General features: G+C 40.6%; 32 protein-coding genes and 2 pseudogenes (2 of these 34 running past the window's edge). 4 read left to right on the top strand and 30 right to left on the bottom strand.

Going from position 1 to position 57,671, the window contains the following annotated elements:
• The 7 genes from NXX38_RS07460 to NXX38_RS07430 form a co-directional block, all read right to left on the bottom strand.
• A protein-coding gene (locus tag NXX38_RS07460; protein WP_195649690.1) for a TonB-dependent receptor crosses the window boundary here: on the bottom strand, positions 1–2,094 show its 5' portion. 999 nt of this gene lie to the left of the window's left edge; 2,094 of the gene's 3,093 nt are visible here — the first part of the coding sequence; its start codon is at positions 2,092–2,094; its stop codon lies beyond the left edge, outside the window.
• Between the two features lie 24 nt (positions 2,095–2,118).
• Positions 2,119–3,444, bottom strand: a complete 1,326-nt coding sequence (locus tag NXX38_RS07455) for an IPT/TIG domain-containing protein (RefSeq protein WP_258978946.1) — start codon at positions 3,442–3,444, stop codon at positions 2,119–2,121.
• Between the two features lie 313 nt (positions 3,445–3,757).
• Positions 3,758–4,978: a glycoside hydrolase family 76 protein gene (locus tag NXX38_RS07450; protein ID WP_234131725.1), complete on the bottom strand. Its 1,221-nt coding sequence runs from the start codon at positions 4,976–4,978 to the stop codon at positions 3,758–3,760.
• 38 nt (positions 4,979–5,016) lie between these two features.
• Positions 5,017–7,029, bottom strand: coding sequence for a glycoside hydrolase family 97 protein (locus tag NXX38_RS07445; protein ID WP_258978945.1), 2,013 nt, complete (start codon positions 7,027–7,029; stop codon positions 5,017–5,019).
• A gap of 52 nt (positions 7,030–7,081) precedes the next feature.
• Entirely contained in the window at positions 7,082–8,662 is a 1,581-nt protein-coding gene (locus NXX38_RS07440; RefSeq protein WP_195649686.1) for a sulfatase, read from the bottom strand.
• A 6-nt stretch (positions 8,663–8,668) separates the two neighbouring features.
• Positions 8,669–10,921: an MGH1-like glycoside hydrolase domain-containing protein gene (locus tag NXX38_RS07435; protein ID WP_258978944.1), complete on the bottom strand. Its 2,253-nt coding sequence runs from the start codon at positions 10,919–10,921 to the stop codon at positions 8,669–8,671.
• A 23-nt stretch (positions 10,922–10,944) separates the two neighbouring features.
• Positions 10,945–12,126, bottom strand: coding sequence for a glycoside hydrolase family 76 protein (locus NXX38_RS07430; RefSeq protein WP_195649684.1), 1,182 nt, complete (start codon positions 12,124–12,126; stop codon positions 10,945–10,947).
• A 295-nt stretch (positions 12,127–12,421) separates the two neighbouring features.
• On the opposite strand from NXX38_RS07430, the gene NXX38_RS07425 reads away from it, so the two are divergent.
• The gene (locus NXX38_RS07425) at positions 12,422–16,480 is read left to right on the top strand and encodes a hybrid sensor histidine kinase/response regulator transcription factor (RefSeq protein WP_234131728.1); all 4,059 of its coding nucleotides are present in this window, start codon (positions 12,422–12,424) and stop codon (positions 16,478–16,480) included.
• Between the two features lie 708 nt (positions 16,481–17,188).
• Here the strand turns inward: NXX38_RS07425 and NXX38_RS07420 are convergent.
• Positions 17,189–19,843: a glycoside hydrolase family 78 protein gene (locus tag NXX38_RS07420; protein WP_258978943.1), complete on the bottom strand. Its 2,655-nt coding sequence runs from the start codon at positions 19,841–19,843 to the stop codon at positions 17,189–17,191.
• Positions 19,844–20,036: 193 nt separating this feature from the next.
• Here NXX38_RS07420 and NXX38_RS07415 point away from each other — a divergent pair.
• Positions 20,037–20,902: pseudogene (locus NXX38_RS07415) on the top strand (DMT family transporter).
• A 40-nt stretch (positions 20,903–20,942) separates the two neighbouring features.
• On the opposite strand, the pseudogene NXX38_RS07410 reads toward NXX38_RS07415, so the two are convergent.
• The 5 genes and pseudogenes from NXX38_RS07410 to ruvB all read right to left on the bottom strand — a co-directional run bounded on the left by NXX38_RS07410 (position 20,943) and on the right by ruvB (position 27,836).
• Positions 20,943–23,085, bottom strand: a pseudogene (locus tag NXX38_RS07410) (S46 family peptidase).
• Positions 23,086–23,104: 19 nt separating this feature from the next.
• Entirely contained in the window at positions 23,105–24,460 is a 1,356-nt protein-coding gene (locus tag NXX38_RS07405) for a TIGR00341 family protein (RefSeq protein ID WP_234131731.1), read from the bottom strand.
• 2 nt (positions 24,461–24,462) lie between these two features.
• Positions 24,463–25,959: an oligosaccharide flippase family protein gene (locus tag NXX38_RS07400; RefSeq protein WP_004298043.1), complete on the bottom strand. Its 1,497-nt coding sequence runs from the start codon at positions 25,957–25,959 to the stop codon at positions 24,463–24,465.
• A 30-nt stretch (positions 25,960–25,989) separates the two neighbouring features.
• Positions 25,990–26,766 carry a dienelactone hydrolase family protein gene (locus NXX38_RS07395; protein ID WP_195649677.1) on the bottom strand — a complete coding sequence of 259 codons (777 nt, stop codon included), beginning with the start codon at positions 26,764–26,766 and terminating at the stop codon, positions 25,990–25,992.
• 38 nt (positions 26,767–26,804) lie between these two features.
• Entirely contained in the window at positions 26,805–27,836 is a 1,032-nt protein-coding gene (gene ruvB, locus NXX38_RS07390) for a Holliday junction branch migration DNA helicase RuvB (RefSeq protein WP_258978942.1), read from the bottom strand.
• A 126-nt stretch (positions 27,837–27,962) separates the two neighbouring features.
• Here ruvB and NXX38_RS07385 point away from each other — a divergent pair, with 126 nt between their 5' ends.
• Positions 27,963–29,195, top strand: a complete 1,233-nt coding sequence (locus NXX38_RS07385) for a nucleoside recognition domain-containing protein (RefSeq protein WP_217721762.1) — start codon at positions 27,963–27,965, stop codon at positions 29,193–29,195.
• 16 nt (positions 29,196–29,211) lie between these two features.
• Positions 29,212–29,631, top strand: a complete 420-nt coding sequence (gene ybeY, locus NXX38_RS07380; protein WP_007762844.1) for an rRNA maturation RNase YbeY — start codon at positions 29,212–29,214, stop codon at positions 29,629–29,631.
• A gap of 159 nt (positions 29,632–29,790) precedes the next feature.
• On the opposite strand, the gene NXX38_RS07375 is transcribed toward ybeY, so the two are convergent.
• The 17 genes from NXX38_RS07375 to NXX38_RS07295 form a co-directional block, all read right to left on the bottom strand.
• Positions 29,791–31,254: a zinc-dependent metalloprotease gene (locus tag NXX38_RS07375; protein WP_258978941.1), complete on the bottom strand. Its 1,464-nt coding sequence runs from the start codon at positions 31,252–31,254 to the stop codon at positions 29,791–29,793.
• A complete protein-coding gene (locus tag NXX38_RS07370; RefSeq protein WP_258978940.1) occupies positions 31,223–32,398 on the bottom strand; it encodes a DUF5117 domain-containing protein in 1,176 nt (391 codons plus the stop codon). The genes NXX38_RS07375 and NXX38_RS07370 overlap by 32 nt, the downstream gene beginning before the upstream one ends.
• A gap of 8 nt (positions 32,399–32,406) precedes the next feature.
• Positions 32,407–34,992 (bottom strand): zinc-dependent metalloprotease, encoded by a 2,586-nt coding sequence (locus NXX38_RS07365; RefSeq protein WP_258981882.1) that lies wholly within the window; start codon positions 34,990–34,992, stop codon positions 32,407–32,409.
• 95 nt (positions 34,993–35,087) lie between these two features.
• Positions 35,088–36,722 carry a PKD-like family lipoprotein gene (locus NXX38_RS07360; RefSeq protein WP_234131734.1) on the bottom strand — a complete coding sequence of 545 codons (1,635 nt, stop codon included), beginning with the start codon at positions 36,720–36,722 and terminating at the stop codon, positions 35,088–35,090.
• 21 nt (positions 36,723–36,743) lie between these two features.
• Positions 36,744–37,433, bottom strand: coding sequence for a DUF4843 domain-containing protein (locus tag NXX38_RS07355; protein WP_195649674.1), 690 nt, complete (start codon positions 37,431–37,433; stop codon positions 36,744–36,746).
• A gap of 26 nt (positions 37,434–37,459) precedes the next feature.
• Positions 37,460–38,881 carry a RagB/SusD family nutrient uptake outer membrane protein gene (locus NXX38_RS07350; RefSeq protein ID WP_195649673.1) on the bottom strand — a complete coding sequence of 474 codons (1,422 nt, stop codon included), beginning with the start codon at positions 38,879–38,881 and terminating at the stop codon, positions 37,460–37,462.
• A 24-nt stretch (positions 38,882–38,905) separates the two neighbouring features.
• Positions 38,906–42,274 carry a SusC/RagA family TonB-linked outer membrane protein gene (locus tag NXX38_RS07345; RefSeq protein ID WP_195649672.1) on the bottom strand — a complete coding sequence of 1,123 codons (3,369 nt, stop codon included), beginning with the start codon at positions 42,272–42,274 and terminating at the stop codon, positions 38,906–38,908.
• A gap of 39 nt (positions 42,275–42,313) precedes the next feature.
• On the bottom strand, positions 42,314–43,498 hold the full coding sequence (locus tag NXX38_RS07340) for a FecR family protein (RefSeq protein WP_258978939.1): 1,185 nt from the start codon (positions 43,496–43,498) through the stop codon (positions 42,314–42,316).
• Between the two features lie 90 nt (positions 43,499–43,588).
• A complete protein-coding gene (locus NXX38_RS07335; RefSeq protein WP_148367846.1) occupies positions 43,589–44,158 on the bottom strand; it encodes an RNA polymerase sigma-70 factor in 570 nt (189 codons plus the stop codon).
• A gap of 226 nt (positions 44,159–44,384) precedes the next feature.
• Positions 44,385–44,807, bottom strand: a complete 423-nt coding sequence (locus tag NXX38_RS07330; RefSeq protein WP_148367845.1) for a lipocalin family protein — start codon at positions 44,805–44,807, stop codon at positions 44,385–44,387.
• 4 nt (positions 44,808–44,811) lie between these two features.
• Entirely contained in the window at positions 44,812–47,529 is a 2,718-nt protein-coding gene (locus tag NXX38_RS07325) for a prolyl oligopeptidase family serine peptidase (protein WP_195649671.1), read from the bottom strand.
• Positions 47,513–49,870 carry a DPP IV N-terminal domain-containing protein gene (locus tag NXX38_RS07320; protein WP_258978938.1) on the bottom strand — a complete coding sequence of 786 codons (2,358 nt, stop codon included), beginning with the start codon at positions 49,868–49,870 and terminating at the stop codon, positions 47,513–47,515. The genes NXX38_RS07325 and NXX38_RS07320 overlap by 17 nt, the downstream gene beginning before the upstream one ends.
• A gap of 18 nt (positions 49,871–49,888) precedes the next feature.
• Complete coding sequence (locus NXX38_RS07315; protein WP_258978937.1) at positions 49,889–52,243, bottom strand: DPP IV N-terminal domain-containing protein; 2,355 nt, start codon at positions 52,241–52,243, stop codon at positions 49,889–49,891.
• Between the two features lie 40 nt (positions 52,244–52,283).
• Complete coding sequence (locus NXX38_RS07310) at positions 52,284–53,990, bottom strand: PKD-like family lipoprotein (protein WP_258978935.1); 1,707 nt, start codon at positions 53,988–53,990, stop codon at positions 52,284–52,286.
• Between the two features lie 17 nt (positions 53,991–54,007).
• On the bottom strand, positions 54,008–54,766 hold the full coding sequence (locus tag NXX38_RS07305; protein ID WP_258978934.1) for a DUF4843 domain-containing protein: 759 nt from the start codon (positions 54,764–54,766) through the stop codon (positions 54,008–54,010).
• A gap of 43 nt (positions 54,767–54,809) precedes the next feature.
• Positions 54,810–56,324 (bottom strand): RagB/SusD family nutrient uptake outer membrane protein, encoded by a 1,515-nt coding sequence (locus NXX38_RS07300; protein WP_258978932.1) that lies wholly within the window; start codon positions 56,322–56,324, stop codon positions 54,810–54,812.
• Between the two features lie 10 nt (positions 56,325–56,334).
• A protein-coding gene (locus NXX38_RS07295; protein ID WP_258978931.1) for a SusC/RagA family TonB-linked outer membrane protein crosses the window boundary here: on the bottom strand, positions 56,335–57,671 show its 3' end. 2,008 nt of this gene lie beyond the right edge of the window; only the last 1,337 of its 3,345 coding nucleotides appear in the window; the start codon falls outside the window, past its right edge — the gene reads right to left on this strand; it ends in the stop codon at positions 56,335–56,337.

The following is a 57,671-nucleotide window of genomic DNA, read 5'->3' as shown; positions in this document are numbered from 1 at the left end:
ATGCTTTTTAGCAACTTCCCATGTTAAGTTATTAGAAGCAATTTGATCATAATGCAATCCATTATAACTATTACCACTTCCATAATCACCAAAATTAAAACCATTACTATCACCGAAAGAACTCAAATAAGGGAAACGGGTACCTACACGGTCATTACCAACCACACCATATGAATAGCGAATCTTAAACATATCTACCCATTTCAGATTGTCTTTTATAAAACTCTCTTCCGCAATATTCCATCCACCGGAGATAGCCGGGAAAAATCCAAACTGATTTCCGGTCGCAAAATTCTCACTACCTGTGTAACCAAAATTCGCTTCTATGAAATAACGATATTTATAAGAATAGGTAAAACGCCCGGCTAATCCTTGATTGCGTTTAGATATACCTTTCATTATATCACTGTCAGTACCGACTGTTTGTATTTCTTCTCGCTGCGTATATTTCAGCATGGCGCCTACATCATGGTATTTAGCAAAAGAACGATTATAATGCAATTCTGCCTCAAAATTCTGCAAGCGTATTCCTTCTGCATTAGATGATTGCGTCATTACCTGTTCTTTCACAATACGATTCATTATCAAACCACCATTTGCATCCCGATGACGCTCCGCACGATACTGCTCCGGCTTACGAATACGATTGATAGAATTTTTGTTTTCAGTATCGAATCCAAAACGACCAATAAATTTCATCCCTTTGGTAATGAATTTCAGGTCCTGCTCCAATGTTACATTTGTCTGAATTGTATTTTCCCACTTTTCCCTGTATCCAGTCTGGGTGGCCAGTACCCAAGGATTCATACGGTCTCCTTCTACAGAGTCGAAAGCTGAATAAACAGGTACTGATCCATCCGAATACATCACCGGAATACTAACAGGATTTTGTCCCACCAATGAGCTCCATATATTATCTGCCAATCCCGGAGTATTGTACTTTTTCAATGAACCAGACAATCCTACTTTCAACAAAGTTAATTTGGTTAAATTAATGTCCACATTCATACGGTATGTCCAACGTTTAGCATCTGCATTTGTATTATATTCTTTACTAAATGCTTTATCTGTCTTATACATACCTTGCTCATCCGCATAACTGGCAGAAACAAAGTAGCGGGCCGAAGTACTACCACCACTCAAGTTTAAAGAAGCCTTATATGTCATAGCACCATCCTTCAATAAAACATCCTGCCAATCCACATTCGGGTACAAATCCGGATCTACCTTTTGGTTGATAATTTCCAGTTCATTAAGAGTATAAGCAGGCTCAAGATTCCGGGTAGTACGAGCCTCATTCAACATTTGAGCATAAGTATATCCGTCAACAAACTCCGGAGTGCGGGTACGTGTGTTATAGGTACTCTGTAACTTCACATTCACATTGACTTTACCAAGATTACCGCGTTTTGTTGTAATCAGTACTACCCCATTAGCACCCTTTGAACCATAAATAGCAGTAGCAGACGCATCTTTTAATACAGAGAATGATTGAATGTCTTCTACACTAATTTCATTCAGGTCACGTTCAAATCCATCAACCAACACCAATGCACCTGAGTTAGCACCAAAAGTAGAAATACCACGAATCCAAAACTCTGAAGTAGCCCCTGGTTCACCGGAAGATTGCATGGCAATAACTCCAGCTACATTACCCGCTAATGCATTGGTGATGCTAGTAGTCGAATTAGAACTTAAATCTGCGACATCCACCGAAGTGACAGCACCTGTCAGTGTTGCTTTCTTCTGAATACCGGTACCAGTAATGACAACCTCATCCAATGCAGTATTCGAAGTTTCTTTCATTGTCACATTAATCTCCGTCTTTGTTTTTACGCCGACCTCCACCTTATCATAACCAATGTAAGTAAACAATAGAGTTGAATAAGGACTGACCTTTATTCTATATTTACCGTTTATATCTGTCACTGTTCCAAAACCAGGGCGATCTTTTACAACAATATTAACTCCCACAAGGAGTTCTCCCTGACTATCCCTTACAATACCTGTCACATTTATTGTCTCCTCCTGAGCTATAATATCCAGCGGAAAAGTCAGAATTAAAGTTACCAGAATTAATAAATATTTTTTCATTTCCTATAATGTTTTTCATGAGTATTATTCTGCAGTTATCGTGCGGATTCGATAGTTGTTCTCATCTGCAATATAAAATGTCTTGGTCTCTTTGACATACACAATTCCACTCGGTTGATTAAATTGAGCTTTTGTTAATTCGCCATCTGCATACCCTTTTTCATTCGGTCTCCCTGCAAAAGTCTCAACCTTACCTTCCGGAGATATTTTTCGGATACAATGATTGTATCTGTCACATACATAGAAATTACCTTCTTCATCAAAAGTTCCCTGACGGGGTTGTGAAAATTTTGCTGCTTCTCCTACCCCATCGCTCCACTGTACATTATATTCATCATTACGTCTTGCACCGCAAAGTAGAAGAGGCTTACTTAGCGAACGAGTTTCACGATTGTAAGTTGATTTAAACACAACATGCTTATTTTCAGCTGTAAGATAAACAAAGTCTCCACTTGGATGAAATTGCATCGCATAATACATATCTGAATTACCATCAGTCACATGCTGGGATTTTTTTCCTGTTACGGGATCGTCCAACTTATAAACATAACCGTCAGCGCGTTGAGTAAAGAAACAAGTTCCATCCTGCGGATGCATAGCAACAGCATCGCATCCTTTTCCTTTGGCTAATACTCCATAGCTCCCCACTGCACCACTGTATCCCTTATCCTTAAACAGCATGACAACGGCTTTTCCATTGTCATCTCCTTGCACCTGATTAGCCACTAATAACGTATCTTTTGTTGGAGAAAAGCACATGGAATGCATACTACTAATTCCTTGTCCCTGCCCTCCTACAAGCAAGGTAGAAACCTTATCTCCATCAATTGAGATTCTACGTACAGACCGATTATTTTCAAGTAGAAACAGATCACCATTATCGTCTATTTCCAACCAATAAGGAGCCTCAAACTGTGCCTCTTTAAGAGTTCCGTCCACACGTGCAGTTTTACCATCTTTATCTGTAAAGCCGCATAAAGTCCCCACGCGTAGTTGATATTCATATTTGAATTCCTTATCGAAAACATGTTCTTCAGTATTACCTATTCGTACACTAACCTTACCGTCACCGGCACGAATCGGCACTACACAATAGATACAATGTCCGTTAGATCCAATTACAATAGCTTTTTTCCCAGACACTGTTACATTGATCTTCGAGATATCGGTTCCGAAATTCTCACCATAAATAAATAGTTCACCCTGACCTTTGCTAGATTCAGGATAAAAACGGTCAATCACAACCGGCTTAGAAGGATCAAATTCTTCACCTTTAGCGTCATCTTTGCAACCATAGATACAAAGAAGACAACCTAAAAATAGAAAACTGAAACTCTTAAGTTTTTCCATGATTTTGTTTCCCATAATTTTAAAAGATATAATTGATTAACTTTATCGTCAAACACTATGTCCGCCATATTTAACGGCACAAATATAAATAGAAGGATTAGGGATGCTTTTATAAAAGCATGACAGAAATTTCCACGTCTAACAGAAAAACAGAAAACAACACAAAAAAGACAGAAAAGCAGACTTTAATCGAAATGTATAAACTAAACAGCAACATTCATTGACATATCATTACCATAATATATGCCTCCATGACACTATCCAAGTTTCTTTCACTGCCTGATTAAATTAATGATATTTCCTTTTTCAGTCTTTAGCGGGTACTCAACATACGGGTCACATTCTCAAGCAAAGAAGCTCCGCTTGCATGAGCACACATATAAGCAGTTCCATTCTTTTCATCACTTTTCACCGAATAGGTATTTCCCCAGTAAGGACCGCAATACATCTCGGGCCACAAGTCACGATTCATGTGTTCGAACCATAGAGTTTTAGCATTATGAAGCAAGAAATTTCTCACTTCCTCACGAGTCCTGTAAGAAGTCGATTCATCCAACACTAAATTAACTGCATAAGGAATGAATACCGCTTTAAAGATTAATCCGTCATCTGCATCAAGACTCCCTTCATTTCTCAATAACCCTTTGTCAACGCAACGACTACTGGAAATGGTATATACTACTGCCGTCTCCGCTTTCTTCAAATAACTACGTTGTTCAGTAATATGATAAAGTAAACGGGCAGCTTCAGCAAATGTACCTTGAGTATACGTCAATGGAGGTTCCTCCACTCTACCATCCGGGAGCATCAGGTTTGCAGTGATAAAGTCATATAGCTTCTGGGCATCTTCAAGATACTTAGGTTCTTTTGTTTTCATATAGAGCTTGCAGGCTACAACACAAGCCGGAGCATTCGTACAAATATAACGAGTATCCTTATCAGCGGGACTAGTCGTTTTCCATGGCAACGCCCAACCTTTCTCATCTTCCTTGCCCTGGGTGACCATATGTGTATCATAAATCTTCTTGGCCATATTGAAATAGGTATCATCGCCCGTTGCCTCCGTCATATGCAACATTGTCGACGAAATCCAAGCCATATCATCTATAAACTCATTCAGGAAGCCCGTCTCATCTCCCTGCCCCCTCCAATCATACCAATTATTGGCATGGTTCTCAAACCATAACTTGAAGTAATTCTCATAAGTTGCAGCCCGTTCAGGGTCTTTATCCTTAATACGTTCGTAAGCATATACCAACACATCCATGGCGTGCGCCTGTTGCCAATAAAGATATTGCGTCCTGCTTGGAAGTTTATTCTGAACAGCAGCCCAGAATGTTCCTTTCTCTTTATCCATAAATTGATCTATCAAGACTGAAATACAGCTATCGGAAGCCGCAGCCCATATCTCTTCAGGAGTCTTTGTTTCAGCGTTATTTTCATTTTCATCAGGAAAGGATGCTCCCTCATTTTCGTTACTACATGCTAGTAACGAAAAAGTAATTACAGCAAATGCCCAAAATAATCTCTTCATGTTTTTCAATTTAAATATGTTTTTATCAGTAGATTCTCTTATTTCATTTTAAGGAAAGTTATTGCTTGCCCTCCACCTTTTGCCATTACTATATCCAATTCGTCCTCGGAAGTAACCGCCTTTTCGTAAATTCTATATTCTGTCGGGTTGGTCTTCCAGTCGGTTTTCTCCGTATCTGCATAAATAATAGCTTTATAAGACCGATAAGGTTCCAGAAAATCCAGCTTAATATGAACTGTTCTCGCCTCCTCATTGGTAGCTGCGCCCAAAAAGTACTTGTCATCAGCCTTCCGCACAATAACAACAAACTTCCCCGGTTCCCCATCCAAAGCTTTCGACCAATCACAATCGGCATCAAAATCACGAAAGAATTGAAACGCCGGATGCCCGTCGTAGTTATCAATGAGGTCAGATGCCATCTGTACCGGTGAATATAAAATAACCCAGTTTGCCAATTGTTTGGCTAATGTAGTATTTACGCGGCTATTCCCTTTATCAAGTCCATGCCATTTTTTATGTTTGGGTGAACTTTTACTTTTCTCCAACAATATATCAAAAGTTCCCGGAGTATAGTCCATCGGCCCTCCCAATAAACGCGTAAAGGGCAATATCACGTGATGAGAAGGCGGATTACCTTCACTCCAGCCGTTCCACTCCATCCCACGGGCTCCTTCTCTTGACATCATGTTTGGCCATGTTCTGCGAATACCAGTGTCTTTGATCGGTTCGTGCGCATTAATAGTCATGTGATGGGCAGCAGCCAGTTCTACTACTTTCTGATAATGATTCACGCCATATTGTCCGTGATGACTGAGATGATTGGGGAAACCACCCGCATATCCGGTCTTCACATTGATAATCCCCAAGTCTTTATACCACTTATAAGCTTTCTCCATTTGAGCTTCATAATAAGGGATGTTCCCTCCTGTCTCATGATGACCGATAACAGTCACTCCACGTTCTTTTGCATAACGAGTGATTTCTTCTATATCGAAATCTGCAAAAGGTTTCGTATATTCAAAACGTTGATTACCGCCCCAATTCTGCCAACCATCATTCCAACCTTCAAACAAAACACCCCGGATGCCATTTTTAGATGCAAAGTCAATATATTTTTTGGCATTCTCTGTAGTAGCTCCATGTCGGTCGCCCATCGTCCAAGTTTCTACACCAACATGCATTCCCCACCATACACCTACGTATTTCATCGGTTCAATCCAGTCGGTGGTTTCCAACTGACAGGGAGGATTCAGGTTCAGAATCAGTCCCGAATTAATTAAGTCCACAGCTTTATCGCCAATCTGCAATGTTCTCCATGCAGTAGTAAAATGATTCGGTTTCTTCACTTTCACTCCATCGGGCCAAGGAGCCAGATTAGACTTGAAACTCGTACCTTCTCTATGTTGCAGTGTCATTTCGGGAAAGTCGTATAATGCCGCTTCATGAATACTGCCATATACACCGCTATTTGTCTTGAAAGTCATTGGTGTGTTGGCATCTTTAATGGCACTGACCGGTTTTTCCGAATACAATATTTCATAAGTATCAAAGTTAGCCGGAATAGACCACGAAACACCATCTTCAGCAATATTGAATGTAGTCAGTTCATCCATTACAAAAAGAGAATCGACACTTGGAACATCATATTCATAACGGAAACCAACTCCGTCATTAAAAGCACGAAAACGAATTGTCAGGTTTACTTTGCTATTCTTCAAGTGAACGGCCAACTCATTATAATGCTCACGCATGGATTTATTTTCTCCCCATGGCTGAGTCCAATGCTCGTCTTTTGTATGAAAGCTTGTCTTTCTGAGTTTGAACTCATTCGCCAGATTTATATTATTCTTCTCTATAAATCCCAAAACAGAGGGTGAAATCAACATTTTACCATCGCGAAGGAGTTGATAAGTCGGGGTTCCGCCAGCATCCAAAGAGAATACGATTGTATTTCTACCATCAGGTGACGACACCTTCTTACCATTAGCCGCCTGCAGACAATTTACATAAAAAAATGCCAATAACAATAAGCTTAATACTTTTACTTTCATCTTCTTTCTTATTAATTATTTTATTATCGTATTGTAAGAGCGCACGGTTAACTCAAAATTCATCGACTTTCTGTTCGGTCCGGATTTTATCCAATTCCTTTTGTAAGCGTGCCGCCACTTTATCATATTTCGGATTACCATACAAATTGTGTAATTCATTCGAATCTTCCTTTAAGTCATACAATTCATTGTAGTTAATCCCATTCCCGTAGAAATGGATTAATTTATAACGACTGTCACGTATCCCATCGTGACGGCGCACATTATGCACTGCCGGATAATCATAATAATGATAATACAAATATTTACGCCAGCCAGAAGGAGCCTTTCCCTTATTCTTGAAAAGAGGAGCCAATGACGTTCCTACCATAAAATCCGGTTTATCAATACCTGCCATATCCAGAAAAGTAGGAGCATAATCAATGTTCTGAACCAGTGCATCAGATACCGTGCCAGCCTTAATCCTTGTCGGATAGCGGATGATCAACGGAGTACGGAAAGATTCTTCATACATGAAACGCTTGTCAAACCAGCCATGCTCACCCATATAGAATCCCTGGTCGGAAGTATAAACAATAATGGTATTATCCATCAATCCCTCTTTCTCCAGATAAGCCAACAATCGTCCGACTTCTTCATCAACAGATTTGATACAACGCATATAATCTTTGATATAACGCTGATATTTCCACTTCAGCAATTCGTCTCCCTGCAGGTTTTGCTCGATAAACTTCCGGTTACGGGGTTCATAAGCTTCAAGCCACTTCTTACGGTCTGCCGAATCCATGCGGTTCAATGATCCCTCCATGCTCCGGATACTCCAGTCATTCTTCAATCCCGGTCGGTCGCCCAGCTCCCGCACCTTCAGGTCATATGCCAATGAAAGGTCTTTGGATATGCTCATCTGTTGCTTACGCGCAGCCTCACCACGGGTAGCATAATCATCTTTGAATGTTGCCGGATAGGGAAACTCTACCTCTTCATATAAATCCACATATTTCGTATCAGGCATCCAGTTCCGATGCGGAGCCTTGTGGTGTACAAACAGGCAGAATGGTTTATTCCTGTCTCTTTCTTCCAGAAATTCAATGGCATGGTCGGTGATCAGGTTGGTTACATAGCCTTTCTCTTTCACATATTTTCCATTCGTTTTTTTACTCCTGAAACCCGGATTATAGTATTCACCCTGATCCCACAGGATATGATAGTAATCAAAGCCCTTCGGTTCACAACGCATGTGCCACTTACCAACTACTCCGGTTTCATAACCATTCTCCTTAAGTATCTCCGATACAAATACATGCGCAGTGTCAATGCCCGCATCCAGACGACGTTGCCCGCTTTGATGGCTATACAGCCCCGTCATCAGGCAAGCACGACTGGGAGTAGACAAAGAGTTCTCAACAAACGCTTGCCGGAACAGCATACCTTCAGAGGCCAAGCGATCCAGATTGGGAGTCGGAGCCTGCACGGAAAGCGGATGTCCGTAAGCACTAATGGCTTGATAAGAATGATCATCCGTCATAATGTGGATGATATTAGGACGTTGCTGCACTTCTTTCTGTGCAGAAGCATCAGACAGCACAAAAAACATCGGCACAGATGCACAAATAAGGTTCATTTTGTTATTCATGTTCTTCTATTTTTTCAATCTCGTCAAACGCAACTGATCTATCAGTGCCTGATTGACATTAATATTCATATTTTCATTATGAGGTTCAAATGAAAGTGAAATGGTGTGTTCACCAGGTGTCAGATGAACCTGATGGCTATTGCTCCATCCCCAATTCTCCCACGCATTCATCCCACGCTGTGGGAATATCGAAACTCCCGACAAGTGATTATCTACATACAAGGAACGAATAGCACAACGGTTATCATCAGCAATGGTATTATTGCCGTTTGCGTATCTCCAGTCAATCGCATAAAGGCCTTCATCTTTAATTGATACCGGAATTTCAATCATAGTATTCTCTTTCTTGTCAATGTTGACAAAGCCTGTCCCCATGAATCCTTTGTGTTTCCTTTCTGACTTTGGTGCATAATCTTCTACTTCGTACGTGCTATGCTCTTCAATTACTATCGGTTCACTCGCAAATGAAGCCGTATATTTATCTGCGGCAACAGCGATTACCTGATATTCACCATACGCATCCTCCGGCAAACGATAATGAGTTGTCTCAACAAGCTGACATATCTTACCATTTCTCAAAATCCGGTAAGCAACGGCACTTTCTATTTTATTCCAAACTATCTTATTCGAGTCTTCCAGTTTAATAACCGGAGTCTCGATAGAAGCAATAGCTGGTTGCAAATTAACACCTTGCTTTTTGAGTTCATTGTTGGCCATGACAATCTTCACGTCATGATGTCCTGTCAATGTGCCGGCTACTATCGGATTCTGCTTCTTTCCATCCAGATAAAAGGCTTTAATCTTATTTCCATGACCCTCTACCTCAATATCGAGTGTAGAACTACGGTATGGAAAATTCTTTAGTATACGCCTGCCAGTCAACGCCTTCGGAACGAAAGGCTTAAACAACAATTGTTCGTCATCAAAATGGATGCCCATCAACAACTTGTACACAATGCTTAAGTTTCCTGACAAGCTCCATAGCATATTACTTGAATTAATTTGCGTACCTCGATAGTTACCTGTACTTAGCACAAAGTTTTCCTTATTGGTAACAAATAAGGCAGCTGCACGATAAATACTTCCAACCGCGTGAAGAACAGCCTCTTCATTCCCCGCCATAGCTGCAGCATGCATCCAATAAGAAGATACAAAAGGCCAAACGGCATTATTATGGTAAGGAGGTATATTGGGAATTTCCGGATAGAAAATCGGTGTTCCGAACTCGCAGACCGGAGCATTGCGGATAATTTCCGCACGTTTCCCGGCTGGCGCAATTCCCCACAGTATTGCTAAAGACTCGCCTAATGATTCACTTCTGGAAGAAAGTATATTATAATTGCGTCCGTACAAAAACTGGGCATAATAACCTTTCTCCGGCATCCACAAATAACGATTAACCGCATCGGCAACCTGCTTCGATCTCGTGGCATATTTCTTTTCAGCCACCGTATCACCCATCCTACCTGCCATACAACTCAAAACACGGAGGGCTTCCACATGCACCGCATTAGTTCCCAAACACTTCGATTGGAATATATCTACAGGTTGCATCCAACGGGGATAACTCTGATTTCTCCAATCAATAAATGAAGATTCGCCCATCACCAGCCCTGTCTTTTCATCATAGACAGTGAGATAATCATCTTCCACTGATTTACGGATAATCGGATAGACTTTCTCCAACCACTCACGGCTTCCCGTCACCTTATAGATCTCCCAAGCGGCAACAGCCCAAATCATACGGTCGGTACTGCAGGGCCAACTTCCTCCAGTACCCGTATCCTGAATGATACGTCCGAAACGGTCTACTTTCCGGAGCAAACAGTTCATCGAGACTTTAGGTTGCATATAAGCCATGCTCAAAATAATACTATAGCTTACATCACGTGTCCAAACTCCCGGAAAGCCGGAGCCCGTGCGCAATGTACTATCCGGTTCGATAGCATTGACCATTTCATCCAAAGACATATTATACAATGTATGCTCAAGTAAAAAAGGAGTTTGAAGTTGGGGATAAAAAGCCAAGTCATACTTAGGTTTCCATTCTCCTTTAAAATCCCTAGTACGTTCCTCCTCAAAATTAGAAGATAGATGGACAGGAGACAGTGCTTTACCTGTAAACTCCCCCTGTTCAATACGATCTGTATACCAGGCATACTTGTCATTCTTAAAAATAAGTCCATCAGACTGTGCATAAGAATGTCCTACAGAACAAACTGTAGCAATCGACGCGATAAAAAAAGTAGTGTATCTCATAATTTTCATTCTATAATCAAATCTCATTTTATTGCAGCTAAGCGGGCGTACATCTCCACAATGGCAGCTTGTGTCAATAACCATTTGCGATTCTCCTTTTCTTTGCCACTAAAGTCGACATTAAACAAGCCATTCTCTTCACGGGCATATTTCCAAGCACAATCCAAACTTTTCTTAAAAGTGTCCAGATATGTCTTGTTTTTATCTTGCTTATACAACTCAATATAGCCTCTAAGCATTATAGCAGTGAACCATATATCTCCCTTTCTGATTAGCTTAACAGATGATTCATCAGGAGTTGTAACATAATTAAAAAAGTAGCAATAAGCCTCTTTCGCAATATTCCGGGCATCCGTAAGATAAGCAGAATCGCCTGTCAGCTCAAACAATAATGCCGCAGCTTGCATCATTTGCCCGCTATTATATGCAAATTTCGCCTTTCCTATTTTTCCATCCAACTCTATGTGGTCAAAATAGAGATAATCCGTCGTATCTTGTAGTTTTTCTTTTGTCCATTCATATTGTCTTTCGGCTTCTTTAAGGTATATGCTTTCATGAGTTTCCTGATATATTTTCAATGCTAATACCGCAGCGGGAGCATTAGAGCAAGTATTTTTAGTATCTTTTCTCTGTTCACACCAATAAATACCACCACCTAATTTATCATCTGTCCCACTTTTTACAAACCTCCATATCGCCTTTGCTTTCTCCAAATATTGTTGTTCACAAGTCAGCCGATAGAGATCTATAAAATCAATACCCAACCAAAGGTTATCATCATAAAAGCGGTCGGAAACCGGAGCTGTTGAGATATAAGAAGAGTAAGCATGAGGTTCCCTTTTCCGGTCGTAATATGCTTCCAAGCCGGGTAATATGCTGTTTTCCAGAAGTTCCTTATAGATTTTATCACCTGTCGCCTCCAATAGAGCAACTCCCGCAGAGAATACGCCTGAATAAGGCCACAAATAAGCGTATTGATTGAAGCCTCTCTGGCTGCCGGACGCCAGACTGGGTATAGAATAATATGTATCAGAAGGATAATTCTCGTGAAGCAGACAAGTGGTATCTATGGCATAATTGGTATAAAGGGAGGTAAAAGTCTTCTCAGCCCTCTCTAACCAAATGTTCCGCTCAATAGGATGAGAAGAACAGGCAAGCAATAGAAACATGGACAACAACGTGCCCCAAACAGGAATCAATTTCATAGTCATTAGTATTCTGTAGATGTTCTGATGCGGCAAATATAGGAAGAAGCAGAAGTGGGGTTTATACAAATGCATGACAGAAAATTCCATAATTAGCAGAATAACAGAAAATAATACAAAAATGACAGAAAAGCATACTAATATCTTTTATGTGCCTAACCAGCATCAACACTCCATCCCGAAAAAAGTCATTTTTCTCATGTTTTTTATCTTTAAAAAAAGGTCTCATCCAACAAAATTAGTACATTTGTCACAATCAATCCTATGCTAAATATACTCCAATACTATAAGTACAATGAAATGTAAAAAAGGTTTATTCAAACTACTTCTAGCATTTTCGATGCTTCTTCATGTCCAAGTTTCCTCTGCCTATAATTTACACCAATACTCCAATAAAAACGGATTATCCAATAGTGCAGTTTTGTCCATTTGTCAGGAACAGAATGGAATGATATGGATAGGGACTTGTGAAGGACTGAATATTTTCGATGGTACCTCTATTCATGAATATACTCCAATCAATAGAAACCAGACCCTGTCGGGCAACCTGATAAATAAAATCATCGAAACCGAGAAAGGAGTCATATGGGTAGAGACACCTTATGGGCTAGACCGGCTGAACACTCAAGAACAAACGATCCAAAGCTTCAGGGAATTTAAGGATGTTCGTTTGGCCGCAAGCCAGACAAATGATGTTTTCATATTGAAAGAGAACGGAAGTATTTATTATTATCAGAAAAAAGAAAAACAAGTGAAGCCACTGATAATTCAGGCACTTAATCCAAATCATATCTTAGGAATGACTATAGATAACAATAACAGGTTATGGTTATTTGCTTCTAACGGTAATACGCAAAGTTATCAAATAGAAAGAAGCGGTGATGAAATCAAGTTAATTCCACATACGATTTTCAAGAATAATATCGAACTACGATGGGCCTTTTCTGATAAAGACCAGGCTTTTTTTATTGACGATTCCCTCTCTCTTTATGAATACAACTTCCAAAACCAAAGATTATATTATGTCTTTGATTTAGCGGACGAAATAACAAAACGCGGAGATATCTCCTCTATTGTCAAGTCACAGAATGATTTCTATATCGGATTCAAAAGCAGCGGTTTAGTAAAACTTACCTACCTGCCTGACCAGAAAAATAAATACCAACTGGAAAACATTGCCATCCAATCCGGTATTTTCTGCCTGGTAAAAGATAAATATCAAGATATTATCTGGATTGGAACAGATGGACAAGGACTGTATATGTACTTTAATGACACATTTACAATCACTAACACAGCATTGGACACTCCGACTTATCAAGTAAACCATCCTGTACGGGCACTATTCTACGACGAAGAATCGACTTTATGGGTGGGAACAAAAGGAGGAGGTATTCTACGCTTCCCCAACTATATCCCCCACACACAACACTCGTCTCCTTTTGAGCGATTATTTGCCGGCAATACTCTATTGGGAAATAACTCTGTATATTGCTTTGCTCCCAGCCGATGGAAAAGAATATGGATTGGCACGGAAAATGGTATAGACTACTATTCTTACAAAGAAAAGAAGATTCGTAATTTTCCGGTCACTGCCAGCGGAAAACCTGTGAGATATATACATTCTATCAATGAAATAAACGACAGTACATTGTGGATTGCCACAGTGGGAGAAGGCATTATAAAGGTATCTTTTTCGACAGACGGAACAAATCCGGTCGTAAAGGAAGCCAAACGGATAGTAATGAACGAAGGACGGGCAAACTCCAACTATTTCTTTACCTCTTATCAGGAAAACGATTCGACAATCTGGTTTGGTAATCGCGGATATGGAGCCTACCGACTTAATACCCTGACTGAAGAGATCACGCCATACTACATGGAGAATGCCCCAAGTCAAACCATTAATGATATTTTTGCCATCCATAAAAACTCCCAAGGATACTGGTTAGGCACTAGTGCAGGACTACTGCATTATCAATCCGGCAAGTATCAGCTTTATAATGATACAGATATTTTCCCCAGTAAAACAATCCACGGGATTCTGGAAGATCAACAAATGAACCTTTGGCTTAGTACAAACCAGGGATTAGTTCGTTTTGACCCGACAAAGAAGAACTTTCAGATATATCAGCAACAGGGAATGCTTGCTGTCAGAGAATTCAGTGATGGTGCTTTCTTTAAAGACCCATGTACCGGCACACTCTTTTTTGGGGGAACGAACGGGTTTGTTACAATCAGTATCAATCAATACCAACCCAAACTTCACTCTCCCGCTATTCAGTTTACCGATTTGTCCATATTCGGAACTGAATACAATATTCACAATTTCATGGACACACATAGCCAGCCGGAAGCTCTTACCTTAAATTATAATCAGAATTTCTTCTGTATTTCTTTCAATGCGATTGATTTTATCCATGGCAACAATTATACATATTCCTATAAAATAGAAGAACTAAGTAATCATTGGATAAAAAACGGTAAATCCAATCAAGCCATCTTCTCCAATTTAGCTCCGGGGAAATATACCTTGCTCGTAAAATACAAAAACAATATTACAGGCCAAGAAAGTGATATTCAATCACTCATCATACACATCACTCCCCCGTGGTATATGACAGGATGGGCATATACGGGATACATTCTCTTAATCATTAACATAGCTATATGGCTGATTTTCCTGGGTATTAAACGATACCGGAAGAAACAGAATGCAATACTGGAGCGTTTAACTCTTCAGAAGAAAGAAGAAATCTACGAGTCCAAACTTCGATTCTTCACCAATATCACTCATGAGTTTTGCACCCCGCTCACATTGATTTATGGTCCTTGCGAGAAAATTCTATCTCATGCCAATACCGACCCATATATTCAGAAATACGGGCAAATCATTCTACAGAATGCAAAGAAGCTCAATGAATTAATCCTTGAGCTGATTGAATTCAGACGACTTGAAACCGGTCACAAGCAACTTAGCATCATCCGTTTATCTGCGTCTGAAAATATACAGAACATGGCTGCCTCATTTAATGAACTGGCAGAAAGTAGAAATATAAACTACCAGTTAAAAATAACGCAAAATATCGACTGGAATAGTGATTTAAGCTGCTTGAACAAGATTGTAAACAATTTGCTCTCAAATGCATTTAAATATACACCGGATAATGGCTCCATTGTTATAGAACTTAAGGTAGAACAGGAACAGCTCTATATTTCGGTTTCTAATTCCGGAAAAGGAATTGCCAAAGAAAATCTGGATAAGATATTCGACCGATATAAGATTCTGGATAACTTTGAAACTTCCAGTATCTACTCACGAAGCGGATTGGGACTGGCCATATGCCATAGTATGACAAAGCTCCTTTCCGGCAATATCGAAGTGACAAGCATTCCGAACGAAATCACGACTTTCACAGTCACTCTGCCCAATCTCCCACTGTCTGAAGAACATGTGGAATACCAGCCCAATGATCTGACACAAAATCCGGCATTTGAATCCCTGTCTGTACCCGGACAGGCATCTTTACCATTCGATGCCAATAAACAAACGGTCATGATTATTGATGATGACACTTCAATGTTGTGGTTTATATCCGAACTTTTTGCAGATACGTATAATGTACTTTCTTTCAACAATGCCGAAGATGCTTTGAAACAACTAGAGATAAAGCAACCTGATTTGATTATATCCGACGTAATGATGCCGGATATAGACGGTATTCTATTTACTCAAAAAGTGAAAGAAAACAAAGTATGGTGTCATATACCTCTCATCCTGCTATCTGCCCGCCATCAGTCTGAAGAGCAAATTAAAGGAATAGAGGCGGGAGCTGAAGCCTACATAACGAAACCTTTTAATAGTAACTATCTCAAAAAGATTGTCCAAAGACTAATACAGAGGGAAGAAGACTTAAAGAACTATTATAGTTCTATTGCCAGTTCTTTCCAGCTGGATGATGGCCGCTTCCTGCATAAAGAAGACAAACAGTTCTTTGACAACATGATGGAGATTATCAACAGCAATATCGCCAATCCCAATCTGTCAGTAGAAACACTTAGTAGCGAACTTAAATGTGGTGTCCGACAGTTCTATCGCAAACTGAAACAGATTACGGACAAAACGCCGGCAGATATTATTCGGGAATACCGACTGGAGACTGCCAAGCAATTGCTCTTCTCTTCAAATTTCTCTATTGATGAAATTATGGATAAAACGGGATTCAATAATCGAAGTACCTTCTACAAACTATTCTCACAGAAATTCGGATTACCACCCCGGCAATATAGAGAAGAAAATAAGAACCAATTCAAAGAAAAGATTCAAGATAAAAATAAAAGTCAGGGAGAGTAATTAAAAAATATGTTGGACATGAAATCTTTGACGACTATTATTATCATTGTAATTTATAGTCTGGATTTATGAATTTAAGGCTGCTATATTCAGAACATAGATATACAAGGATGTTATTTTATGGATGTAATATTACAATACTTATTATTTACTTTGTATTTCCACTTTTCACTTTCTTCACGGAAAGATAAGTTTCTATCCGATAGCCATTTCCTGTGAATCAAAACCGGAGAGTACTAGTTTCACAGTTCTTCACAGCCTTCACTGTGAAATAAAACGATAGTCATGTATATGGATGACTATAGTCAGCTATTCAGCCGACTACAGTTGTCTTACAGGTCAATTGCAGTCGGCTTATAAGACAACTATAGTCGACTATCTATTGATAAACGCTAAACAAATGAGAAAGAGACGACTTATCTGCATTAAGAAAGGACATTTTTATCGAAGAAGCATGACGTCAATGATATCGCTTGACAACATACAATATCGGGAAATTTGTATCCGGTGAAGAGTGTGAAGGGCTGTGAAAAAGCAAGCAGTGCTGTTCATTCACAGGAGATATCTGAAAATAAACGGTTTAGCATGATGTGAAAAAGGTGAATAGAAGAATAAGACTGAACATTGTACTTATCCGCATAATCTACATTACAGAAGATAAATCCTGGACCGATGTAAAGACATCGGTCCGGGATTTACTGTTTTCCATTAACGTTTTAGTTTCAATTCCAGTACATGTTCTCCCGCTTCTAGTTTTACTACACGTTCTCCCTCCACATTGTCGGGTGCATAAAAGGTAGCAGTGCTATTTGCAGGGACAGTTACCTGATAGACAATACGGTTCTTTTTGCGTTCCCATTTTGAACAGATTTCACCATAAGGCGATTGATGTCTGGCTTCGAACTGATTTAGTCCACCGGGGAAATTAGGGCGAAGGAGGATATGTTTGAATCCGGGATTTTCGGGGTCAGGGAAGATTCCGCCCAATCCTTTATAAAACCACCCGCCAATTTCACCAAACATCATATGATTGTCTGAAATGTCGCGCGTTGCATTCAAATCCCAGTTCTCCAGCAAGGTGGTAGCACCATTGGCAATCCAACAGCCCCATGATGGATAAGTATCTTGTACGGCTAATTTATAAGCCGTTTCGGCTTCACCGTTCTCACTCAACGCATTCAATATAGCTTTTGCTCCCAACACACCTACATCCAAATGAAAACCGGCTGCCTCTACCTGTTTTGCAAGATTCCTGGCCACTTTCCTCTTCAGTTCTTCGGGAACAATGCCCCATTGCAAGGGAACGCTCTGTTCTGTCTGGACTCCGCTACCATAAATACCCGTTTCTCTATTCAAGAATTTATCATTAATCGCATTCTTTATCTTGTCGGCAAGGGCAGAATAATACTCGTAATCTTCCGTTTTATTAAACATCTTTGCGGCATTGGCAAGTATCTTGGTATCCACGTAGAAATAGACAGAAGAAGTCAGTTCCTTGGAAGAATGGGATTTAACAGGCACCCAGTCTCCTCTTCCCCACGAGGTTAATCCGGTTGGACTAGTACGATCCACATAGTCTACATACCGTTTGATGTTCTCATAACAGTCCGCCAATAGTTTACTATCACCGTAAAACATATAAATATTCCATGGAATGATGGCGATGGTACTCGTCCAGTCCAGCCCATTATCCGTGCCATATCCCCAGCCTCCTGTAGGGATAATGTCAGGTAATACGCCATTGGGCTGTTGCTCGTCTCTGTGGTCGGCAAGCCATTTCTCGTAGACAGTGATACCGTCATAATTGTACAATGCCGTTTCAATAGCAAAGTGACCGTCGCCCGTCCATCCGTTTTTCTCACGCTGGGGACAGTCGGTAGGATAACCCATTAAGTTGGATAAATAGGCATTATTCGTAGCCCACCAAAGACGGTTGATAAGTGCATTCGAAGTATGAATCGTCCCTTTCTGCGGAACATCACTATGCACAAAGTAGGCAGTCAGACTATTTTCATTCAGTACAATGGGGTTATTGCTTGTTACTTCCACGTATCTGAAACCTTTATAATTGAATCGTGCCATAAACTCATCCTCTCCTTTCCCGCTCAAAACCAGCATATCTGTTTGGAAAGGATCGGAGTTGTCTACCGGGCGGTGATACACATCAATATTTGACGTATTCACTCGTCCGTTGTCATACAACCGCTCGCCATGTTTCAACCTCACGACAGTTCCTTCTTCTCCGGATACTTTGATGCGGGTGACACCTGCCATATTACGGGCAAAATCAAATACATACGTTGTGTCATTGAGCTTTTTCCATGTCTTTACAGGAATTGTTTCTACCGCACGGATCGGCTGCACTTGTTGAGACACTACATTTAGTGAAGGAACAGCCCTATATCCTACCCCACTCCATTGGGAATCATCAAAGTCCGCTGTGTTCCAACCTTTTTGCTCCAGGCGGGCGTCGTAATGTTCGGCTGTATAAATACTATTGAAGACTAATGCCCCCGATGAAGTTTTCCAGTCGCGCTCTGTAGAAACCACTTCAACGGAACCGTCTTCATACGTAATCCGCACATCCATACAGAAAGCAGGGCGGTTGCGCCACGGTGCACGGTGGAAATCCCACACAGCCATCGACTGATGATTATACCATCCATTACCCAGCAATACACCAATCGCATTCCGTCCCTTCTGTATTTGAGGGGTAACGTCATAAGTTACGTAGAAATTACGTCTGTCGAACCGGGTATATAGCGGGTCCAGTCTATGATTTCCTATTTTCTCGCCATTGATGTACAGTTCATACAAACCTGCCACGGCAATGTATGCCCTTGCTGACCGGACACTCTTCTTTGCATCAAACACTTTCCGGAAATAAGGTGCTGGTTGATAATTAATATCCCTGTTATCCCCAATCCAGGCGCCCTGCCAGTTCTCCATCCCCATCATTCCGGTTTCAAAACAATTGATATCCGAAGAAGATTGGATTCCATCCTGATCCCATACATTCACTTTCCAATAATACTTGGTGAATGGGGTGAGACCCTCGCCCGAATAAGTAATTAGAATCTCTTCAGTATTCTTTTTGCCTGAATCCCAAGTATCTCCTTTTCCGGCAACAAGTTGAAGAGAGTCTTTACCCACCATGACTTGATAAGCTGTTTGTCGTGCCCCTCTCCGGGTATCATTCAACATCCATGATAACCGGGGAGCAGGATTATCCACTCCCAGAGGATTCACTAAATAATCACAAGCCAAATTCACGGGTTTGCAATTGCCCGGTACCTGCACCTGCGAAAATGTTGTTTGCAACATTAAAAAGAGTAGCCCCGATACTAATGTCAATCGTTTCATTTTATTCAAAAATTAGTCTGTATTTTCTTTCCGTCTCATAAAGAGCATATTGCGCGCTAATTTACGAAAAATATCGCATAGGGAAGTTATTTTGCTGCAATACTCTTACTTTATCAGTTTATAGGAAATGAATCGGAACGGTACACTTACCTCAAAAAAAGCTATATCTTTGCGACCCGAAATATACTTGACTATGAATAAAGTGAATGGTTTGCTATATGGGCTGCTTTCATCGGCCTCTTTTGGACTCATCCCTCTATTTACCATTCCTGCCATGCAAGCGGGAATGCAATTTGAATCGATACTTTTCTATCGGTTCCTGTTTGCCTGTCTGGCAATGGGAGGGATTTTATTGATGAACGGACAGTCATTTCGTATCAAACGACAGGACATTCCTTCGCTGTTTTTTCTTTCACTTCTTTATTTAATGTCCGCAGTATTCTTATTTTGGGGATATAAATTTATGGCCAGCGGAGTTGCCACCACTATTCATTTCATGTATCCGGTGCTTACCACGCTAATCATGATGCTCTTTTTTAAAGAAAAGAAGTCCGGCTGGCGGATCGCTGCCATTGCGTCCGCAGTAGCAGGAGTCTATTTCTTATCCGGCGGAAACACAGAAACGGGGGCTTTTCTTTCATGGGTCTTTTCATTGTCCTGCTGTCGGCACTCGGATATGCACTTTATCTCGTTACAATGAGCCAACTAAAGATCGGACAGATGAAAGGCTTACTGCTTACTTTCTACGTATTCCTTTTCGGGAGTATTCTTCTTTTTATCGGAACGGAATCTATCAGCCAACTTCAACCCATCAGCGAATGGCATACTGCCGGCAACTTGATCCTACTGGCCTTAATCCCCACCGTAGTTTCTAACCTCGCTTTAGTAAGAGCCGTAAAAAGCATCGGATCCACACTCACTTCCGTATTGGGAGCCATGGAGCCGGTAACTGCTGTATGCGTTGGAATCTTTCTTTTCGGAGAAGCCTTCACCACAAGCATCGGTGTAGGCATTGCACTGATTATTGCCGCCGTGATCGTTATTATATTAAAACGATAAAAGAGAGGGGGAAAAATGCACTGCCCCCCCATTACTTGATTTACCGGGCAATGTTCAACTCCTGAACAAGATTCCCCGCCTTACCGTATTTCTCCATAATAAAAAGCATATACCGCACGTCCACTCCGATACACCGCTGCAAATCAGGCTCGAATACGATATCGCTACTCATTGCTTCCCAGTTGCCATCGAAAGCCAACCCCAGCAATTCTCCTTTAGCATTGAACATGGCACTGCCGGAATTACCTCCTGTTATATCATTGTTGGAGATAAAGCAAACATTCATATCCCCCCTGTTCATTGGCATATCTTCCGAAATCACCGGAGGAAAGCAGATTTAACAACTCCGGCTGGACAGCAAAGTCAATATCACCGGCATGTTCCTTCACTTTCTCAAAGATGCCTTTCACGGTTGTATAATAATCATAAGTAGCTCCATCAAAGGGAGTATATCCTCCAACCGTTCCGAAACTAAGTCGCATGGTGGAATTGGCATCCGGATAGAAATTACGTTCGGCATACATACGGCGCATGGCAGCATTGAATAAACGCTCCCCCTGCTCTATCTGCTCGGAAGCCTCGGAAATGCTCTGATTCATCTCATAATACTTCACGATCAGATCCAGACTCAAGGAAACAGCAGGATCCTCTATGAGATTGTACGTAGTATCTCGCTCCAGAAAGCGTTTCAAGCCCTTAGGAGACGTTATATTGGAAGTCGCATACAAAGAATCTACATAGGTCTGAATATTCCCGTTGTAGAACGTATCTATCTTCTCATACATAGCAGGCAGAAACTTTTTATCCACTTTCGACTGATACTCTTTAAGCATGGCAGCAAAAACCTCCTTATCAATGGAAAGATCGAGATTATCATATTTCTCCAGTAACTTTTTCATGCGAGTTATCACTAGCTTCTCTTCCGCCTCAAAGTCGAAATTGAGAATTTCAAGAGCAAGCTGCACCAACTCGGGACCATTGATAAACGATTCACCGAAATAAGCTAACGCACGATTGGTTTCCCGACGATTGCTATAACTCAATTCTAAAGAGGAGAATAAACGAATCAGTTTCTCTCTCTCTTCCGGACGAGACTGAATCCAGTCACGAAGCGCTGCTTCAGCCTCCCGTTTCTTTTCCAATACTTTCAAATGCTTGATGGCTTTATTCGTTCCAATGCTATTTTTCCAATAATTGGAGCTTTCATCGTATTTTGAAGCATACTTAATGCGAATATCCGGACGCCGGTCCATCTCCCGTTTCCAGATGGTTTGTTTCACTCCCCGTACATCAATCATTGCCTGATTGATTCCATTCATCATCTCTTCGATACCATACGAGGAAAGGTAACGTTCCGTACTGCCCGGATAGCCAAGCGTCATGCAGAAAGAACCTTCTTTGTATCCATCCAAAGAAATAGGTGCTACATATTCGGGATGATAGGGGACGTTTTCAGGAGAATAATCCGCCGGACCATTCTTGGCATCAGCATAGATACGGAATACACTGAAATCACCCGTATGACGCGGCCACATCCAATTATCCGTATCCCATCCGAACTTCCCGACAGAAGAAGGAGGTGCAAAAACCAGACGGACATCGTTATAATCACGATAAACAGAAAGCCAGAATTCATTCCCTGCATAATAAGCATCTACAATGCCAGTCAATGTAGAATCCTTTTCGGAGACTTCCATACTGATTACATTCATAATCGAATCAACAGCCACACGGCGCTCTGTTTCCGTTTTAGCATGCCGGGCGGCAGACAATACCCGTTTGGTAACGTCTTCCGTACGAAGCAGGAAACGAACATACAATTCCGGATTCGGCAATTCTTCCTCAAGACTACGTGCAAAGAATCCATCTTTCAGATAATCATGTTCCACTGAAGAATGTTGCTGAATACTGCTGAAACCACAATGATGATTGGTAAACACCAGACCGTCTTCGGAAACTACCACTCCCGAACAGAAACCTCCGAAGCTGACAACAGCATCTGCCAGACATGGCTTCTTCGGATTATATATTTTATTTACAGGCATCTGCAAACCAAGTTCTTTCATTACCCGGTCAGTCTGTTTATTCTTTCGGAGATTTCCCAACAGCCACATTCCCTCATCGGCAAACACATTCGACAGACAGAGAGAAAAGACTATCAAGACGGTTAGTCTGAACTTCATATTATTATTTTTAAATTCATTATTCTGTAATCAGCCTCAACTTCTTCGTTCCTACGCGGGCTTTCAGCCATTCGCTGATTTTCTCTTTCTCGGCAACAGACGGATGTCTGGCGAATTTAAGGACAGCCAATGTTACCGTATCCGTCTTCATCGAATCGACTCGTACTTCGAGCGAGTGAGCGATGGAGAGTGTAGTGATGGAAGGATAAAGCACCTTCAGTTCGGGCACTAATGTACGACTCATAGCATCGTACGTTCTGTATTGCTCCAGCGTTGTCTCCAGCTGGGAAATTTTCACCGCCTGTTGTTGAAGCCGTTGCTCACTGTTTTTATAGAAGTCTTCCATGACCATGGCACGGATAGAAGATACATCTACCGCCTCATTGTTCATCCCCTGTAATACAATCAGTTTCGTATCTTCCAGCTTATACTCTTTCAACTTGCTACGGGCAATAGATATCGAAGCGTCAGGCACTTCAGGACCAATCAAAACAACCCGTACTTCTTTATGTTCATAGCTGATTTTCTTATCAAGTACCTGCGTATTCTCAAAGCTTAACTGATCGTTTATAAAACGATTGGCTGCTGCTTCATAGAAAGTGCTCTTTATAATTCCAAATGTCAGATAAACTGCAGGGCACATGGTAAGCACCACAATCAGAACGATGTATTTACGTACGGTCTTCTCACGGGTTTTATCCACAAATTCCTTTCGTTGGAAATGCATCACACGAACCCCGAGGAAAGTAGCCAGACTGATAAAAACAGAGTTGATGAAATAAAGATAAAAAGCTCCCAGGAAATAAATAAGATTGCCGGAAGCCAGTCCGTAACCTGCCGTACAAAGTGGTGGCATCAATGCGGTAGCAATGGCAACGCCCGGAATCACATTTCCTTTTTCCTTGGTAGAGAGAGCTACGACACCTGCCAATCCACCAAAAAGTGCGATGAATACATCATAAATAGTGGGCGATGTGCGTGCCAGCAACTCTGACTGTGAACCGGCAATAGGAGCAAGAAGGAAAAAGATGGTTGCCGTAGTCACACTGAAAGCGGTCGTTATGAGAAAGCTCTTCAAAGAGCGTTTCATTAATTCAAAATCATTTAGTCCGACAGACAATCCTACTCCCATAATAGGTCCCATCAATGGAGAAATCAACATGGCACCGATAATAACGGCAGTGGAGTTCACATTCAATCCGAGTGATGCCATGAATATGGCAAAGATCAGAATCCATAAATTGGCACCTTTGAACTCTACCCCCTTACGGATAGAATCCACTGTAGCCAGTTCGTTATCCTTATCTTTCCTCAAGTCCAGATATTCTCCCAGAAAGGACTTGATAGCAAACTTATTACGTTCATCTGTCTTCATAGTTATTTCTTCTTTATAAATCGATTAATAACAGGAATCTGACTCAATGGTAAATCCTTTTTGATAATATAGGCTATAAATAGCAATAAGAGTACGGTACGGAAAGCGAGACGGAGCACTATATTAGGGATAGGAACCTGCTCTCCAATAACGTAAAGTACCGCTGCCAGCAGAACATAAAGTCCGAGGCTCTTCAAATCATAATGAATCGGGTATTCTTTCTGTCCTATCCAATAGGATAGCAACAAGATGACTGCATAGCCTGCAACAGAAGCCCATGCCGAAGCAAGATAACCGTAAACCGGCACAAACAGAATGTTCAATACGACAATAATAACACAACCAATCACCGAGAAGTAGGCTCCCCAATAGGTCTTATCCGTCAGTTTATACCAAAAGGAAAGGTTGAAATAGATCCCTTTACAGATCTCTGCAAGCATTACAATGGCTACTACCCCCAGGCCTTCCCAGTAACCTCTTGCCACCAGATAACGCAATAAGTCGAGATAAAACATGACAGCAAGGAAAGCCAGCAAGGAAAATATAAGAAAATACTTCATCGCAGCGGCATACATCTTCCGGTTGTCTCCTTCGCGGTCTTTGCCAAAGACAAACGGTTCGTAAGCATAACGGAAAGCTTGCGTAAACATTGCCATTACCATCGCAATCTTACTGGTTGCCGCATAGATACCCAATTGTACCAACCCCTCCTGCCGGTCTTCAAAAAGAAACGGATATATCATCTTATCCACAGTCTGGTTTAGAATACCTACCAAGCCTAAGATTAATACCGGGAAAGAATATACGACCATTCGTTTCAACAATACCCGGTCTAATTTATAAGCAAAACCTGTCAGTTCCGGGATGAAGAAGAACATCTGAACAACTGAGATAATCAGGTTGCTAATAAAGATATATCCCACTAAATAATCCGGATCATAAAACCAGGAGATAGTTGACGGACAATGTACATTCAGCCACGGGCACACCAGTAGGAAAAATAAATTCAAACCGATGCCACCAACGATAGAGAGCAGTTTGATAGCAGCAAACTTGATGGGCCGTTTTTTATACCTTAAATAAGCAAAAGGGATGCATTGGAAAGAGTCTAAAGCTACCACAACAGCCATCATCGCTATGAACTCCGGATGATCGCCATAATCCAGTAAATTGGAAATAGGTTGCAGGAATAACAGGCAAAGGAAAACAAAAATCAAAGATACCCCTCCTACCGATAACAAGGAGTTGGCATATACTTTCATCGGGTCTTCTCCCGATTTATTGGCAAAACGGAAGAATCCCGTTTCCATACCGAACGTAAGCAATACAAGCATCAGGGCTGTAAACGCATATACGTTTGATACCACTCCATAACCTCCGGTGGAAGCCGGCAATACCGCTGTGTACAAAGGCACCAGCATGTAGTTAAGAAACCGTCCGACAATACTACTCAACCCATAAATTGCAGTATCTTTAGCTAATGATTTTAGTCCAGCCATGTTTTATTATTGATTATCATTCAGATTGGCTCAACGTTGCCTCTTTTGTTTGAACAACCAATCCATAAATCCGGGATAATTGAAAGCCGGATTCCAGCTTCCATGATTACAACCGGGAAATTCAATATATTCCACATCTGCACCGGCAGCTTTCAGTGCTTTATACGCTTCACGAGAACCTTTCACCGGAACTACATCATCCGCATCTCCATGGAAGATACGAAACTTCACATCCTTGGCAACTGACAGCCGGCTCGGATTGACTGTACCGCAAATAGGAACTGCAGCTGCAAAAATCTCCGGATAACGCACTACTAAATCATACGTTCCCATCGCTCCCATTGAAAGACCGATAATATAAACCCGCTGTGTATCCACTTCGGGCATTACCAGATAAGAATCGAGCAACTGTTTAAGCGTTTGCAATATAGGACTGATCTCCTGTCCCACTGGCATTTCTGTAGGGATAAGCGACTTCGGACGTCCTGTATAAGCCCAGTAACCGTCTGTCGGACACTGTGGAATTAGAACGAAAGCGGGATACTTCTCTTGATTGACCGGATTAAGAAACATCTGTCCACCATGAGTCAACTGTTTCTCATTATCATTTCCCCGTTCGCCGGCTCCATGCAGAAACAGTACGAGCGGATACTTTTCACCGGGCTTCACCGATTCGGGATGAATCATCCGATAAGGTAAAGAGTCTCCTTCAGAAGAGACAAAAATATCCCTCCCATATTCCTGTTGAGCCGATAAAGAGAGGCTCAAAAAGAGAAAAACAAGTAAAGTAGTCCATTGCTTCATCATCCAACTACGCTTTATAAAGTTCTTTTATTCCATTTTTATCAGTCATTAAACAGCGTTTTCTGGCTGTTATAAAGACTCCTTCCCAAATGTTTATAGGCAAGTTCAGTCACTTCACGTCCACGGGGAGTACGCTTCATGAATCCTTCTTTTATCAGGAAAGGTTCGTAAACTTCCTCAATGGTTCCCGCATCTTCTCCCAAAGCCGTAGCAATGGTAGTGATACCTACCGGGCCACCTTTAAACTTGTCTATAATAGTGCAAAGTATCTTGTTGTCTATCCCATCCAGACCGTATTTATCGATATTCAGTGCTTCCAATGCAAACTGGGCAATCTCCGTATCGATAGAGCCGGAGCCTTTCACCTGCGCAAAGTCACGTACCCGACGGAGCAAGGCATTGGCAATACGAGGCGTTCCGCGGCTACGGGAAGCAATCTCCGATGCCGCGCGTACCGAACAAGGCACATCCAGTATGGATGCAGAACGACGGATGATATTGCTCAAAACGTCGTCATCATAGTACTCCAAATGAAGATTAATGCCAAAACGTGCACGAAGCGGAGCTGTCAGCAAACCACTACGGGTGGTTGCGCCAACCAGCGTGAAAGGATTTAAATCTATCTGAATACTACGGGCCGAAGGTCCCTTATCAATCATAATATCGATGCGGTAATCTTCCATGGCCGAATAAAGATATTCCTCCACTACAGGCGACAACCGATGAATTTCATCGATAAAAAGTACATCGTTCGGTTCGAGACTGGTTAACACTCCTGCCAGATCACCCGGTTTATCGAGTACCGGACCGGAAGTCACTTTAAAGCCAACTCCCAATTCGTTGGCGATAATGTTCGAAAGAGTTGTTTTTCCTAATCCGGGAGGGCCGTGCAACAGCACATGGTCGAGTGCTTCGCCACGCAGACGTGCCGCCTTCACAAAAATGCGAAGGTTTTCCACCACCTTGTCCTGCCCGCTAAAGTCTTCAAAGCTTAACGGACGGAGTGCATTCTCGAAATCCCGTTCTTTTGAAGTAAGCTGATGTTCGCGTATGTTAAAATCTTCCTGTTCCATTTATTTCTTGAAAGTAGGAGACAAAGATAGAGATTTACATTCATTTTCAGTATAAGAAAGACGAAGATTTAGTTTATTTGAAACGTAATAACTACTTTTGCACTATCTATATACACGTTATCAACTATGGTTCTAAATTACATTTGGATAGGATTCTTCGTCATTGCCTTTATCATCGCTCTTATAAAAGTGATTTTTCTGGGAGATACGGAGATATTTACGGCTATCATGAACTCTACATTCGACTCCTCCAAAACGGCATTCGAGATATCACTGGGACTTACGGGTGTACTGGCTCTTTGGTTGGGTATCATGAAGATCGGAGAGAACAGCGGATTGATTAATACACTGGCACGCTTTCTAAGTCCGGTGCTATGCCGTTTGTTTCCGGACATTCCTAAAGGACATCCGGTGTTGGGCTCCATCTTTATGAATATGTCCGCCAATATGCTCGGTTTGGACAATGCCGCCACTCCGCTGGGACTGAAAGCAATGAAAGAGCTGCAGGAACTAAATCCGAAAAAAGACACGGCTTCCAACCCGATGATTATGTTTTTGGTGATTAATACCTCCGGCCTCATCATTATTCCGATAAGTATCATGGTGTATCGTGCGCAAATGGGGGCTGCACAGCCTACGGATGTATTCATTCCTATTCTGATAAGTACTTTCATTTCGACTCTAGTAGGAGTTATAGCAGTCAGCATCACTCAAAAGATAAACTTAATCAATAAGCCTATTCTCATTTTAATGGGCATTATCTGTCTTTTCTTTTCGGGATTGATTTATCTGTTTCTAAGTGTATCGCGGGAGGATATGGGTACTTATTCTACACTGATAGCGAATATCCTGCTGTTCAGTGTCATCATCCTGTTTATTTTAACAGGAGTCAGAAAGAAAATCAATGTATACGATTCTTTTGTGGAAGGAGCCAAAGAAGGATTTACGACGGCTGTACGCATCATTCCTTATCTGGTTGCTTTCTTGGTAGGAATTGCAGTGTTCCGCACTTCGGGAGCAATGGATTTTCTGGTGGGAGGTATCGGCTATATAGTAGGCCTATGTGGGGTTGACACGAGCTTTGTCGGGGCTTTACCTACTGCACTGATGAAATCACTTAGTGGCAGCGGCGCAAACGGCCTGATGATCGATACGATGAAAGAATTAGGACCGGATTCTTTTGTTGGGCGTATGAGCTGTGTTGTACGCGGAGCTTCAGATACTACATTCTACATTCTGGCCGTTTATTTCGGCAGTGTGGGAATCACCAAAACTCGTAATGCGGTAACCTGCGGCCTGATTGCAGACTTTTCGGGTATCATAGCCGCTATCTTAATCAGTTATTTATTTTTCTTTTAAATCATAACATTCAATTATGGCTGTAACTTATCAAACAGAAGGCGTAAAAATGCCTGATATCAAGAAACGTGAGACTACGGAATGGATAAAAGCCGTAGCAGCTTCTTACGGAAAAAGACTCGGTGAAATCGCTTATATCTTCTGCTCGGACGAAAAGATTCTGGAGGTAAACCGTCAATATCTGCAACATGACTACTACACGGATATCATTACTTTCGATTATTGTGAAGGCGATCGTTTATCAGGAGACTTATTCATTAGCCTGGACACAATACGCACTAATGCGGAGCAATTTGGCGCTTCTTATGACGACGAACTGCACCGTGTCATTATCCACGGGATTCTTCATCTCTGCGGTATTAACGATAAAGGACCCGGAGAACGGGAAATTATGGAAGCTGCGGAAAACAAAGCATTAGCTATGCGACAAGTGTAAGCAAGCCTCGATAGCAAACGATTTCAAAAAGTTTTCGATTTATTAAAACATACACTGTAACGTACACTATAACAAAGACGCCCCATCGTAATCACTACGGTGGGGCGCTTCATTAGCAATACGATGCTAACATTAAATTATTTAAGAGAGAGAAATTTATTATTTTATCTCTACCGCTTTGTTTATGCGATAGATTAAAAGATCATAATGTGAACGATCAGCCTCAGGCATAGTCGAAATACTCTTTTCCAACATCTCTTTCGTACGCATCAACAGATCAAAATAATATGCAGCAACTTTCGTCTGATTCGTATAAATAGGCGGAACAGATGAAAAACCACTTATTTCTTCAGGAACCTGCAAAGAGCACAAATGATGCTCTACATTCTCTCCTTCACGTAAAGCCGTCAGATTAATTTCCGATTTCCGTGTATCTGCAAATGACGCCTTTGAAGCCTTAAAGCTACCAATAGGTGCAGTTACCGTAGAGGTGGCAATAATACTTTCCAGAAAAGCTGTCTGCAAAGCTTTCTCAACATTCTCCAACGGACGGCGTTTCAGAGTTCCTTCCCATACTACATTATAAATGTCATCCAAATATTCGGAAGCCGTATAAGCTGTTTCCGGGAAACGTTCCGTACACACTTCGATATAAGGCAAACGATTAAAGATATTCTTGAAAATATTCAAACGCATCATATCGGCCTTTTTATCAGCAATTGTAAAATCTGTAGCACGAGCCGTACTCTCTATCCAGTCCAGTTCTTTTGCCAGGCGAAGAACCCTATTCAATGCTGCCTTTTGCTTCTCGCGGTCTACCATCGAGTAACTCGGAATCACATCTTTTTCACGAATATCGTTAAGATAAATACCACCGACATACGAAAGAACCGCATATACACGACTGTTCAATCGATCACAAAGTGCTGAATATACCCGCTTCCGCATTGTCATATCCCTGTCTCCTTCTGAGAACCAAGTATAATAATTCTCACAACCGGTACGGATATTGGAAAGCATATAATCAAATGACTTCAAATGATCGTCTCCCAAACCGCCACGACTATTACGCGGATCCGAATCGAAACGGGGCTGACTACGTATATAAGCATAATGAGGATCTCCTGTGCGTTGACGAATCCAGCTATCCAACGTCACTTTCTCTTCTTGTAATGAAGAAGCATAAATAGGTTGGTACAGATATTTAATAACCAACTCATCATACGGTCCAGGGTTCGTATTAACTAAGCGTACTCCCTTCCGGACATCATCTGCCGTAGCTACATCATTAATCACTACCCCACCCATAACAGAAGAAGCCAAACCATACTTTTGTGTAAAGCTAGCAGAACGCAAAGAGTCTACCGGATAAGCAACAGAAGCTCCCCAGTTCGCAGAAAGTCCCAGCCCTGTTCCTACCGCCTGGGCAATAGCAGCCTGAATCAGCTCACCTTGTACCTCTTGTGGGAAAATGACAGTACGGACACGAGGATCGGTTGCTACAGTTGCCGCAATACGGTCTATATACTGTACACTGATCAGGTTTGCATTAATCAAAATAGAAGCATTCAAGATCTCACCGGTACGAGCATCAGAGTGAAGAGTTGTTTGTGCAGTATTCATCCATGGAAGCAGAATAACGGATGGTCATGCAGTCCAAACTGTGTGCATTAAACAAAGTGTCATTTTCAGGAAACTCCTTCACACAAATCACATTCTTAAAACCAATCTTTTCAAAAGCTTTATTCCAAGATTCCGCTCCAGCTTTAACATAAGGATGCCATTTGACGGGTAGTAAGCTATCAATATAGAATACTAATTGTTTCTTCGGTTCCACCAGTTCACCCCGACGATAAGCAGCAGAATCCGAAGGCTCAATCCGCCAACGTTTTACATAGCGTATATTCTTCACCTCTTGTCCAGCTCCGACAAAATCACTTTTCAACTGTGTGGTCAATCCAAGACGTGAATCAGCCAGGCGAGGAGTCATCGGCTCTTCGGGCAAAACGCATAACATTTTATTTACTACAGCCGTCAACGGAACATTCTCATACATGCTATAAGCTCCCATCAAGGTATGATTCACCTTATATGCCAATTCCTCACGAACGGTAATATTATCTCCGGAAGCAGAAACGCCTAAAATAGACGATTTATCAGATTCTAATGAGTGGTCGCGAGACACAAAACCATAATAGCCGTTAGCAGAAGTCGACGGAAAAGGTTTGGTAAAAGCCGAACCTTCCAAGAATAAGCTTTTCATATTCACCACAAGAGCCGAACTATCCGGCGTACACGCCAACACTTTAAAGCTCTTGAAGATGCCCGGATTATGTGAATTATTCAGCGCACGGGCGATATCAGAATCACCACTCGTATTGACAGGTTTGCTCAACAAAGGCATACGTGCCACGACTGTAGAATCGATCATCTCAAAACGCAGACGTACATCTGTTCCTCCCAACTGTCCCGGTGCACCTTCTCCCCCATCACTTGTATTCTCAATGGAAGATGTGAACAACAGCTCACGACCCAACATCGCAACCGGAAACTCCACATATATCTTGTCTTCCACCTTATGAATAGTCATCAACCCATGAGCTGTCTGTACTTTCTTATTCTTAAAAAGCTTCTGATAAGGTGTCAGTACTTCTTTCTTTTCCTCTTTTTTCTTCTTTTTAAAAGGCCATATCGCATTTCCGTCTTGTGGCAGGCAACACATAAAAAGAAGCAATAAACAAAGTATCTTACTATATCTATTTCTCATACTTCCTATCATTTTAATGCCTGGTCAATTTTGTACAACAATAAGCGATAATGGCGTTGCGTATCAGCAGAGCCGGTAGAAGCACTTGCTGCAACCAAGCTGCGGATTTTCTTCAGTTCACCGAAATAAACGTGTTCCATCGGTTCCAACGGAGCCTTTAAATCAACATCATCTTCAAAACCGCTAATTTCCTCCAGACGAGCTGCCTGCATCTCAGCATGCTTATTATTAAAACATCCCATAAACTCTTCCGAGATAATGCCGAAACGCTCACGCGAAGCAGCCTTCAACCATTCAGGAATTTCAATAATACCATACATATCCGTAATGCCTTTACGAGTCGCATTTTTAGCAACTCCAGTTACAGATCCTTCTATCAATTTTGTCAAATAATTCATCTGCAAACGCATCTCCGTATCTGTCAAAGTTTTACCAGCACGTGTTGGTGCCCATACAAAACGTTCGATATCTGCCAAATATTCTTTTTGAGTATAAGGAGCGGATGTTGCCTTGTTCGAGCAGATAGAAACAGCACCACAACGGGATAAAATACCATCAATAATCGCATTCTCCATTTGCATAGCTACAGAAGTACGAATAGGGAACTCTTTCAAGGTCTCATCCGCCTCCAACCAAGAAAGATCCTTCAACTCATTCAGCAAAAAATTCAATGCTTTTTTCTGTTGTTCTTTCGACACAGTCTGATAACTCGGACGTTGATCTCCATCATAACGCTCATTCAGGTAAATACCTCCGATATCTGCTAACACGAAGCTTAAATAGCGTACATATCCGTAGACAATCTCATCATATAAAGCAGTACGGAACTCAAAATCCTTATCTTTGTCTGCTACCCATTCATTAATATGTTTCAGGATATATTGCAGATTACGACGTCCATACTCTGAAGCTTTCACAGGATCATCCCCTAAATCTTCTTCTACGGAACTCGGATCAAAGCGACGTTTAAACTGCTGCTTACCATAACGATACTTAGGATCACCCGATTTCTCACTGATCCATTTGTCCAGTATAGGAATTTCTTCTTCAGATGTTTTCGCTTCAAATATCGGTTTATACAACCAAGAGATCGCATAATAATCATAAGCACCAAGTTCAGGAGGTGTCATACGTACTCCTTTCTCCTTATCACCCGGCTGTGCTATATAGTTATTACGTGCATAATCCATGATAGAATAGGTTGTTCCATATTCCTGAGTAAACTTCGGATCACGCAACGACTCTACAGGAATGGAAGAAGAACCCGCCATATTGTGCATCAGGGACAAAGTATGCCCTACTTCATGAGAAAGTACGTAAGCGATACAGTCTCCCAATAAATCTTCACGCAACACTACATCACGAACATCCTTATCTGCCGGTGCAGTTTGCAAGAAACGCCAGTATTGAACCAACTGCACAATATTATGATATACCGTTACTGATGCGTTTATAATCTCTCCCGAGCGAGGGTCAATCCAAGAAGGTCCCATTGCGTTAGCTACTGTAGAAGGGGCATAACGGATACAAGAATATTTGATGTTTTCCGGATCAAAGTTAGGATCGTCTTTAGGAAAATCCTTTGCTATAATCGCATTCTTAAAGCCAATCTTCTCAAATGCTTTCTGCCATACCTCAACTCCTTTATGAATGTATTTATTCCAACTCAACGGAAATGCATCATCAATATAGAAAATAATAGGTTTTTTAGGCTCTACCAACTCTCCACGCAGATATGCGGCAGAATCCGATGGTTCCAGATTCCAACGATGAGCAATATGGCGAGTACGCAATCCGCGTCCTTCGGAAGCAAACTCAACAATAGAGTGTTCGAAAATACCAATACGCGGATCGGCATAACGATGACGCATCGGCTTTTCCGGCAACAAGATAAAGCTACGGTTCATCACAGCCGAGAAAGGCATGTTTTTTACTGCATAACTTCCTTTAGCTCCTACACTTACTTTATAAGTCAGCAAGGAACGAACACTGATATTGTCTTCGAAGCCTTTGATGCCTTGTATAAAAGAACTTTCCTTTTCAAAATTCTTATCAACGCTCCCTCCCATCATTTCTATCAATGAATAAGGAGAGAAAGGAGAAAGCATTTTCTTATCACTCAACAGATAGCTGGTCATATCAAATACAACCGCGGTACTGTCATTATTGTAAGCCTTTATCTCAAAAGTTTCGGCGATAGCCGGCATTGTACTACTCTGCAAACGTTTTTTAATCTCACGATCGTCCGAGCATTGTCCTGCCTGCACACGACGCAATGTAATCGTTGAATCACGCTGCACGAAACGAATCAAGAAAGGATCACCAGACTTCTCTCCTACACATCCAAACTGATTGTCCGTTGTTTCTGCAATTGTAGATCCCAACAGAATATCACGATTGAGCACTTTGAGCGGCAACTCAAAATAAACTTTGTTATCAAACTGATGAAGAGTGATGAAACCTTTTGCCGTCGTGACTTTCTTACCCTTAAACAGCTTATCATACTTGGTTTCTTTTTTCTCTTTCTTTTTTGTCGTAGCTTCTGTTGAAGCTTTTTTCTTGCTTTTCTTCTTGGCCACAGCGGGAGTAATCATAGCCCCGCATAATGCAACCAAAAGAAGTAAATAGATTTTTTTGTACATTACTATATATTTCCTTTAAGTGTTTTCCTTTTTCATATTTGACAATTTTACCAGGAATCACGAGTTGCCTTCCGTTTGAAAAGCACTTGCACAATTTTGCCTAAACTTTCTTGTTTAAACAACACTTTTTTATCACTATCCCCATTTTTAATCACCTCTTCTAATACCGACTTACTTAAATCCAGCACATAAAAGTCTCCATTTTCCAATCCTACTCCAGCGTGTCCTTCGTATGCACCACCTCCGGTGTCAATTCCTGTTATCGGTGCGTTAAATGTAGCAAACTTTACCAATTTTTTACCTGCATCGCCTTCAAAATAGTATAAATAAAGGATATTATCGCTACTAAATAACAAGTATGGACGATCTGTTTGTTGATAATAGCAAAGTGAATACACGTTTTTCTTACCTGCACCTATCAATCCGTCAAAAGGGACTTCATCTTGACTATTAAAATAAGCACCTGGAGGATAAGAACCACCTGTATAATCATCCACCTCAAAATCTTGAATATAGTATTTTCCTCCTTTCTCTATAACAGATTTATAACTTAAAGAACCACCCCAATCATAAGGAGATTCTGCAACGCCAATATAATGTACTACACACCCCTCCATATTGTCAAAACGTTCATCCCAAGCTTCTAAAGCAAGTACATTACCTGAATAATTCTTTTCTGTCATGCCACCTCCAATTACAAAAACTTCAGTTTTCAGGTCAGCTATATGTAAATAACGATTAGAATTCTTATCAAATAACAAAGTTCCTCCATGCGTATAAAACTCAGGCGTCTTGGCTATCATAGTTCCATCTACAGGATTGCCTTCATAAAGTAAAGGTCTGTCATCCAAAAAATAATTAGTATTAAATAACTCGTACACATCCTTTACGCGAGTATAAATTTTACCATCCTTCCCTATAGCCATTGAAAGATAGATCATATCATATACACTTTGCGGTTCAAATCCTTGCGGATAACTGGCATTAATGAACATGGCCGGCAATGTTCCTTCTATTTGGTATGAGCTACCGGATACATCCACACAGCCTTGACCTCCTTGTTGAGTAATCCACAACCAGCTTGTATTATCTTCCCCTTCCCATTGAGTAACAAAATGTTGCTCCATAGATAGCGGTTTTCCACCCAACGATGCCCCTTCATTAGAAAGACCAAATACATCTTTAGTAACATCCAATGTGTATTTCCGATCTTCCTCATTTTCTGCTTCCGTACGAGTGGGACGCATATAAGTCAACATCGTTGTCCCATCTTCTTTGGCCGACAAAACCACCCAAGCACTCGAAGCATATGGAGAAATAACCGATATCAATGCTGTACCGAAATAAGTCACACCAGTAATTTCATCCTTTACAGCCAAACGCAAATCCTTATATTGTCCCGGATCGTCCACAATCCAATTCAAATTTCGTTCTGTAGATATCTCCTTCCCACCGAAAGTCCACGAGTAGGTTAATTCATTCGATTCCTTTCCAACTGCGAACTCCAAGTTGGGAGTTATTTCCAATTTATCTCCCATCACGTATTCATTGTTTTCCAATGGGATGTGTATCGTGATATCATTCATCTGCCGATAATCATAGTTTCCCTTATCCTCATAACAAGCCGAGAATAGGCAACATGATAAAATCACCGCTACAAACATTAATTTTATCTTAATCATTTTCGTCTTCATTCTATAAAATTAGTAAATAGGTACGGTCATAGCCTTTCCATCGTCCTCTTTTAAACCATATAGTGCAATGGCATCCTTCAAGCGTAAGGCACATTGGCGTTTTTGTGAAGCATTCATACTACCAAAATCAGCTGCTCCCTCACCACCATATTGTACCAAAGCTCTGTACTTGGCACGTGAATAAGTGCCCAAATAAACGTTCTTCACATCCTTATCCCACCATAATGGCTGACTTTCCACAGCATTGAACACCACTCGAATAGTATCAAAGTTCTGAACACTCCCCGCGAAATAATCGTTTGCCTCAATCTTCAATAGAAGCGAAACATCTTCAGTCAAGTTTTCTGTCTTAATAAGTTTCAACTCCAAATTATCCGTAGCAGAATTTGCTTTAAACACAGGATTCTGAGGGATACTATAATTTTCAGGCAAAGCTGTGGTTTTTTCTTTCACAACACCTATCTTGTAAGGAGCATCCTTCGTAAACGGATCACCTACTAATCCCAAACTAATTTTTACAGTCAATTCATTATCTAACGGATAGTTATTGAAAGAAACCCGAATTGCATTTTCATCTTCTTCAGCATCTTTCAATTGACTAAAATATAAGTATTGCCCACCATAATATGATTCTATCTCATCTTCCGAACAGGAAAACAAACAGCAAGCAAAAAGTAACAACAATATATATGGTTTCATAAATATGTACATAATCATTTTATTCATTAAATATCTTCATTCTCTGGAAGGTCGAATACAAATTTCACATTATCGGACAATGATTTATCATTGAAACGCTTGTATTGAAAATAAAGCTGTCCCTCACCCACAAATTCTTTACGCATCTCTTTCAGTAATTTTCTCCTAAAGTCCTCCATTGAAGAGAAATTAGAAGAACTAGAAATCAGTCCTCTTGCCGAACGAACCTTGTCAACCATCTTCCCCGCCTCTGTGAAATTCCCATTTTGGGCATAATACTCTGCCATAATGTAGTACATTTCACTCAAACGAAGTACCGGAATAACATCATATCCCGTTTCTGATTCCTCTAATAAGTATTTCTTAGAATATTGTAAGCTTCCCAAATTGCTGACCCATACCTTTCCCCGCTGATCCTCACTTGAACCTTCATAAATATCTTCTACATTGAACAAGAATAAGTTATCATTACCACTTGTTACAAAAGGCTTGTAATCATCAAGCAACGTTTCACTATTCACAGAAAAAATCAAATTCGTACAATCCTTCATATCACCACTCAACGTTTCTGTAAATCCAAATAACGTTTTTTTGTTATTAGAAGCTTTTGTTACCTCATCTGCACAATCAAACGCTTTCTTATATTCCTTTTCCCACATATATACTCTTGCTAATAAAGCAGTAACAGCATAATAATTCATACGGAATCCACGAAAAGCAAAGAAAACCTCTTCAGGAAGCTCACCAGCAAGTCCCTTTCCAAACATACGGTATTCTGTTTCCATCCACACCGGATGTTTCTCCACATCACACTTTGCTACCAACTTCTGTGCTTTCAACAAGTCAGCTTCTATTTTTTTCAAAATATCAGCATTAGAATAATATGCAGTACTTATCACCGGATAAGAATCTACGTAAGGAATATAGCTTTTCCCATCATTTACCTCCATAGAAGGAGCAAACATACGAAGAATATCGAAATGAAACAATGCCCGTAATGCTAACGCTTCTCCCCAAACCAAGTCCCTTTCCATCTCATTCTCAACAAAAAGAGCAGGATCAGCTTCACTCACCATACTAATAAGTTTATTACATCCGGCGATGGCATTATAGCTTTCGGTCCATAATCCTGAAATGATCGACTTTACATCGGTATCATCATATTTATATGAAGCTGCTTTAGCATAAACCTCCGTAGCTTTCATCTTCTCTGTCAGATACTGCTGTCCTAATACTTCTATAAAGCCCCAACTCATATTTTTGCCGTAAAGAGTACTTCCCGACAATTGCAAATAAAGCCCATTCAATGCATTGCGGTAACCATCTCCATTGCTATACATATCGTCAGCGTTCACCTCGTTGCTCGGTGATACTTCCAACCAATTACAGCTACTCATCAAAAGCAGAGTAAGCAACGAACATAATATGTTTTTTTTCTTATTTATCATTATTCTAACTTTAACAGTTTCAAATTATAAACTCATTTTAAGTGATATAGCAAAAGAACGAGAATACGGATAATCCAATCCACGTTCAGCACGTACTGTAGACACATGGAAAAGATCGTTACCAGAAAGTTCTAATCGCAACATGCCTAAATGATACTTCTTCAACCAAGAAGAATCAAAATCGTAACCCAATGTAAGTGAATTAAACGTCAGCATATTATAATCCTGTATAAAACGACTAGTAGGACGAGTGGTAGCAACCAATTGAGTCTGCAATGCAGCATACGGTGTACGATCCCCTACATTTTGCCAACGTCCAGTCAAGACCCGACGGTCTACGTTCTGTGATGAAATACGGGCATTCTCAACCTTATCTATCAAAGTACGATTGTAACGCTGTCCACCAAATTCATACAAGAAAGAAGAAAATAAAGTAAAATTCTTCCAACGCAAATTCAACCCAAAAGAACCTTGGGCCTTCGGCTCTTCATTACCTACCACCACTTGATCGGCAGCATGCCAATCGTAAGTGATAGTTCCATCACGTTTCACAAATATCTCCTTGCCATCAGACGGATTAATCCCCAATGAACGTACAGCAAAGATAGAGGTCAGTGAACCACCTTCCACATATTGCAGATGAGTATCCGCATACTCTTGTTTGGTTCGCTCATATGCTTTGTCATAATCTTCATATTTAGCCAAAACCTTGTTATTGTAATCTTTCAGACTATCTGAGATTTTTAAAATTTCATTTTTATTGTGTCCTAAGTTAGCATACAAAGCCACCATCCAGTCCTTGGTATTAAGTAACGTACTTCTAATTTGAACCTCTATCCCCTTATTCATCACCTCTCCGATATTATCCTTATAAGAAGTAAATCCTGTAGAACTAGGTAGTGTAATATTAGTCACCAAGTCTTTTGTCTTTTTACGGTAATAAGAGAAATCCATTTGAAACAGTCCATCAAACATATTCAAATCAACACCAAAGTCCCAGTTTCCTGTCTTTTCCCAACCTAGATTAGAATTCCCCAAAGCAATAAGCGAAGCTCCAAGCCCGGTTTTATACCATCTATCTGTAGTAATACGATACATAGTTTGTGCATCGTAGGGAGAAAAGTTTACCTTACCTGTCACGCCGTAAGTTGTACGAATTTTCAAGCGATCAAGCCATTCCCAATCTTTCAACCTTTTATAGTTATGAATATTCAACCCTACCCCTCCTGAGAAGAAAGGAGCAAAACGATTATCAGATCCAAACTCTGAGTTTCCATCAAAACGGGTAGACACATCAGCAAGATAAATATTATCATACGAATAGTTGAAGGTAGCCAAAGCACCCAACAAGCGGCTCTTCATATCAGACGCAGAGGGATTACCATAAATAGAGTGCGCATATCCCGGCGCAGAGAGTGTTCCTGAAGGGAATCCCCGATAGGATATAGCCAATCCATTACCTGCGCTGGACCTAGCATTCACACCTGCCAGAAAATTAAGATTATTCTTCTTTATACTATGATTATAAGAAATAGTCAAATTTGCATCCCAGCTCAAGCTATTACTAGTTACTACGTCCAATTGTCCGGAAACAACATTATTAAATGCAAGTTTTTCTTCATTTTTTTGCGAACGGGGATCTAAAAAATCATTTGCTTCCGAATTTGACTTCGTAATACTAAACTGCCCCTTCAATAACCAGTGGGGAGTGATATTCCAAAGTAACTCGATATTGTCAATTAACTCCCATGATTTATCATGACTATAACTACCCAAAGTAGCTTCATATAAAGGATTTTCACTCCCGTTTGTGGCATTCCACCCATAAGTCGTTTTCAAATAATTCCCATATTCATCCAAATACTCATCATACGGCAACTTAGAAGTATAATCAGAGAAACTTCCATAAGGAGAGTCTGACGATTTAGTATATGTATAAGATAGATAATTACGCAATTGGAATGCCCCCAATCTATAAGACAACGAAAGCCCGGCTGACATACGATCACGAAAAGATTCCTTCATCACACCTGCATCTTTGTGATAAGAGAGATCAACTCCCCAACGCAGGTCTTCCGTACCACCATCTAAATAGAGACTATGTTTATGATTAAAAACAGTACGTAATGGTTTTGATAACCAATATGTATTCACTCCACGAACTACATTATTCAACTTTTTATTATAAATCTCATCCAATTTATTTTGTTCAGTAATATAATTCTCACTTTTCGGATCAGCCTTAAATAGCTTTGCAGCTACTTCTGTTTCCAACTTTTCGCGTGCATCCATAAGGTTATAATCCGTCAAATCCGGATATTCCAATGTTCCTGTAAAATTATAGTTCACATTAATCTTACCCGGTTTAGGAGTTACAGTGGTAATAATAACCACACCATTCGCAGCACGTGAACCATACATTGCCGTAGCAGCAGCATCTTTCAAGATAGTAATACTCTCAATACGACTCGGATCCATATCGTACAACTTTTGCACAGAGATCTCAAATCCATCCATAATGAAGGTAGGAAGATTCGGATTATTTTCCAAAGATGACTTAGAAAGACTTTCCGCATCCAGCTCGGTTGTTCCAATACCGGAACGGCCACGAATATACAATTCTGGCACTTTATTCGGATCTGAACCGGCCAGATTATTTTCTGCAATACGAAAAGAAGGATCAAATACCTGCAGAGCCCCCAATACATTGGTTTTTGACACTGACATTAATTGATCTGCAGAAACAGTCACCGAAGTTCCTGTAAAACTATTCTTACTAATTTTCACATAACCGGTCACCACGACTTCATCCAGCTGCTTTTCGTCCGGCTTCATCACTATTCGCAAAGGTTTATCATTGACAACTTTTATTTCCTGTGCACTCATACCTAAATAAGAGATTGACAATACAGGATTGTACTGATTCGATAAATTAATAGAAAATTTGCCCTGACTGTCTGTTACCGCTGAAGTATTTGTTTTTAGTAACTTGATATGAGCTCCCGGCAAGGGTCCTCCTTCTTCATCTACTACAACTCCGGTTACAGTTTTTTTCTTTTCTTTTGGCTGTTGATATACAATAGTCACAATATTGCCTTCAATCTCGTAAGTATAGCCTGTATTAGCCAATACTTTATCCAAAACTTCAGTAATAGGTTGCCCCTTACTTTGGATCGTGATACGAGACATACTCTTTACTTGCTCAGTGTTATAAATAAAGTTCAAGCCTGTCTGAGCTTTCACTGCATCAAAAAACTCTTTAACTGATGCAGACTTTAAATTAAGGGATACTTTCATTGAATTAGACTGCGCTGTTGCCGATATCGGTGCGAACAACAGAAAAATAATACAGAGAGACATCACAATACGCTCTCTGGCCCTTTTTATTTGCATGGACTCCTCCTTTTTTAGTAAATGTGGTTAATAATTGTTTTATTCTCTTCTAATAATAATAGCTTCGCCTTCAACATCCATTTTCAGATGAGTAACTCTTTGAATTGCTTTTAATATAGGGATTATGGAACCGTAACGATCAAGGTCGCCGGTAAAACGTATCGTCTTTATATCTTCATCTTCAAACATTATCTTCTTATCATACCAACGGGATATCACCTCCATAAGAGTTTCCAAAGAACAATTGTCAAATACAAAACGCCCACTATTCCAAGCTATATAAGGTGATATGTCTACCTTGCTGATTTGAACATCTTGTGTTGCTCCATTTAGTACAGCCAGTTCTCCAGGATGTATCTTATGTTCATCTCCCTGATTAGGAAGGACACTGATAGCCCCTTCCACCAGTACCACTTTCGTGACTCCGGCTACATATGTATTAACATTAAAAGAGGTACCATATTGCTTGACAATCCCATTTGCTGTTATAACCCGAAACGGTCGTTTGTCATCCTTAGCTATTTGAAAATAAGCCTCTCCATCCAAATAAACAGTACGGCTAACAGTGCTAAAATGCGACGGATACTTTAAAGTTGTGTTATAGTTCAAATGAACTTTTGTTCCATCCTCAAAGGTGAGCCAAAATTCACTATCATCATAAGTGACTAATTTATTATTGTCAGTAGCAGCAACTTCTTCATTTTCTGTTTGTGTTTCTTTCACAACCTTGGGGGATAACACCGGCAAAATAGTCGAATCCTGCAATGATTGATTAGTAACCGATTTCAATTCAATTTCTTGCCCACCGGCCAATACAAGGATAGCTTTCTGCTTTCCCATCTTTTCCGACCGTAACATTGCTAATTGATCGTCCTGTACTCTTACAGGTCCGGTATCGGCATTTCGCCACATTCCAACCCAAATGGCTGCACCAATAATCACGGGTATCATAAGGATAGCAGCATATTTCCAAAGCATTCTGCGATGGATTCCACGAACTTGAAAATGTTTTTTCTGAAATTTTTTCCATGCCTGTTCTTCGTCTACCGTTGCAGACAGACGATATCTTTCAGCCAAATCAGTACCATGCATTAAACATTCATAGTTCTTTTTATTTTCCAAAGAACTTTCAATCCAAACCTGCAATCGCTTCCTTTCTTCTTCTGAAAGCCGTCCTAGTAACTGATCATGAATTACAGAATTTATGTTTCTTTTACGTTCCATTATATGTTTTTGCATCATTTATATAAAAGACGACTAAACAGATAAAATGAGGGACAAGTTAAAGCAACTTTTTTTTAAGAAACATCTTTTCTATGGAAGAATAGACAAGAGCAACGCAAAATGATGTGGACCTAATTTTTTCCTAAGAAAAGACATTGCCCGTTTCTTTTGTGTCTTAACGGTCTCAAGAGAAACACAAAGCACGGCTGCTATTTCCTCGTTTTTCTTACCTTCCATATACAACAAAAAAACTTGTCTGCAACGTTCTGGCAAAGAGTCAATAGTCATAAACAGTTGGCGAAAAATCTCCTCAGTGAAGAAACCATCCTCCTCATCATCTCCTATACTGTATGCCTGATGTGATTCTATTATCTTTTGCAAATAATCAAATTCAACATCCTTATGCTTGAGATAATCAATTGAAGCATTCCGAACGGAATTATATAAATAAGCCTTAAATGACACCAATGACTTAAATGACATTTGCTTTTCCCAAATGGTAGAGAACAGCTCCTGTACAATATCTTCTGCAGCTCCAGATTCCCCTGTTATCTGTATTGCATAGCAAACCAATGCCTTATAATAAGTTTTATAAAGCATACGAAAAGCTGTAGCATCCAGTTTATTTATCTGCTCTATGGAAATCTCTTTGCTATCCATTTTGGGTATTTTGTGCCAAAAATACAATTAAATAGCGATATTCCATACTAAATATAATATTAAATTACTCAGAGCATACCTCATGAAATTAATATTTTTTTACACAGAAAGATACAATTCAGATACTAAAATAACAAAAAACGCCCCATCATAATCACTACGACAGGGCGTTTTCATTAGCAACACGATGCTAATATTAACACTAAATTATTAAGAGAGAGATTTATTACTTCTTGTCAGGAGCTACTTCAGGAGTAACCAATTTCTTGATTGATTTCATATTCAGATATAGAAAAGCCAATCGCGGAGGTCCATCCTGAGCTACCAATTCCAAAGAATCAGTTGTCAACTTTCCAATGCGTTCACGTGTTTTATACACTTCTACCTTTCCATCGTCTTCCTTGCTGAAACCTTCGATAATCAAATAACCGTCCTTATCAATCTTCCAAGTCTTTAAATCCAAAGAAGGAATATTAACAGCAGAACATTTCCCGCCTTTTTTAAACTCAAATCCTTTGAGTTCACCAGTAGATTCATAGGTATAAGGATTACACCATTTACCAATAATTTGTTTTTCCACCTTGTCTTGTCCGTAGCTGCTGAATGCAAAGCAAGACAGAGCTATTACTGTAATTAATAGTTTCTTCATTTTTTTATTTTTCTAATAAGTCATATTTTTGATCAATTCCGCGTTCTCTTAGATGAATACCCTCTTTCATCCAACGCGGCTCTTTTGTTCCTTTCAGGTAATAGTCAAAGAACTGCATCATCCGAATGGTCCAATCTTTCTGAGCGGCCTGACTACTAAGGAAATGTCCCTCGCCCTTGTAGTTAAGATGCCATGCCGGACGCTGTAAACGACGCATAGCCAGATAAAGTGCACGACCTTGTTCGTAAGCAACGGCTTCATCCTTATCATTATGCCAAATTAGCAATGGTGTATGTATCTTATCTGCCTCTATGAGAGCCGAACTTGCCAAATACTTATCCTTGGCTTCCCACAATGTCTTTCCCATACGACTTTGCCATTCTTCGTACATGAAATAACGCGGCAAGCCGCTACCATTACGGATTCCCAGATAACCAGTCACCATATCAGTAATAGGAGCTCCGATATTAGCACAAGCGAATATATCTGTCTTTGTCACCAGATAACTGGTTTGAAATCCTGACCAGCTATGCCCTTGCAAACCTATCTTCCCCGGATGTGCTATCCCCTGTTCTATCAAATATTTTGTTCCACTTACCACGGCATCGTAACAACTCTGCCCAGGTGTTCCTATGGTGAAGTGTACATCCGGCATAAATACAACATATCCATTGCTGACAAAATACATCACATCCGCCATTGCACTGCTCAACATAGGAGCATGATAAGTATTCAATCCTCCGGAATGTGTCTCGTAAAACTGCACCAGTACGGGATATTCTTTTTTTGCATCATAATCTTCCGGCAGATAAAGTATTCCCTTATTAGGTTTATTCTCATAATTGGTCCATTCCACTAACTTTGCAGTACCCCATTTGTATTCACTTTGTTGAGGATTAGCATTCGTTATACGAATTGGATCAGAGAAATCAGATTTACTCCACCACAGATCACGAAATTCTGATATATTCTGACGATTCCAGATACAAAACTTCTGATTGTCAGAGAAACGATGAATTGCATAGATATAAGGACCTTCTGCGAGCTTCTTCAAGCGACCTTTCATGTCAAGTAAATAAACACCTTCATCCATTGTGTTTTCATCCCATACGCTGACCATGACCGTCTCGTTCGGTTCGAATACTTCCTTATCAATATTGCTGGTCATTTTACGGATAGATTTCTGATTTTTACGACCATATCCTTTGGTTAAACATTCTGGTTGACTCTCTCCGGTCAAATCTATTTTCCACCAGTCATAAGCGTCATAAATCAGCACATGATTACCATCGGCAGTCCAGCCTGCAATACCATAAGCAGGTGCAGGATTCGGTTTGTCATAAGTCTCCTCGAATACAGGATATCCAATAGCCGTTGAAACATCAGTAACCTCACCCGTTGTTCCGTCAAACTTATTCCACACTTGTGCAACAGGATCATACATTACAGCCCATTTGCCGTTCATCGACCACTTCGGTCTTGTCCGATAACTACGTCCTACTAACCGCTTTTCCCCCGTATGTACATTCACAGAATAGACATCAAATGGTATATCATGATGCCATTCCTTCTGCATATGGTAAGGGGTTTCGTCTGTATAAAGTACATGATGAATCTCTTCCGCACGGTCCGGCACCAACAAATCAGCATAATCCGGAGCCACTTCCGTCACTTTTTTGGAAGCAATATCATAAATATATTTCGAATATTGAGGACGGAAATAACGGCTGCGAGTCTGCAAAGGAGGAACTTCGCATTCATTCCAAGTCCACAATTCCAGTTCGAAACTCTTATCCGGCTTTGCCTCTTCTTTATTTTGCTCCACTTTTTCCTGACAAGGCCGGAGTTCCATCGTCAGAAACGCCTGACTATGCGACAGACTAGCGCGAACAAGTTCCATCCCAGTAGGAAGAACAATGTTTTTACGATCGAATACCAAATCACAGGTATTCTTCTTCAAAGAAAAATTGTACCATAATGAATCTTTCACACAAAACTCTCCTGTCATCCGCTTTGTATTCAAACTGAAAGAAGCCGGTTCCTTCTTTACAGGACTCTGATAAATAGTCTGATAAGGTCCGGCCAGTGGTCCATAGCACAAAGCATTACCCTTCGCTTGTCTGTGTACAAAGACAATAGACCGTCCCTCATTGTACAAAGTATAATAGCCAATACTGTCAATCTGGAAAGCAGTGCCGGTTTTGATATTACGAACCACTAAACGATCAAAAGAAGGAACATGATTGATTGTATCTTTCGGAACGTTTGTTACTGAAACCGAATAAGGAGTCCCATTTACCGGTCGAAAAATTTCTTTATACGCCCATTCGGTCTTTACACCTGAAGGCAACTCCATCAAAATCGTTTTCATATTTCCCACAGAGTCCGCCTTCTGATAAGAAAGAGCCTGATCCGAATTATAAAAATCTATGTTTTCCACATCATCCAACAAAATCTCCTTACGGGTACGTGTATCAAACAAATGCAAAGTGTTTGCCTCTTTGTTTTCAGGATTATATTCCATAGGAGAAATCCGATAGGTTACCCATCGTCCTGTCGGAGAAATATCAGGTGATTCGACACGTTTCCACGACATACAGGCTTCAATATCTAGCGGTTTCTTCTGTGCATGAGCATCGACATTCGGAACAAAACCGATTAACAACCCTACCATTAATCCGATTCCCATTTTTGTCCGCTTCATTTTATCTTCTCCTTTCATCTTTTATCATATCTTTATTCAAATCAACATCACAATCCGCCGAATTGTCGTACAACAACAAACGTGCAAAATGACGCCACATTTTATGCTCAAAAAAGCTCTCGGACTCACCGAAGAATCCATGAGTACATTTCGGCAGCACAAACATATCAAAGTCCTTGTCCGCTTTAATCAATGCATCTACCAGACGTAAAGTATTGGCCGGATTCACAGTCTGGTCTATGGCACCGGTAAACAACAGCAATCCATGCTTGTAATTCTTCGCCAGTTCCTGATTCGGACGCACACGTACACTATAATCATACGTTTTGCTTTCTACTCCCAAACTGTCTTTAGTCGTTGTCACCTTCTCATCTACACCATAATGAATCTCCACGAAACCTTTATTATAAATACGATTGTCATGGTTACCAGCCGATGAGACAGCAGCCGAATAAAAGTCCGGATAAGTGCAAATAGCAGCAGCCGACATAAATCCGCCGCCTGAGTGACCGTAAATACCTACCTTGGTAGCATCTATAAACGGATAGCGGGCAGCCAGTTGCTCAATAGCATATTTATCATCCGCCAGCGGATAATCACGCATATTGTTATATCCGTAGGTGTGATAAGCCTTTCCACGCATCGGAGTACCGCCTCTGTGCCCTACGGTAATTACAATAAATCCCAATTGAGCCAAACGGGTATTATAAACATCATTTATTGTAAAACGAGTCGGCACATACTCGAAGAACGGCCCCGGATAAACATTCGAAATGATAGGGTAAACTTTCGTCGAATCAAAATCGGCGGGCTTCCACATCACACCATAAAGGTCGGTTACTCCGTCGGCTGCTTTTACTTTAAAACGTTCCGGAGCTTTCCAGCCCATTTCATAGACAGGTTGCAAGTCTGGTTTCTCCAATGTCATGATTACCTTCCCATTCCGGTTACGAACCACATTTACCGGCTCCTGCGACACGGTAGAATATGAATCTACCAAATAGCGGCAGGACGGAGAGATACTGGCTTCGTGTGACGCATTCTCCGGCGTCAACAGACGGAGTGCATTCGGACGATCCAAATGAGCTTCATAAAGAATATAGTAATAAGGGTCAATTCCTTTCTCCCGTCCGTAACCATAGAAATACATCTTGCGTCCGATAGTATCAATCTGCGCAACCGGACCGGCTACCCAAGTACCGTCTGTCAGTTGATTTTTCAGGTTTCCTGTTGCTGTATCATACAGATAATAATGCCCCCAACCGTTACGTTCGGAACGGAACAGGATTTCTTTTCCGTCATTCAGGAAAGAAACATTACGCATCTGATAATCGAGATACGGCTTATTTTCTTCATGAATCACCACACGCACTTTTCCGGTCTCTACATCCACTTCGCAAATATCCGACTGGTTCCATGTACGGTTATAACGTTGGAAGTACAAGCGTTTTCCGTCTTTTGACGCATACAATACATCAATATACTGATCCGGCCAACGATTGATATCCACCTTCTTAACTTCCCGCTTGTCTATATCTCCCAACAGTAATTCATATTGAGTCACGTTTTTATCGCCGGCCAATTCGGCTTTATAAGGAATCAATTCAGGAGAAGGCTTGGATAAAGAATTAATAACCCACAAGTCACGAACCTTTCGGTTGTCTTCACGGACAGCATAGAAACGGTGGCTTCCCGGAATCCAGTGAGCTGATTCGGCTCCGAAACGACCTTCCATCTTACCTTCGTCTTCACGATTGAATGTATAATCCGGCATACCGTCCGTCGTCAATTGAACCGGGATTGTATCCTGTCCCTTTTTCGGGTTTCCAACGAAATACAAATTATCCTTGCTGGCGTAAAGAAAATACAAGCTATCTGGAGAATATTTCATCCAATACGGGTCGCCAGTCTTATAAGTCGGCTTCTCATCAAGTTGCTTCAATTCTTTCGTATGGATATTGTATGTATAAAGTCCACTGTCAAAATCAATACGAATAGTTTCGTTGTCTTCCATAAATGTGAAAGACAAATGCGGATCTGCTGAAGAATAGGCTTTCTTAGTATATACTGCAATTTTGCTCAATAACTCATCCGTATCAAACAACAAGCATTTCTTCTTTTTCTTCGGATTAACATAATAGTATTTCTTCCCTTCACGTGTTGTAAAGGAGTAATAAAAACAATCCGTATCGTTGATAAACCTCGGCCTGACTTCTGTAGAATACTTAGCTATAGGGTTCTGCTCCAACAAACGGAACTTTTCCGCTAACTGATAATTCGCTTTTTGTTGTGCACCAGCAAGGTTGCATGATACTAAAGCAACTGCCAAGCACAAACATCTAAAGAGATGGTTTTTCATAAAATCTTATCTATTGTCTTATTTACTACGGTTAATATCTCCCCAATAGTCTGCACGGGCATCACCTAGCAAATGTTTGGCAAAGAAACGGTACATTTTCTTCTCAAAATACTTATCGGCAGAACCGTACCCATGACCGGCTCCGGGAATGACAAGCATATCAAAATCCTTACCGGCCTCAATCAAAGCCTGCGCCATACGGTATGTATGTGCAGGATTCACGTTCTTATCCATATCTCCAGTGACAAGCATCAAGTGTCCTTTCAAATTTTTGGCAATCTCAGCATTCGACTTTACGCTAAACTTGTATTCATAATCTTTAGTCTCATTGCCCAAACTGTCTTTCACCACTTTCTCTACTTCTCTTACACCGTTGTAACATTCTCCCCAACCACGATTATAGATACTGTTATCATGGTTCCCAGAGCAAGAGACAGCTGCCGTATAAAAATCAGGATAAGTACAGATAGCAGCTGCAGCCATAAATCCGCCACCGGAATGTCCGTAGATACCAACTTTCTGACCGTCAATAAACGAGTGACGTTGAGCCAACTGCTCAATAGCATATTTGTCATCTGCCAACGGATAATCACGCATATTGCCGTAACCATAACGGTGATATGCCTTTCCACGCATCGGAGTATCTCCCCTATGCCCTACAGTAATTACAATAAAGCCAAGTTGCGCCATACGGGTACAATAGCTATCATCCAAGGTAAAGTTAGTAGGTACGAATCCGAAGTATGGTCCCGGATAAACAACCGAGATAATCGGATATTTCTTTTCCGGATCAAAGTTAGACGGCTTCCACATCACTCCATACAAATCTGTAACATTATCGGCAGCTTTCACCACAAAATTTTCCGGTTTCTTCCAGCCAGCAGCATATACTTGACTTAAATCAGGTTTTGCCAGCTCCATAATCACCTTGCCGGTATTATCCTTCAATAATATCTTCGGCTCCATATCGACTCTTGAGAATGTATCAATAAAGTAGCGCTTAGACTTCAAAAAGATTACCCGATGCTGCCCGTCTTCTTTAGTGAGTAGAGTTGCTCCCTCGCGATCCATATTGGACTTATACAAACGATAGTAAAACGGATTGATCTTCGGGTCATCTCCATATCCATAAAAATAAACCGTACGTTGCAGCGTATCAATAGCGGCAATATGTCCGCTTACCCACGGTCCTGAAGATATCGCATTTTTCAGGTTCCCTTGACCGTCGTAATGATAATAGTGTCCCCATCCAGTACGTTCGGAACGAAATAGAATATCTTTTCCATCATTCAGCACTTCCACACTACGTGCATGCGGATCACGATAAGGCTTATCCACCTCATGAATCAGTTCTTTGACTTCCAAGGTAGAGGTATTGACCGAACACACATCAACCTCATCCCATGTACGTTTGGTACGTTCAAAAAAAACATACTTGCTATCCGACGTTACATTAAAAGGCATCACATACTGGTCATTCCACTTCTGTATCTTCGCTTTTCTCGCAGTCCGTTCTACAATATCAATGATTACAAGTTCATTCTGGGTTACATATTTATCTCCCGGAAATTCATACTTATATTTCTTCAACTCCGGCTTGTCCGAAATCGAGTTAATCACCCAAAAGTCACGCAATTTCCGATTATCATCAAGCACAATATATGCATGCCGGCTATCAGGACACCAACGAGCATTAGAAGGAACTTCACCATTCTCCCCCGCATCATCCTCACGAGCATACGAAAAATCAGGGACTCCGTCCGTCGTCAATTGCACTTCCGTAGTATCTACTCCCAATGCCTTGTTGCCCTTCACATACAAGTTATGGTCTTTCGCATACAGTATGTACTTCTTATCCGGAGAAAAATTCATCCATGAATATATCGGCTCGGCATCTCTGTCATCTGCCTTTTTCTCCTGCACCTCTTTCAATTTGCGGGTAATTCGATTGTAATCATACTTTTTCGACCTGTAACTGAATAGAAATGACTTTTGATCTTTTGCAAACTTTAATTCTGACAGATCCAATCTTACCGAATTCACAACCTCATGAGTTAAGCCGGAAAGCAACATAGCCATTTCTTCGTTATCGAAAAGTAACTCCTTCTTTCCCTCCTTGGGGTTGACATAATAGTAGTGTTTACCTGCCGAAGTCGTAAAATCAAACCAGAAATTATCCGTATCATTGATTTCATGCGGATAAAGGGACATACTATTATTAGACAGTTTTCCCCCTAATGTAAATTCATGAAACTTCTCCGCCAATTCATAATTAGCTTGTACTGTATCATGCCCAGTAGAAGCCTGTCCCCATCCTTGCAATGCAAGAGTAAAAGACAAGCTGCCGGCAATAAAAAGTTGTTTTAATACCATAATGGTTATTTATTATCAAAAAATCGCTTTTAAAGCTCTTCTAGAACGCAAATGACATATAATCCATACCGCGTCCCAGTTTATAAAGGACATCTACTATTTTACCAAATGTCTTGTTTTCTTCCGAAGTAGTTTCATTCGGAAATTGTTGCTTAAGAGAAACTGCCGTACACGTACCATCTTCCAATTTTGTTTCTACAACACCGAATATATAGAAACTTCCGTCTTCCAAAGCAACTCCCAATTGCCCATCATAAGGATACTTCTGCCAATATAAATTATTAGCTATATCTATTCCGGTCAAAGCCTTGACAGCAGCAGGTAACGGTCCACCCAATGGCATCAATTCACCTCTATATTCCACATCTCCATAAGCATCCCAACCATATTGACAATAATAAAGTTGATTTCCATTGGCAATGACCGCATAACGCCTGTTTCCAAAATTAGCCATACCACGATAATCATTGATAACGCCCAAAGAAGTTTCGTAATACCAACCTTCCATACAACCAACGTACCTTCTTTCAGCTTCCAGCCCGAAGTAACGTAATTCATATACTGATGTTGCCTCGTCTTTCAACAAAACTGTCCAAAAAGGTTCAGCCCCTGTTATATCATTTCCAGCATCATACGGAGATGGCAATGCATCCACAACAGTTTTCTCTATATTTGAGAAATGATCTTCGCCACTCGGATCAGTGATATTATACATATTTCCACTTGTATAACTAGAATTTTCAGTAATAACCGTACCTTCAGTAGCATATCCCATATCCAAAATACCCACCAATGAATTATCATCTTTCGTCAATGCAAGCATTACATCTGTTTTATAGGAATTAAACTTATAAGCTTGAAATAAACGACTGAACCGAGTATTATTATTCAATCCTATAGACATATAAGTACCTGCATGAAAATCTGTCACATCTGCCTTTTTTTCCCAATAAATTAATCCATTTTCATCCAATAATGCCTTCGACGAATAAGTCATAGCAGCTTCTACTGGAGAAAATCCAGTTGGAATATCTCCGTGAAATTCTTCATCCGTGTACACCTCACGTTCCAACGTATTACCATTAAGTTCAACCCAGCGGTCTTGCTTCACCACCAATTCGTCATACACGCTAATTCCATACTCACTACTATAATCCATATCACCAATATTATTCATCAACCCTTTCGGATTTGAACCAAGATTGGGAACAATATCACGTTTTACTATATGGTAGACCAATGAATCACGAGTAAACGTCTCTCCACCATACGTTGCCTGATAACGTTGTGTTGTGGGCACAATGAAATGGAGTACAGATCGTCCGCCATCATCCGACAAAATCACCCAGCCACGCTGATAGATAGATCTCACATTAATGGTTGTAGACTTCCCGAACTGAACTCCCGTTTTATTATCTGTTACCGCGAATGTCACTTGATATGTACCACTCTTTTCGGCTTTAAATGTATAAGTGGGACCAGTTTCGCCTGACTGCAACTTCTTATCCACATACCATTCATAGCTGACATCGGGTGTAATACTATCTATTGTAAACTTAAAAGTAGGTGCCAATACCAATTCTTCTCCTTCTATCACGCTATAATCCAAATTAAAGTTCTCAAAATTAAACGCACCACCTTGCATCTCATTTATCTGCTTGTAGTTATAGTTATTATCATCATCCAAGCAACTAACTACAATTCCGGCAAAAAGTACTATTACCACATATATTCCTATTCTTTTCATACTTTGCAATTTTATAATTATCCTGCCACTTCCACTGTAATCACTCTCCCCTTCTCATCTTTCACCCAATCTTCCATATTCTTTCCTTCGTTCATTTGCTTCAAAGTATTCTTCAATTTCAATGAATACTTACGCAATATTTGTTTATTCTTTCCATCAAACACCATATCATCTTTCTTCAACTCGTCCAGAAACATCTGATATTTCTTTTCTGAGTATTCACCTAAATAATACCAATCAACTGAATTCCCGGGATTTTCTGTCGTACCAGCATCGTTCACCAACCACCAATCGGGCTGAAACAAGCGGTCTGTAATAGAAATGAGAGCGCGAGAATACAAATAATCACCTTGTTTCACAGCATTTGCTTCTACGACCTGCAATGCCAATATCTTCGTTTCCGTCCTCAACATCGGATCATTCTTCAACGCTACATAAATAGTATCCGTAAGCAACCCCTTTCTAATCTTACAATCTACAGGCAATACATACAAATTAGCTGGTAAAGTAGTACGTTCGGCATCTGCAATTACATTGAAATGCAAATCTTCATCCTGCATTTGCCCGTAAACAGAAACCTCTATCGGTATTTCCGCATCCTCACCTTCATTATACATTTTAAAAGATACTGTAGTAGTATCCTTAGTCATATCGTTAACGAATTTCAAATAGGCTGTATCGTTACTGCTGACCAACAATCCCTTCTCTTCACACGAAGCGAGCATCAGACATACGCTACAAACCAACACTCCCCATATAGCATATTTTTTCTTCATTTTCTTTCCTCTTAAGTAATTATTCTGAAATAGTTCGTCACACTTAAATATTTGATTCCGAATCGGGTTTGGGTAATATCATATTTTCGTCAGTTGGTAACACGGGATTACTATAATAAGAACTGGCAGGCATCGTCCGATTTAACCGTTTATACATATAGAAAATCTGTCCTTCACCCAAAAACTCACGACGAGCATCATTAACCAGCAAGTTTATAAACTCGGTCCTATTTGTTACATTATCAAACTTCTTTGATATCCCTCTTCCTTTCTTCACCAATTCTAAATACCCCTGTGCTTCTTGGGGATTAGTATCAAAAATCGCTTCAGCGGCAATATAATACACTTCAGACATACGTATCATAGGAATCGTCCGGTTATTTATTATTCCGATAGTAGTACTTTCCGTCTGTTTGTAATATTTCAAAGTACGATAATAATATCCATAATACTTCTCTTCCAATTGATACTTAAATCGCCAGTCACTATCCTTCTCATCTCCATATAACTCTTTTGCCACCTCACTATCAAGACACAAATAACGTTCCTCGTTAGCCCCATCAGAACTATGGTTTATTTCCTGATCCCATTCCACCAATTCCTTGGGAGAATAAAGCCCAAAAATCATATTATCATACATCTTCATATTCCCATTCCTGAAACCATATGAACTAGTAGATGCTTTGAAATAACCTGTTTTATTTTCTTCATCAATAATTTTCTTGGCTTCGGCATAAGCTTCCGCATTCTTTCCTGCATACAAGTAAACACGAGCTAATTCCGCCGTTACCGCATAATAATTCAGACGATAGCCTCGAGACTCCGCAAACAGTGTTTGCGAGACCCCGGCAATGTTAAATCTGTAGTTTGTACCCATACTAGATTCTTTATCGACTTCTTCCAATATACGCTGCGCTTCCTTCAGATCGGCAATAATCTGTCCTAAGCAATAACTAACCGTCTGATGATCGTTAATATAGCTGGGATAAACATTGACATAAGGAATAAAAGTACGGTTATCTTCTCTAAAACCAACAGATGAAGGAGACGGAGCATAAATACGAAGCAAATCAAATTGTACAAATGCACGCAATCCAATAGCTTCTCCCAAAATCATCTGACGTTCACTGTCAAGCCCATAGAAAAGACTGGGGTCAGCTTGAGTCGCTTGCTGAACCAATTCATTACAATTAGCAACCACATTCCAAGCAGCCTTCCACATTGCGTCAGTAACAGGAACCAATTCAGTATTTTTAAATGCAAGGTCGGCTATTTTTTTCATGGGAGTTCCACCAGCTGTACTTGGGGCTTGATCCATATAATAAGACTGCGCCCAAGCATCCAGGATTCCCCAAGTAAGGTTACTTCCATACAAATCGAAAGTAGCCATTTTCCGATAAATACCGTTCATCGCTGTACGGAAACCATCACCGGAAGAGAACAAATATTCCTCCTTTATCTCATCGGAAGGATAAAGGTTCAGCCAATCTGAACACGAAGCAAGTGTCAGGGCTGCAAACGCAAAAGAAATAAACGTATTATATATTTTTTGTATCATAATGGTATACTTAGAATTGTGCTTTAATAGAAAAATCGACTGTCCATGACTTCGGATAGCTTAAGCCTCGCTCCTGACGGATAGAATTCCAGTTAATAAAATCGCGTGTACTTGCTTCCAACCGAAGCATGTTCATCCCCAAATGTTTCTTTATCCATTCGCGATTGAAATCATAGCTCAAAGTTAATGCGCTCAAACGCAGATAAGCCTTATCCTGAACGAAGCGTGAAGTCGGCATAGTGACATAATCGGCATCTTTAATATCCTTAAACTGAGCAATATCTCCCGGTTGTTTCCATCTGTCGGTCAACACACGCAAATCTACGTTTTGATATTGTATTCTAGCGTTTTCTACTCGGTCTACCAAAGTCTGGTTATACTCCTGCCCACCCCATTCATATTGGAAAGCAGCAAACAAGCTCCATGCTTTATAGGCAACATTGAATCCGACAGAGCCGTTGAATTTAGGTTCAGTATTACCAACAACCACTTCTTGAGTGGCATTCCAAGTATCGGACACGCTGCCATCACGGTTCAGGAATATTTCTTTACCCGTAGTGGGATCAATACCCAAAGACTTCACTGCCCAAATAGAAGTCAGTGACTGCCCTTCCTCATATTGAGCTATAGGCACCCCGTATTGAGGATCATAGCTACTATACGCTTGTTCATTTATTGCTTTCTGATAAAAATCCTTCACGCGTTGATTATAGGCACGTTGCGAGTCGGAGATTTTCATAATTTTGTTTTTGTTGTGTGCCATATTTCCCCACAAAGCTACTAACCAGTCACGATTACGAAGTACTTCACCACGTACCTGTAACTCGAATCCCTGATTCAGCACTTCACCCATATTATCCTTATAACTAGAGAAACCAGACGTTTGAGACAGGCTGACATCGTTAACTACATCAATTGTTTTATCATGATAATAATCAGCATCCACTGTCAAACGCCGGTTCAGAAATTGCATTTCAATACCCACATTAAACTTATCAGTCTTTTCCCAACTTAGATTATTATTTCCTAAAGCTTTCAATACTGCGCCAAAACCTGTTGCATACCATTCATCAAAAAGCGCCTCATACATGGTTGTAGCAGCATAAGACGGAAAACTAGCTTTACCAGTCCGCCCATACGATGCACGTACCTTCAATTTATTAACTATCTCATTACCTTTCAAGAACTCATAATTATGGATGTTCACCCCCAAACCTCCGGAAAAGAACGGCGCCCAGCGTTGTTTGGAACCGAAATCAGAAGAACCGTCAAAACGAACGGAGAAGTCAGCCAGATAGATGTCGTTCCATGTATAGTTTCCGGTAGCCCACGTACTGACCATACGTG

The organism is Bacteroides sp. BFG-637, from assembly GCF_024793605.1.
Lineage (GTDB): Bacteria > Bacteroidota > Bacteroidia > Bacteroidales > Bacteroidaceae > Bacteroides > Bacteroides vicugnae.
This window is presented reverse-complemented; position numbering and strand designations above follow the sequence as displayed.

Excerpts from the sequence above, each read along its gene's own strand:
- NXX38_RS07300 (WP_258978932.1), bottom strand. The coding sequence starts at position 56,324 with ATGATACAAAAAATATATAATACGTTTATTTCTTTTGCGTTTGCAGCC.
- NXX38_RS07435 (WP_258978944.1), bottom strand. The coding sequence starts at position 10,921 with ATGAGATACACTACTTTTTTTATCGCGTCGATTGCTACAGTTTGTTCT.
- NXX38_RS07445 (WP_258978945.1), bottom strand. The coding sequence starts at position 7,029 with ATGAAAGTAAAAGTATTAAGCTTATTGTTATTGGCATTTTTTTATGTA.
- NXX38_RS07395 (WP_195649677.1), bottom strand. The coding sequence starts at position 26,766 with ATGATGAAGCAATGGACTACTTTACTTGTTTTTCTCTTTTTGAGCCTC.
- NXX38_RS07440 (WP_195649686.1), bottom strand. The coding sequence starts at position 8,662 with ATGAATAACAAAATGAACCTTATTTGTGCATCTGTGCCGATGTTTTTT.
- NXX38_RS07400 (WP_004298043.1), bottom strand. The coding sequence starts at position 25,959 with ATGGCTGGACTAAAATCATTAGCTAAAGATACTGCAATTTATGGGTTG.
- NXX38_RS07320 (WP_258978938.1), bottom strand. The coding sequence starts at position 49,870 with ATGAAAAACCATCTCTTTAGATGTTTGTGCTTGGCAGTTGCTTTAGTA.
- ruvB (WP_258978942.1), bottom strand. The coding sequence starts at position 27,836 with ATGGAACAGGAAGATTTTAACATACGCGAACATCAGCTTACTTCAAAA.
- NXX38_RS07335 (WP_148367846.1), bottom strand. The coding sequence starts at position 44,158 with ATGGATAGCAAAGAGATTTCCATAGAGCAGATAAATAAACTGGATGCT.
- ybeY (WP_007762844.1), top strand. The coding sequence starts at position 29,212 with ATGGCTGTAACTTATCAAACAGAAGGCGTAAAAATGCCTGATATCAAG.
- NXX38_RS07425 (WP_234131728.1), top strand. The coding sequence starts at position 12,422 with ATGAAATGTAAAAAAGGTTTATTCAAACTACTTCTAGCATTTTCGATG.
- NXX38_RS07375 (WP_258978941.1), bottom strand. The coding sequence starts at position 31,254 with ATGAATACTGCACAAACAACTCTTCACTCTGATGCTCGTACCGGTGAG.
- NXX38_RS07360 (WP_234131734.1), bottom strand. The coding sequence starts at position 36,722 with ATGATTAAGATAAAATTAATGTTTGTAGCGGTGATTTTATCATGTTGC.
- NXX38_RS07310 (WP_258978935.1), bottom strand. The coding sequence starts at position 53,990 with ATGAAAAGAATAGGAATATATGTGGTAATAGTACTTTTTGCCGGAATT.
- NXX38_RS07330 (WP_148367845.1), bottom strand. The coding sequence starts at position 44,807 with ATGAAGAAACTATTAATTACAGTAATAGCTCTGTCTTGCTTTGCATTC.
- NXX38_RS07345 (WP_195649672.1), bottom strand. The coding sequence starts at position 42,274 with ATGCAAATAAAAAGGGCCAGAGAGCGTATTGTGATGTCTCTCTGTATT.
- NXX38_RS07325 (WP_195649671.1), bottom strand. The coding sequence starts at position 47,529 with ATGAAAGGAGAAGATAAAATGAAGCGGACAAAAATGGGAATCGGATTA.
- NXX38_RS07455 (WP_258978946.1), bottom strand. The coding sequence starts at position 3,444 with ATGGAAAAACTTAAGAGTTTCAGTTTTCTATTTTTAGGTTGTCTTCTT.
- NXX38_RS07305 (WP_258978934.1), bottom strand. The coding sequence starts at position 54,766 with ATGAAGAAAAAATATGCTATATGGGGAGTGTTGGTTTGTAGCGTATGT.
- NXX38_RS07405 (WP_234131731.1), bottom strand. The coding sequence starts at position 24,460 with ATGAAGACAGATGAACGTAATAAGTTTGCTATCAAGTCCTTTCTGGGA.
- NXX38_RS07340 (WP_258978939.1), bottom strand. The coding sequence starts at position 43,498 with ATGGAACGTAAAAGAAACATAAATTCTGTAATTCATGATCAGTTACTA.
- NXX38_RS07385 (WP_217721762.1), top strand. The coding sequence starts at position 27,963 with ATGGTTCTAAATTACATTTGGATAGGATTCTTCGTCATTGCCTTTATC.
- NXX38_RS07450 (WP_234131725.1), bottom strand. The coding sequence starts at position 4,978 with ATGAAGAGATTATTTTGGGCATTTGCTGTAATTACTTTTTCGTTACTA.
- NXX38_RS07355 (WP_195649674.1), bottom strand. The coding sequence starts at position 37,433 with ATGAAACCATATATATTGTTGTTACTTTTTGCTTGCTGTTTGTTTTCC.
- NXX38_RS07430 (WP_195649684.1), bottom strand. The coding sequence starts at position 12,126 with ATGAAATTGATTCCTGTTTGGGGCACGTTGTTGTCCATGTTTCTATTG.
- NXX38_RS07370 (WP_258978940.1), bottom strand. The coding sequence starts at position 32,398 with ATGAGAAATAGATATAGTAAGATACTTTGTTTATTGCTTCTTTTTATG.
- NXX38_RS07350 (WP_195649673.1), bottom strand. The coding sequence starts at position 38,881 with ATGATAAATAAGAAAAAAAACATATTATGTTCGTTGCTTACTCTGCTT.
- NXX38_RS07420 (WP_258978943.1), bottom strand. The coding sequence starts at position 19,843 with ATGAAACGATTGACATTAGTATCGGGGCTACTCTTTTTAATGTTGCAA.
- NXX38_RS07315 (WP_258978937.1), bottom strand. The coding sequence starts at position 52,243 with ATGGTATTAAAACAACTTTTTATTGCCGGCAGCTTGTCTTTTACTCTT.
- NXX38_RS07365 (WP_258981882.1), bottom strand. The coding sequence starts at position 34,992 with ATGATTACTCCCGCTGTGGCCAAGAAGAAAAGCAAGAAAAAAGCTTCA.